At 43.3% G+C, this 57,328-nt stretch carries 55 protein-coding genes (1 of these 55 running past the window's edge); 23 read left to right on the forward strand and 32 right to left on the reverse strand.

The genetic code is table 11. The features are described 5' to 3' along the window. Positions 1-338: 338 nt before the first annotated feature. The 11 genes from G458_RS21765 to sucD form a co-directional block, all read right to left on the reverse strand. On the reverse strand, positions 339-500 hold the full coding sequence (locus G458_RS21765) for a hypothetical protein (RefSeq protein WP_157359709.1): 162 nt from the start codon (positions 498-500) through the stop codon (positions 339-341). Between the two features lie 58 nt (positions 501-558). Next, entirely contained in the window at positions 559-777 is a 219-nt protein-coding gene (locus tag G458_RS0105805) for a type II toxin-antitoxin system HicB family antitoxin (protein WP_026951068.1), read from the reverse strand. After that, the gene (locus tag G458_RS0105810; protein WP_026951069.1) at positions 767-1,030 is read right to left on the reverse strand and encodes a type II toxin-antitoxin system HicA family toxin; all 264 of its coding nucleotides are present in this window, start codon (positions 1,028-1,030) and stop codon (positions 767-769) included. Before G458_RS0105810 ends, G458_RS0105805 begins: the two co-directional genes overlap by 11 nt. Before the next feature lie 143 nt (positions 1,031-1,173). Continuing rightward, a complete protein-coding gene (gene purH, locus G458_RS0105815; protein ID WP_026951070.1) occupies positions 1,174-2,700 on the reverse strand; it encodes a bifunctional phosphoribosylaminoimidazolecarboxamide formyltransferase/IMP cyclohydrolase in 1,527 nt (508 codons plus the stop codon). A 139-nt stretch (positions 2,701-2,839) separates the two neighbouring features. Then, positions 2,840-3,379 carry a dihydrofolate reductase family protein gene (locus G458_RS0105820; RefSeq protein WP_026951071.1) on the reverse strand — a complete coding sequence of 180 codons (540 nt, stop codon included), beginning with the start codon at positions 3,377-3,379 and terminating at the stop codon, positions 2,840-2,842. A 138-nt stretch (positions 3,380-3,517) separates the two neighbouring features. Next, entirely contained in the window at positions 3,518-4,168 is a 651-nt protein-coding gene (locus G458_RS21345; RefSeq protein WP_051287058.1) for a M23 family metallopeptidase, read from the reverse strand. Between the two features lie 57 nt (positions 4,169-4,225). Further along, positions 4,226-4,783 (reverse strand): phosphoribosylglycinamide formyltransferase, encoded by a 558-nt coding sequence (purN, locus tag G458_RS0105830; RefSeq protein ID WP_026951072.1) that lies wholly within the window; start codon positions 4,781-4,783, stop codon positions 4,226-4,228. Between the two features lie 119 nt (positions 4,784-4,902). Then, positions 4,903-5,763, reverse strand: a complete 861-nt coding sequence (locus G458_RS0105835; protein WP_026951073.1) for an ROK family protein — start codon at positions 5,761-5,763, stop codon at positions 4,903-4,905. A gap of 96 nt (positions 5,764-5,859) precedes the next feature. After that, positions 5,860-8,187: a PIG-L family deacetylase gene (locus tag G458_RS0105840; RefSeq protein ID WP_026951074.1), complete on the reverse strand. Its 2,328-nt coding sequence runs from the start codon at positions 8,185-8,187 to the stop codon at positions 5,860-5,862. Between the two features lie 237 nt (positions 8,188-8,424). Next, entirely contained in the window at positions 8,425-9,879 is a 1,455-nt protein-coding gene (locus G458_RS0105845) for a DUF294 nucleotidyltransferase-like domain-containing protein (protein WP_026951075.1), read from the reverse strand. Positions 9,880-9,989: 110 nt separating this feature from the next. Then, complete coding sequence (gene sucD / locus G458_RS0105855; protein WP_026951076.1) at positions 9,990-10,871, reverse strand: succinate--CoA ligase subunit alpha; 882 nt, start codon at positions 10,869-10,871, stop codon at positions 9,990-9,992. A 116-nt stretch (positions 10,872-10,987) separates the two neighbouring features. On the opposite strand from sucD, the gene G458_RS0105865 reads away from it, so the two are divergent. The 5 genes from G458_RS0105865 to G458_RS0105885 are packed head-to-tail and all read left to right on the forward strand — an operon-like array spanning position 10,988 to position 18,084. After that, complete coding sequence (locus G458_RS0105865) at positions 10,988-14,446, forward strand: ATP-binding protein (RefSeq protein ID WP_084438829.1); 3,459 nt, start codon at positions 10,988-10,990, stop codon at positions 14,444-14,446. A 47-nt stretch (positions 14,447-14,493) separates the two neighbouring features. Beyond that, positions 14,494-15,669 carry a hybrid sensor histidine kinase/response regulator gene (locus G458_RS0105870; protein ID WP_026951079.1) on the forward strand — a complete coding sequence of 392 codons (1,176 nt, stop codon included), beginning with the start codon at positions 14,494-14,496 and terminating at the stop codon, positions 15,667-15,669. A gap of 2 nt (positions 15,670-15,671) precedes the next feature. Next, a complete protein-coding gene (locus tag G458_RS0105875) occupies positions 15,672-16,304 on the forward strand; it encodes an ABC transporter ATP-binding protein (RefSeq protein ID WP_026951080.1) in 633 nt (210 codons plus the stop codon). Beyond that, complete coding sequence (locus G458_RS0105880) at positions 16,301-17,620, forward strand: ABC transporter permease (protein ID WP_026951081.1); 1,320 nt, start codon at positions 16,301-16,303, stop codon at positions 17,618-17,620. The genes G458_RS0105875 and G458_RS0105880 overlap by 4 nt, the downstream gene beginning before the upstream one ends. Before the next feature lie 17 nt (positions 17,621-17,637). Next, on the forward strand, positions 17,638-18,084 hold the full coding sequence (locus G458_RS0105885; RefSeq protein ID WP_026951082.1) for a hypothetical protein: 447 nt from the start codon (positions 17,638-17,640) through the stop codon (positions 18,082-18,084). A 43-nt stretch (positions 18,085-18,127) separates the two neighbouring features. Here G458_RS0105885 and G458_RS0105890 read toward each other — a convergent pair whose 3' ends face one another. After that, positions 18,128-18,949, reverse strand: a complete 822-nt coding sequence (locus G458_RS0105890) for an aminotransferase class IV (protein WP_026951083.1) — start codon at positions 18,947-18,949, stop codon at positions 18,128-18,130. Between the two features lie 127 nt (positions 18,950-19,076). On the opposite strand from G458_RS0105890, the gene G458_RS0105895 reads away from it, so the two are divergent. After that, positions 19,077-19,499, forward strand: a complete 423-nt coding sequence (locus G458_RS0105895) for a hypothetical protein (protein WP_051287060.1) — start codon at positions 19,077-19,079, stop codon at positions 19,497-19,499. On the opposite strand, the gene G458_RS0105900 is transcribed toward G458_RS0105895, so the two are convergent. Genes G458_RS0105900 through G458_RS0105910 form a run of 3 tightly spaced genes read right to left on the reverse strand, consistent with a single transcriptional unit; the run spans position 19,500 to position 21,117 of the window. Continuing rightward, positions 19,500-19,949: a c-type cytochrome gene (locus G458_RS0105900; protein ID WP_026951085.1), complete on the reverse strand. Its 450-nt coding sequence runs from the start codon at positions 19,947-19,949 to the stop codon at positions 19,500-19,502. Further along, positions 19,946-20,578, reverse strand: a complete 633-nt coding sequence (locus G458_RS0105905) for an SCO family protein (RefSeq protein WP_026951086.1) — start codon at positions 20,576-20,578, stop codon at positions 19,946-19,948. The genes G458_RS0105900 and G458_RS0105905 overlap by 4 nt, the downstream gene beginning before the upstream one ends. Further along, the gene (locus tag G458_RS0105910; protein WP_026951087.1) at positions 20,575-21,117 is read right to left on the reverse strand and encodes a CopD family protein; all 543 of its coding nucleotides are present in this window, start codon (positions 21,115-21,117) and stop codon (positions 20,575-20,577) included. The genes G458_RS0105905 and G458_RS0105910 overlap by 4 nt, the downstream gene beginning before the upstream one ends. A gap of 54 nt (positions 21,118-21,171) precedes the next feature. On the opposite strand from G458_RS0105910, the gene G458_RS0105915 reads away from it, so the two are divergent. The 3 genes from G458_RS0105915 to G458_RS0105925 are packed head-to-tail and all read left to right on the forward strand — an operon-like array spanning position 21,172 to position 23,320. Beyond that, the gene (locus G458_RS0105915) at positions 21,172-21,579 is read left to right on the forward strand and encodes a hypothetical protein (RefSeq protein ID WP_026951088.1); all 408 of its coding nucleotides are present in this window, start codon (positions 21,172-21,174) and stop codon (positions 21,577-21,579) included. Further along, positions 21,576-22,565 (forward strand): methylmalonyl Co-A mutase-associated GTPase MeaB, encoded by a 990-nt coding sequence (gene meaB, locus G458_RS0105920; protein ID WP_035467823.1) that lies wholly within the window; start codon positions 21,576-21,578, stop codon positions 22,563-22,565. Before G458_RS0105915 ends, meaB begins: the two co-directional genes overlap by 4 nt. Before the next feature lie 2 nt (positions 22,566-22,567). Next, positions 22,568-23,320: a DUF3298 and DUF4163 domain-containing protein gene (locus tag G458_RS0105925; protein ID WP_026951090.1), complete on the forward strand. Its 753-nt coding sequence runs from the start codon at positions 22,568-22,570 to the stop codon at positions 23,318-23,320. Between the two features lie 59 nt (positions 23,321-23,379). Here the strand turns inward: G458_RS0105925 and dnaA are convergent, their stop codons facing one another. Continuing rightward, on the reverse strand, positions 23,380-24,795 hold the full coding sequence (gene dnaA, locus G458_RS0105930; protein ID WP_026951091.1) for a chromosomal replication initiator protein DnaA: 1,416 nt from the start codon (positions 24,793-24,795) through the stop codon (positions 23,380-23,382). 349 nt (positions 24,796-25,144) lie between these two features. Here dnaA and G458_RS0105940 point away from each other — a divergent pair, with 349 nt between their 5' ends. The 3 genes from G458_RS0105940 to G458_RS0105950 are packed head-to-tail and all read left to right on the forward strand — an operon-like array spanning position 25,145 to position 30,584. Further along, on the forward strand, positions 25,145-26,536 hold the full coding sequence (locus G458_RS0105940) for a methylmalonyl-CoA mutase family protein (RefSeq protein ID WP_026951092.1): 1,392 nt from the start codon (positions 25,145-25,147) through the stop codon (positions 26,534-26,536). Then, positions 26,533-28,650, forward strand: coding sequence for a methylmalonyl-CoA mutase (gene scpA / locus G458_RS0105945; RefSeq protein ID WP_026951093.1), 2,118 nt, complete (start codon positions 26,533-26,535; stop codon positions 28,648-28,650). Before G458_RS0105940 ends, scpA begins: the two co-directional genes overlap by 4 nt. Before the next feature lie 26 nt (positions 28,651-28,676). Next, on the forward strand, positions 28,677-30,584 hold the full coding sequence (locus G458_RS0105950) for a TIGR00341 family protein (protein ID WP_026951094.1): 1,908 nt from the start codon (positions 28,677-28,679) through the stop codon (positions 30,582-30,584). Here the strand turns inward: G458_RS0105950 and G458_RS0105955 are convergent. Together G458_RS0105955 and G458_RS0105960 are read right to left on the reverse strand one after the other, a co-directional pair. After that, positions 30,562-32,106: a carboxylesterase/lipase family protein gene (locus tag G458_RS0105955; RefSeq protein ID WP_026951095.1), complete on the reverse strand. Its 1,545-nt coding sequence runs from the start codon at positions 32,104-32,106 to the stop codon at positions 30,562-30,564. The genes G458_RS0105950 and G458_RS0105955 overlap by 23 nt on opposite strands. A 5-nt stretch (positions 32,107-32,111) precedes the next feature. Beyond that, on the reverse strand, positions 32,112-32,813 hold the full coding sequence (locus tag G458_RS0105960; RefSeq protein WP_026951096.1) for an NUDIX hydrolase: 702 nt from the start codon (positions 32,811-32,813) through the stop codon (positions 32,112-32,114). Between the two features lie 95 nt (positions 32,814-32,908). On the opposite strand from G458_RS0105960, the gene G458_RS0105965 reads away from it, so the two are divergent. Next, entirely contained in the window at positions 32,909-34,546 is a 1,638-nt protein-coding gene (locus G458_RS0105965; protein WP_026951097.1) for a carboxylesterase/lipase family protein, read from the forward strand. Positions 34,547-34,601: 55 nt separating this feature from the next. Here G458_RS0105965 and G458_RS20270 read toward each other — a convergent pair whose 3' ends face one another. From G458_RS20270 to G458_RS0106005, 8 genes are all read right to left on the reverse strand, one after another. After that, complete coding sequence (locus tag G458_RS20270; protein WP_051287062.1) at positions 34,602-34,967, reverse strand: hypothetical protein; 366 nt, start codon at positions 34,965-34,967, stop codon at positions 34,602-34,604. Between the two features lie 43 nt (positions 34,968-35,010). Further along, the gene (locus tag G458_RS0105975; RefSeq protein WP_035467824.1) at positions 35,011-36,702 is read right to left on the reverse strand and encodes an amidohydrolase; all 1,692 of its coding nucleotides are present in this window, start codon (positions 36,700-36,702) and stop codon (positions 35,011-35,013) included. Between the two features lie 8 nt (positions 36,703-36,710). Next, positions 36,711-37,151, reverse strand: coding sequence for a nuclear transport factor 2 family protein (locus G458_RS0105980; protein ID WP_035467870.1), 441 nt, complete (start codon positions 37,149-37,151; stop codon positions 36,711-36,713). A gap of 87 nt (positions 37,152-37,238) precedes the next feature. Next, on the reverse strand, positions 37,239-37,532 hold the full coding sequence (locus G458_RS0105985; RefSeq protein ID WP_026951100.1) for a type II toxin-antitoxin system RelE/ParE family toxin: 294 nt from the start codon (positions 37,530-37,532) through the stop codon (positions 37,239-37,241). Continuing rightward, positions 37,520-37,663: a hypothetical protein gene (locus G458_RS0105990; RefSeq protein WP_157359710.1), complete on the reverse strand. Its 144-nt coding sequence runs from the start codon at positions 37,661-37,663 to the stop codon at positions 37,520-37,522. The genes G458_RS0105985 and G458_RS0105990 overlap by 13 nt, the downstream gene beginning before the upstream one ends. 147 nt (positions 37,664-37,810) lie before the next feature. Beyond that, positions 37,811-38,134, reverse strand: coding sequence for a 2Fe-2S iron-sulfur cluster-binding protein (locus G458_RS0105995; protein ID WP_026951102.1), 324 nt, complete (start codon positions 38,132-38,134; stop codon positions 37,811-37,813). Positions 38,135-38,147: 13 nt separating this feature from the next. Continuing rightward, entirely contained in the window at positions 38,148-39,164 is a 1,017-nt protein-coding gene (locus G458_RS0106000; RefSeq protein WP_035467872.1) for an NAD(P)/FAD-dependent oxidoreductase, read from the reverse strand. 55 nt (positions 39,165-39,219) lie between these two features. Beyond that, complete coding sequence (locus tag G458_RS0106005; protein ID WP_026951104.1) at positions 39,220-39,669, reverse strand: MarR family winged helix-turn-helix transcriptional regulator; 450 nt, start codon at positions 39,667-39,669, stop codon at positions 39,220-39,222. Positions 39,670-39,861: 192 nt separating this feature from the next. Here G458_RS0106005 and G458_RS0106010 point away from each other — a divergent pair, with 192 nt between their 5' ends. From G458_RS0106010 to G458_RS0106020, 3 genes are all read left to right on the forward strand, one after another. Continuing rightward, a complete protein-coding gene (locus tag G458_RS0106010; protein ID WP_026951105.1) occupies positions 39,862-40,134 on the forward strand; it encodes a hypothetical protein in 273 nt (90 codons plus the stop codon). Between the two features lie 111 nt (positions 40,135-40,245). After that, entirely contained in the window at positions 40,246-41,352 is a 1,107-nt protein-coding gene (locus G458_RS0106015) for a Gfo/Idh/MocA family protein (RefSeq protein WP_026951106.1), read from the forward strand. 8 nt (positions 41,353-41,360) lie between these two features. After that, positions 41,361-43,097, forward strand: coding sequence for a family 43 glycosylhydrolase (locus G458_RS0106020; protein ID WP_026951107.1), 1,737 nt, complete (start codon positions 41,361-41,363; stop codon positions 43,095-43,097). 83 nt (positions 43,098-43,180) lie between these two features. Here G458_RS0106020 and G458_RS0106025 read toward each other — a convergent pair whose 3' ends face one another. Together G458_RS0106025 and G458_RS0106035 are read right to left on the reverse strand one after the other, a co-directional pair. Then, positions 43,181-44,989 carry a hypothetical protein gene (locus G458_RS0106025; RefSeq protein WP_026951108.1) on the reverse strand — a complete coding sequence of 603 codons (1,809 nt, stop codon included), beginning with the start codon at positions 44,987-44,989 and terminating at the stop codon, positions 43,181-43,183. Positions 44,990-45,169: 180 nt separating this feature from the next. Next, positions 45,170-45,394, reverse strand: coding sequence for a DUF3820 family protein (locus tag G458_RS0106035; RefSeq protein ID WP_026951109.1), 225 nt, complete (start codon positions 45,392-45,394; stop codon positions 45,170-45,172). Positions 45,395-45,537: 143 nt separating this feature from the next. On the opposite strand from G458_RS0106035, the gene G458_RS0106040 reads away from it, so the two are divergent. Both G458_RS0106040 and G458_RS0106045 read left to right on the forward strand, forming a co-directional pair. Further along, positions 45,538-46,686 (forward strand): outer membrane beta-barrel protein, encoded by a 1,149-nt coding sequence (locus G458_RS0106040; RefSeq protein WP_026951110.1) that lies wholly within the window; start codon positions 45,538-45,540, stop codon positions 46,684-46,686. A 5-nt stretch (positions 46,687-46,691) separates the two neighbouring features. Next, positions 46,692-48,491, forward strand: a complete 1,800-nt coding sequence (locus G458_RS0106045; protein ID WP_026951111.1) for a Kelch repeat-containing protein — start codon at positions 46,692-46,694, stop codon at positions 48,489-48,491. 76 nt (positions 48,492-48,567) lie between these two features. Here the strand turns inward: G458_RS0106045 and G458_RS0106050 are convergent, their stop codons facing one another. Both G458_RS0106050 and G458_RS0106055 read right to left on the reverse strand, forming a co-directional pair. Beyond that, positions 48,568-49,440 (reverse strand): SRPBCC family protein, encoded by an 873-nt coding sequence (locus G458_RS0106050; protein ID WP_035467826.1) that lies wholly within the window; start codon positions 49,438-49,440, stop codon positions 48,568-48,570. A 99-nt stretch (positions 49,441-49,539) separates the two neighbouring features. Beyond that, a complete protein-coding gene (locus tag G458_RS0106055; RefSeq protein ID WP_026951113.1) occupies positions 49,540-50,010 on the reverse strand; it encodes a thermonuclease family protein in 471 nt (156 codons plus the stop codon). 283 nt (positions 50,011-50,293) lie between these two features. Here G458_RS0106055 and G458_RS0106060 point away from each other — a divergent pair, with 283 nt between their 5' ends. From G458_RS0106060 to G458_RS0106080, 4 genes are all read left to right on the forward strand, one after another. After that, positions 50,294-51,367: a hypothetical protein gene (locus G458_RS0106060; protein WP_169719255.1), complete on the forward strand. Its 1,074-nt coding sequence runs from the start codon at positions 50,294-50,296 to the stop codon at positions 51,365-51,367. Positions 51,368-51,733: 366 nt separating this feature from the next. Next, positions 51,734-53,671: a hypothetical protein gene (locus tag G458_RS0106070; protein WP_157359711.1), complete on the forward strand. Its 1,938-nt coding sequence runs from the start codon at positions 51,734-51,736 to the stop codon at positions 53,669-53,671. 5 nt (positions 53,672-53,676) lie between these two features. After that, complete coding sequence (locus G458_RS0106075; protein ID WP_026951116.1) at positions 53,677-54,495, forward strand: DUF2490 domain-containing protein; 819 nt, start codon at positions 53,677-53,679, stop codon at positions 54,493-54,495. Positions 54,496-54,504: 9 nt separating this feature from the next. After that, positions 54,505-54,975: a hypothetical protein gene (locus G458_RS0106080; RefSeq protein WP_026951117.1), complete on the forward strand. Its 471-nt coding sequence runs from the start codon at positions 54,505-54,507 to the stop codon at positions 54,973-54,975. 83 nt (positions 54,976-55,058) lie between these two features. On the opposite strand, the gene G458_RS0106085 is transcribed toward G458_RS0106080, so the two are convergent. Next, entirely contained in the window at positions 55,059-55,349 is a 291-nt protein-coding gene (locus tag G458_RS0106085; RefSeq protein ID WP_026951118.1) for an STAS-like domain-containing protein, read from the reverse strand. 19 nt (positions 55,350-55,368) lie between these two features. Further along, positions 55,369-56,232 carry a hypothetical protein gene (locus G458_RS0106090; RefSeq protein WP_026951119.1) on the reverse strand — a complete coding sequence of 288 codons (864 nt, stop codon included), beginning with the start codon at positions 56,230-56,232 and terminating at the stop codon, positions 55,369-55,371. Between the two features lie 230 nt (positions 56,233-56,462). Here G458_RS0106090 and G458_RS0106095 point away from each other — a divergent pair, with 230 nt between their 5' ends. Then, positions 56,463-57,328: the 5' portion of an LLM class flavin-dependent oxidoreductase gene (locus tag G458_RS0106095; protein ID WP_026951120.1), read on the forward strand. 160 nt of this gene lie beyond the right edge of the window; the window shows 866 of its 1,026 coding nt (coding positions 1-866); it begins with the start codon at positions 56,463-56,465; the stop codon falls past the right edge of the window.

Here is a 57,328-nt window from a genome sequence, read left to right on the forward strand (position 1 = left end):
TTTCTTTTGGTAGATTCTCCATTCATTTTTATCAAAAATATGGATCAGGTAAACCTTCTTTTCTTCACCTACAAAAAAGTAAATTGCTCTAGCTCCGGCTGATTTCCCTTTATTTTTACTTGAGATAGAAATTCTGATTTGAAAAGATTGGAACCTAAAGGGGGACCGATTTTATAGTCCTTTTCAAGCTCTAGAATGAGTTCTAGGAGACCATTTTAAGAGAAGGGTATTTTTTAAAAAGCCGTTTGAAAAACTATTTAAAATCTGGTGTAAGAATGACTTCATAATTCATTCAAAAAGTCTTTTCCAAGCTCTTTTTTTTGTTTTCCCTGCTTGATTTATTTTACCTGATCTAGGCTAGATTCCAATTCAGAAATAAAATCCAAAAAATCTGCTTGTTCCACCAATTCAAATTCATTTCCCTCCTTCTTCAAAAAATCAGTGAAAGACTGAATTTGCTTTTTACTTTTTGGGTATGCTTTGATTCTCAGGGTTTCCATTTTCTCAAGGTTTACAGAACAAGAAATCGCTTCAGACTTTGTTTCATAATTGTGCTAGTTACGCAAACATCAATTTACCTTTTGGTTTTGGGATAGTTCTTCCCAATTCTTTAGCCGTTTCGATCCATTCGGAGATGACTGTTTCCGCATTTTTTAGCGCCTCAGCATAGGATTTTCCATCAGCCGCACAACCAGCTAATTCTGGGACCTCAGCAATGAATGCCTGGTCTGCTTCACTCCAATAAATGATGATTTCGAATTTATAGTCAACTGTCATTTTCTTCTAATTTTAATTGATACTTCAATATAAGGTTTCTTACTTGTTTCACCTGATAGGGTTTGGCTTTGGCCTGGTTTTCTTGAATGTTTAGAATTTCCTCCACGTCTTCTTTGGTGAAAATATGATGGCTTCCTTTGATCCTTTCCGAAAAACCAAAAAGGATCAATAATCTCCTGAACTGTTCAAAATCTACATTGGCATCCGAACTTCCGGAAAGAATTTTTATCAAAAGTTTTTGGTACTTCCCCATATTCCTGCTTTGAGTCACTTAAAAAGAACCTGAATTTTTAACTTAATCCGGATTTAATCAACTGGTTTTGAAAAAAAGAAAGACCTCCGATCCCATAGAACCAGAGGTCTTGATACTAAAATCCAGCTACTTGATACTACTAATCAATGCTTGAAATGTCTCACTCCTGTCATGACCATGCTCATACCGTGGGCGTCACAGAAGTCAATGCTGTCCTGATCTTTGATAGATCCTCCGGGCTGAACAACTGCAGTGATTCCAGCTTCGTGCGCGATCTCCACGCAATCCGGGAATGGGAAGAAGGCGTCTGATGCCATTACAGCTCCTTTCAAATCAAAGCCGAATTCCTTGGCTTTGATAATGGCCTGCTTCAGCGCATCTACTCTGGATGTCTGTCCTACTCCGGAAGCAAAAAGCTGATTGTCATTGCTTAATACGATCGTGTTGGATTTGGTATGCTTGCAGACTTTAGCAGCAAACACCAATGCGTCCATTTCTTTTTCGCTAGGAGCCACTTTGGTAGCTACTTTAAAGTCTGATTTGCTCTCTGTAGCCAAATCTTTGTCTTGTTCGATCACTCCGTTCAAAAGAGTTTTGATCATTTTGGTACCCAGTAAAGCCATCTTCTGGCGAAGGAGAATTCTGTTTTTCTTTCCTTTCAATACTTCCAAAGCATCTTCCGTAAATTCTGGTGCAATCAATACCTCGAAGAATAGAGAATTCATTTCCTCAGCGGCAGCTTTGTCCACGGACTGGTTGGTGACCAAGACACCTCCAAAGGCAGAAAGGGTATCCGCCGCGAATGCCTTTTGATAAGCTTCTTTTACTGTACTTGCAGTTGCACAACCGCAAGCATTGGTATGTTTAAGGATGGCAAAGGCAGTTTGGCCTTCGAATTCTGCAATCAGATTGACTGCAGCGTCCACATCTACTAGGTTGTTATAAGAAAGCTCTTTTCCGTTCAGCTGATCAAAAAGATCGTCCAGATTTCCATAGAAATGGGCAGCCTGGTGCGGGTTTTCTCCATAACGAAGTGCTTTGGCTTTGCTTTCGGAGACTTTTAAAGCTGGGATGTTTTCGCTTTGGTTGAAATAATTAAAAATGTGCGTATCGTAGTTGGATGACACCTGGAAAGCCTGAGCGGCAAAGTACCTTCTGTCCTCTAAGGTTGTTCCTCCGCTTTGTGCTTTCAGTTTTTCCTCCAATTCTCCATACTGGTTTTTGGAAGCAATGATGATGACGTCTTTGAAGTTTTTGGCAGCTGCTCGGATCAATGAAATTCCTCCGATGTCGATTTTTTCAATGATGTCTGCTTCGGAGGCCCCAGAAGCGACAGTTTCTTCAAAGGGATACAGGTCTACAATTACCAGATCAATTGCGGGAATGTCATATTCCACTGCCTGAGCCACATCTCCCTCATTTTCTCTTCTGTAAAGAATACCTCCGAACACTTTTGGGTGGAGAGTCTTTACCCTACCTCCAAAAATAGAAGGGTAGGAGGTCAGTTCTTCCACAGGAATCACTTCAGCACCTTGTTCCTCGATAAACTTCTGAGTGCCACCGGTAGAGTAGATTTTCACTCCGTGCTGCTTCAAAAGCGCGATGATTGGTTCTAAGTTGTCCTTATAAAAGACTGAAATAAGAGCTGATTGGATTTTTTTGACGGCCATTTTTTAGATGGATAGGTGAGAAATCAAGAAGGGGCAAAGGTAGGAAAAAAGAGCGGAAGGGGAAGGGGCAAATGATAGAATAGCTGAAGATTGACTAGGTCTATTTGATCTTTTTTTGAAAAAATCAGACCGACCAAACCTATCCTCTCTTCCTGATAAAATGACTTTGTGCAATTCTGTTTACAAAAAGGGTGGTTTTTTTACAATCAAAAACCAGGGGTTTTGATAATGGTCCAAACAGAGGAATTCCGCCTCCCAAAAGGACTGGGATTACAGTAATCACCATTTCGTCAATCAGGTCTTCTTTCAAAAAACTCTGAATGGTTTTTCCTCCGTCAATGTATAATCTGCCGAATCCTTTTTGATGAATTTGAGCCAAAACCTCACTCAAACTTCCACTGACCAATTCTACTTTTCCCTGGAATTTTTCAGGTATTCCTATCAGGCTGTTGCTCAGGACGAAAACGGGCTTTTCATAGGGCCAATCGATGTCAAAGGAACATACTTTTTCGAAAGTACCTCTTCCCATCAGCAAGGCGTCGATTTCGGCCATGAAACTGTAGTAGCCAGTATCCACTTGGTTGATCTCCGGAAATGTTTCCAGCCAATCGATTCCTCCTTTGGAATCAGCGATATATCCATCCAGGCTTGTGGCGATAAATACTTTGTTACTTTTCATGGGGGAAATATACTAAACAAGCTTGTCTCCATTTACCTTGAGAATTGTGCTGGTAGAGAAGTGTTTTTCTCAGGACTTTGATTTTGTTTTTTGTTTCTAAGTCTATTTGAAGTAGGAGTTTTTCCTCAATTTTTGTCTTTAACTCGCTAAGTACACCTCATTTTGAACAAGTCCGCATGGATTAGGTCTAGTGTTTTTGAATTTCACCAATATGGTACTACAACCAGGAAGTACTGGCTCATCGCAGGTGGACAAGTGAAAATGCAAATGGGGGAAATTATTGGTATATCCGGAATTGCCACTTAAGCCAAGAGTGTCTCCTTGGAGAACCAATTGTCCAGGTTTTACAACAATACTATGCTGTTTTAGGTGGGAATATCCCATCGTTGTTCCGTCCTCATGAAGGATTTTTACAAGATTCTCATTTCCAAATGAAAGATTGACACCATCAGGATTGTCATTCCTCACCTCACTTACAATTCCGGATCTGGATGCAATGACGGTTGATCCGATAGGCATATCGAAATCATATCCGTATTGGTAGGCTCCTTGGTGTCCGCCGCAGGTGTTGTTGTTACCCTGATTGACCCGAAAACTTAAGCCTTTTGGATAGGGAAGAATGTAGGCTGACTCAGTCCATTCGTAATCCTCACAAAAGAGATTTTTCCCAGATTCACAAGGGGGATCTAGAGGTTTGCATTGAAATGATAGGGTCGTCATCACGACTAGCCATACCAATCGCCGAAAAGCAAGATTCTGGGTTGTTTTGGACTGACTTCTGGCATTCATAATCTAAAGGCATTTATTGCAAATTCTCCCAAGAGAAAAGCCCAATTCATAAATGGCTTAAAGCAAACTATCGATGACTTCCGGAAAATACCGATGCTCCAGCTCATGGATCTTTCGAGCTATATCCTCCGGAGAATCTTGGGCTTCAAGGGTTGTGGCGGCCTGAAAAATGATTTTGCCCTCGTCATAGTGCTCATTGACCAAGTGGATGGTAATGCCGGTTTCTTTTTCTCCGGCGGCTTTCACGGCCTCATGCACATGCATTCCATACATGCCCTTCCCTCCATATTTGGGTAAAAGCGCCGGATGGATATTCACCATACGATCAGGAAATGCCTGAATCAAGTCCTCAGGGATTTTGAGTAAAAACCCCGCCAATATCACCCAGTCTATTCCTTCTTCTTGGAGTTTTTTCAGGAGATGGCCTGCTTCCATTTCTTTACGGGTAAAAGAAAAAGCAGGCACTCCGAATTTTTTTGCCCGCTCCAAAACATACGCATCAGACTTGTTGGAGGCAATCAATGCTACTTCCCCTTTGGTAGATTTCTGAAAATATTCCATGATTTTTTCGGCGTTGGAGCCTGATCCGGAGGCAAGTATGGCAAGTCGTTTCAAAGTATGGGATGAGTTATTTATTCAAAATTAACCGCTCGATTGGGAATCTTTACAAATCGAACAAAAAATGCGACCCCTGGAGAGCCGCATTTTTTAACTAAAAAAACCAACTTAAAGTCCTAAATGGTCACCATGTCTTCTTCTACATCGACCAGAGCTACGGCACCATGGATGGCTGTTTCGTCCAATTCTGAAATTAAAATTTTCAAATCTTCCAAGACATTGGGATAGGCAAAAGTCTGAAGGGTTTTGTAGAGGGAGTTTTTGAAAAGAGGAAAAGATTTCCGGATTGAGCCTCCCAAGATGATAGCTTCTGGAGCAAGGGAGTAAAGGATCATTTTCAGCAACTCACCTAGGTGATGACCAAATTCCTCAAAAGCCTTTTGGGCTTCTGGATCTCCTGCCATTGCTTTTTTAGCCAAAGCTTTTGGCTTGTTGTTGTAAAAATTCTGGAAAAACTTCCCGCTGCAGTAGTACTCAAAATTATGATCTAAGTAAGGAGCGCTACACCACTCTCCCGCAGCAGAAAATACCCCGGAATACAAGTGTCCATTGATGACAATTCCTCCTCCGGTGCCTGTCCCCAAAGTGATCCCCACCAGGTTTTTGAAGGGTCTGCCTACACCGTATTTATGCACTCCAATGGCAAAGCAATTCGCGTCATTATTGATAAATACCGGCTTTTGAAATATTTCGGTAAGGTATTTTTTCAACTCTACGTGCTGGAAAGAAGGAATATTTGCAAGTCCCAAAACCACCCCTTCCCGCGTGTCAACCAGGCCGGGGATTCCTATCCCTATCCCTACAAAGTCATAGTGCTCGTAAGTCTTGATAAAATCAGATATCGTTTTGAGGATGAATTCCTTGGACTCCTGTGCTGGAGTAGGGATGGACCTTATGTCTTCCAAATGCCCATTGACCAAGACCCCGCCTTTAATTCCGGTGCCTCCAATATCTAATCCTAATATGGCCTTTTGCATAGGCTCGGGTTATCGTTAAATGTTTGAATAGGTTAAATGAAGAAAGCAGCCGGAAAATTCCGACAGCTTTCTTGAGTTCCTTTGTTCGGGTCAAAATTAGAGCATCCCTTCAATAGATTTTTCCAACTCTCTGGCTGTGGCCAAAAATTCATCCACATTCATGTCCCGGAAGAAAATTAATCCGTGGCTGGCTCTCACTTTAGCCCGCTCATGTAAATAGAAATAATTTTTGCCCAATAATAACTGGATGTCATTTAGCTGACCAACCCAAGTTCTCTTGGCTACTGTACTGAATTTTCCATTGTGCGCATAGCTCGGGAAGGAAGCATTCACCTGGCTCAAGTAGCAATTGGAGAAGGAATCTTCCATGACAGACATGTCTCCCAATGAAACAGGGACGATGACATTAGCTTCATGTGGCTCAAATTTAAACCAGACATTTCTGTATCCGATGATGCGAAGCTCACTGGTATCGTGTTCTTCCCCCCATTTTTTCACCGCCTCAGCAGTTGCTTGTAAAACTTTATAGTGGGTGTCTGGTCCGGATCCTTCAGGGTCTAGGGTCAAACTGATTTTTGTAGGTTTGATTTTTCTAAACATTTCCACGATGGGCTCTACATCCCGGGTTTTATCAGGTTGCTCGGTGAAAATATCACCGGTATAGAATCCAAGTCTCAGGTGATGCACATTTTTCACCTGTACACCGAAGTGGGCCCAAACCAACTCTTCCTCAAACTCACGGATCATTCCTTTCAGTTTTTGGATTTTGGAAGGGTTTTTTTCTCCGTCATATGAATTTCTCAGGATACTGATGACATCATTGATGGTTTCACGCAACTGAGTTTTGTTTTTGACTTCATATATGATCACCAAAGCTCTTACCACTCGGTGGGCAAGACCTCTGCGTCGTGCATCGGCATTTTCTGAAGCTACATTGGTCAGGTAGTGGTAGACGTCTTTGTCTGTTTTGAGGCTGTATCCTATCTCAAAAAAGTCATCGTAATTCACCATCTGGATTTTGTTTTCGTCCAACAGCTTTTTGGTGTAAAGCAAGGTGTCGATCACAAAGGTGTTGGTTACTGCTGTAAACCCGGAGGTCAAGACTGAGAAATGAGCTTCATTGCTCGGTTCGTTCAATTGATTGGTGATGTGTGGAAGAATCCCCAGTGAGATATCATCATGATGCGGACCGGTATGAAGCACCACTTGGTTTCTTTCTTGCTCCAGACCGCGCGCAAGCTTGGCTTCGACATTCTTCATGACCTGATTGACAGTGTCTTCGGAAAGGTCCGGAATGAGTTTGGTGTATTTGTCCGCTTTGAGATCGCTTAACTTAAGTCGGTGTCCATATTTGTTGAGCTTTTTGCAAAGCTCAATGACAGCTCTTTCGGTTTTTTCAAAGGTCCATTCGCCTTTTTCATAATAGGCATCCATGGAGTCAGTCAGCTTCACTGCCGCACCTTTGGTAAGGTAGAATCGGCCGTTTTTCAACTTTTGAAGTACAGTGGCAGGATAGACATTATTCATCTCTGTCTCCAAAGAGTCCCGCACAATACCAGCTTTGGCCTCACCGGCTGCGATGATGATTCCTACTGCGTCTTTGTTATATACAATCGTGTCTAAGCCGATGGTGATGACCAATCTATTGGCAGAGACTTCAATTCCGCCCAAATCTCCAGCCGCAACGGCCTGAGTTTCGAAGTTGGTCTCTGTCAATCGGGTAACCGAGTAGAGGTGTGATCCTCTGGTGTTGAAGGCAATATGTCCATCCGGACCGATTCCCCCCAAGAAAAATCCAATTCCGCCTTTGTCCCTGATCTTTTGTTCATACTCTCCACACCATTGGTCGATCATGTAGATCGAAGTTTGCTGAAGCTTTTCCAACTCATTAATGGGATCCCTAAATCTGAGAGATAGATCCACCTTCAGATCCGGAAAAATCTCCTTGAAATGCTTGCCTTCCGCCAATGGAATCTCATCAGAATTGATCAGGATGGCATTTTCTTTAGATAGCCCAAAGCCCTGGATGTAAAACTTGTTTACATAATCGTAAAAGCTATTGTGCTGCTTGGAAGAAATCGGATAGAATTCGTCAATCTGCACAAACGTAAGGTCCTTCAAAACAGGCTTCTTGGTGGATCCAAGGCCATATTTCTCCCGTATTTCTTTACCTTTTTTACTGTCCCAGTTTTCCAGTAGATATTGAGTCCACTTGATGAAAAACTCCGGGGTTTTTCCTGTGGGTAATGAGATTACACCCTGTGGATTGGCAGCTGCCCATTCCAAAAATCTGCAGGCAGTCAGCAAGCCCATCTTTGGAAAATTGTCAACAGTGAGATAAGGGATCAGGGTCGAGATTTTTTCAACTCCAGACTCGGCTAAAAAAGCCTTTTCAACATCGGAGAGAGGATACTTACTGAGCATACTGAATTGGCAGATTAGATTGTGTAAGATTTATTGTTTTATGGGGTTACCAACTTTTTTTCGATATCTATCGAAGGTTGGCGAAAGGAACGTTCGATTATATCTGTTTTTCAGTACTAACTTCTGATTTTAGGTCAGATAATACTAAGTTATTACTTCTAACAAATTTAGAAAACTTTATTTAATAAAAAACAACTTCTTTAAAAAATTTATAAAAGTTAATTCTGAACTCAGAAATTATAGACTTCTGGTAAATGATATCTTGATTCTAGCCTGGAATTCTTCAATAACTTTAAAAATCTCAATCAGGGTAACTTGTTGGACCTTTGTCAGGGAATTAATCAGGAGGAAATTCCTAGGTTTAGTTTGATTGTTCAGAATGGAAATGGCCTGATTTTCCAATCTTAGACTCATCAAATACTCAAAGGCATGAGTTAGTTCCTGCACTTCTTTGGGTGAAAAAATCCCCTTGTTTCCAATGCTTTGTATCCTTTTGATGGTGCCAGTATCAAAAATATGATGCTTTAATGCATAGACTCTGGCTAAATCCACGATAGGCCTCATGGTCTTCTTGAGGTTCAACTGTTTCTCTCCCTCGATTTCCTCTGTTCGGATTCTCTTGAAAAAAGTAAGGGGAGGCTCATATTGAAGGGCATTGTATCCAAGATTTACAAAAAAACGCTCCGAAGCTTTTTCAATTAGACTGCCCATGTGGCGTTGAAGCTCCTCCAGTAGATTGAATTCCCCGAAGATTGCCCGACAGTCAAAAAAAGTAGAATAATTCATGGCGGTTTCCTGTGAAGCATCCGAGACCCAAGAGTCGTAGTTCCGCTTCCAATGGGAGAGCGAATGCGTCCATTTCGGGTTCATGGCCATCAGCTCTCCCTCGCAAAATAGTATCCCGATCTGGTCTAACATGGTGGATACTTTGGTCGCAAAATCCAAAAAATAAGCCCTGACTTCCTCCCTGTGCTCATTGGCTTTGTCTTCATAAATGATGGCGTTGTCCTGATCGGTTTTGAGCGTTAGCTCTCCTCTTCCTTCGCTGCCAAATACGATAAAGACAAACTTTGCTGGCGGTGTGCCCAATTCTTTGATTACCCGTTCAATCACACGCTGGGTAATGGTATCGGCGACCGTGGTAATGATTTGATTTACAAATGAGGCTTTCATTCCTCTGCTGATCAGCAGGTGGATTAGGTTTGGCATGTATTCCCATTTCTCTTTGAGCTCAGAAAAATGCCGGGCTTCTTTCACAGATTGAATAAACATGAAAGGGCCTTGGCTTTGTTCGGTGAGGATTTTAGTTCTGCTGATCCAGCCCAGATATTTTCCATCTTCTTTCACCAAGACATAGCGGGCTTTGGTTTGAAACATCAGAATGAGGGCTTCCACCAGACTTGATTCTGGGGAAATCACCACGAGGTCTTTCTCCAAGATCTCTGACACGACTGTATTCGGGCTGAGACCTGTTGCCAGAACTTTATCCCTCAAGGTTAGGTCGGTGATAAATCCTTCGATTTGAGAAATGTTCCTTCCGATAAACAGACAGCTCACTTGTTCCCGGGCCATTTGTGCTGCACAAGTTTGGATGGGGGTTTCTGGATCGGTCAGTCGTATAGTTCGGACAGTAAGGTCTTTGATTCTTTTGGAATAAAACTGATCCGAGATAAAAGTTTGAGCCTGCTGCATGATAGGAAGTTACAAAACCCATTTGGTTAATCCTGTAAAAAACAAAACCGCCTCAAATGATAAATTTGAGGCGGTTGGCTATGAATTAGAGAATAGACCCCATTCAGTTCTTAAGCATTAATGCCAAGAGCTTGAGCCATAGTAGCTCCGATTTCAGCAGGAGATTCTACGACATGGATTCCGTTTTCTTTCATGATTCTCATTTTGGCTGCAGCAGTATCATCTGCTCCTCCGATGATTGCACCGGCATGTCCCATTCTACGGCCTGGAGGTGCTGTCTGTCCAGCGATAAATCCAACTACTGGCTTTTTGTTGCCGTTATCACGGATCCATTTTGCTGCTTCTGCTTCGTAGTTGCCGCCGATTTCACCGATCATCACGATGGCGTCAGTTTCCGGATCATTCATCAGCATTTCTACAGCCTGTTTGGTGGAAGTTCCGATGATAGGATCACCACCGATACCGATTGCTGTGGATACACCCAAACCAGCTTTTGCTACCTGGTCAGCAGCTTCGTAGGTCAAAGTACCTGACTTGGAGACGATACCGATTCTACCTGATTTGAAGACAAAACCTGGCATAATTCCAACTTTTGCTTCACCTGGAGTGATGACACCTGGGCAGTTTGGTCCGATCAAAACACAACCTCTTTCCTTAATGTAAGGCTTGGCTTTCATCATATCAGCCACTGGAATACCTTCCGTGATGGCAATGATCACTTTGATTCCGGCATCTGCAGCTTCCATGATTGCATCCGCAGCGAAAGCTGGCGGTACGAAAATAATGGAAGTGTCGGCACCAGTCTTCTGAACGGCCTCCTCTACAGAATTAAACACCGGTCTCTCCAAATGAGTAGAGCCACCTTTGCCTGGAGTCACGCCTCCCACGACATTAGTGCCATATTCGATCATTTGCTGTGCGTGAAACGAACCTTCCGATCCGGTAAATCCCTGGACGATTACCTTAGAATTCTTATTGACTAGTACACTCATTAGATACGCTTGTTAAAGTTTGGCACAAAAATAAAAGAAACCACCCGCTGACAAAAGAAAAGACCAACATTCTCAAAGGAATTTGGGTTGCAGAATCTTTTTCTAATTTTAACCTCATGATCAGGAGAATATCCTTGTTTTTGCTTTTGTCATTTTGCTTTTTCTTCAAAAGCAATAGCACCTTTTCCCAATCCTTCAAATTCAACACCTCCCCAAAAGGCGTCAGGCTTCCAGTACAGAATGTTTTGGAAATCGAACAGGACACCTTGGGGCAAATGTGGTTTTCCACTTCTAGAGGAGTAGTTTACTCTGATGGGATCCAAACTTACTCTCTTCCTGATAGTATCGTGAGAAAATTTATTTACAGGATTTCCCTTCACAAAGATGAGGATGGGGTGATTTGGCTTTTTAATGCCAATGGAATTCCTGTTTTGTACCATGGAGGAGCCGGTAACTGGAAGGAAGTTCCAATTCCAAATGGCTTTAAGGAAAAGTTTGCGCCGGGGATTCGGTTTTTGTCCGTGGGGAAATCCCAGGATAAGGTTTTTTTCATGGACACTGAGAATCACCTTTTGTCCTGGAGAAATGGCGAAAAGGAGATTCGCGAAATCAAAAGAGATCCTGAGCTGACCGGATTCTTGCAAGCAGTCATCAATTTAAATGGGAAACTCCTGCTCATTTTTCAAAAAGGCGCTTTCCTATTTGATAATAGTTTTTTGAAAAATTTTGAGTTCAATGGGATTCCGCTTCCTTCCCCGCCAGTCTTGGTAAAAAAGTCTCCGGGTGGGACCTATTATTTTTTGGGAAAAAATTACCTGGCAAAAGGGCCTAATCTTGAAACTCCCGAGGTCATGATCGACGAAGGGTTTTCTAATTTGGATGCTTCATTATCCCATCATTATTCGATGGATTTCGCTGGAGAAAATGTCTTTTATCATTTCAATTCCCAATTGAAAAAGTATCATCCAGCCAATGCAAGGTCAGAGCTTTTGAATTTGGAGAACCTCTTTAAATCAAATACGCTACAGACTCTCTTCGTGGATCGGGAGGGGATCCTTTGGGTTGGGGCAAGTCGGGGCCTAGCCAATAACAACAGTCAGATATTTCAGAATTATGGAATAGAATCCTCCCGATTCCTGGGAGAAGAAATCTCAGCTATTGCAGATTTAGGAAATGAAAATTACCTGTTAGGGTTCAACAACGGCCTTCAGCTATTTTCCAAAAATGAGCTGAGGACTATTCTGAAAGATGAAAATCCTGTAGGAAACCCCAATCAGAGGATTATTAATTTTTCAAAAACCGGAAAAGGGGAAATTCTTTTTTCTTCCAACTGGGGAGGCGTGGGAGTTTTTGATTTAAAAACTCAGAAGGCGAGATTGTTGAGCCCAAAGCCTGATTTCAACGTCTCTTCGGTTCAGGTCGATGATGACAGCGTTTTCATAACCACGCCAGAACTAGTTTTTCATACCTCGATTTCCTCATTGAAACGAGGAAACTATGGGGAAAATCTGACTCCCGAAATCAATGAGAGCCTTGGCCCGGTCAAAAGTTTTTTCCGCAAAGCGGGAAGACTGAAGAATGGGAAGATTATGGTGATGCGGGCAAGCCGGCTGGAAAACCAATATCCTATCGTAGAGACTTCAAAATATATCCTGGGTGAGGGCTATGATTATCTGGAATTGCCGGACGGAAGTATTCTTTTGGGTACTGAATATGGATTGAAGATTTTTCGGGAAGGGTATGTTGGTCATTACCTCTACCTGCAAAAAACCATCACCAATCCTGTGTATACGTTGTTTTATGAAGACGCAACTGGGTGTGTTTGGGTAGGAACGGATAATGGGATTTATGTTTTGGGGAAAGGGAAATTTCACCATTTCAATGAATCCAATGGCCTAGTGGGAGATGAAGTCAACCGTGGGGCGATGATTCAGGCGGCTTCCGGCAAAATTCTGATCGGAACCCAAAAAGGTTTGTCGATATATTCAAATCAATCCAGTTTTTATGCCAAGGGGAAGCCTCAGATTTTCATCAAAAAAATGGAAGTAGGATTGGAGGAGATTGCCGGTAAGGAAGACCAGACTTTCCCCTATTCCAAAAACTCGGTACGAGTGGAATTTTCAGCCCCTGCCTTTGATGGCTCTAAGGAGCTTTGGATTCATTACCGCCTTTCACAATCAGATTCCACGGAATGGCAGGTGATCAAGCAGCCCCGGACTAATGAATTGTTTTTTCCCAATCTGGAGGCAGGGGAATATACCTTTGAAATCAAAGCATCTTATGATGGGGAGACGTTCTCGGATACTTTGCAGTCGCCCAGCTTCGAAATCCTTCGCCCCTTCTATTTGAGACCTTATTTTTTGATTTTGGCGGTTCTTTTCCTAGTAGGAATAGGGGTATTGATCAACATCGTGTATCGGCAAGTGAAAAACGTGGGTCTTTTGCGAAGTGAGGTAGATCGGAAAAGCAAGGATAAAATTCTGGCTGAGCAGCAGTTTAAAAATGTTTGGATAGGCACCCAAGATGGCATGATGCTTCTAGTCGATCGGCAGTTAATCCTGACCGTAAACCCTGCTTTTGCTCACTTGATGGGGAAGGAAGTGGCTACTTTAGAAAACCGGGCAATTTGGGATCTCTTCCAGTCGGGATTTTCTGAGGAGAAGTTTTTGAAGCTTTTGCCCTCCCCAGAAGAAGATGAACTCGGAAAAAGCCATTCCACTGAAATTCAGATTCCATGGAAATCCGGGACTTTGGAGATGGAGGTCTATTCCGTTCTTTTGGAAAAAGACTTTGCCGGGAAAGAACTGGTTCTTTGCGTTTTCAAGGATATTACTTTTCAGAAATTGGCAGAAAAAAACCTGAAAGAAGCCAAAAACAAGGCAGAAGAGGCCAATAGGTTCAAAACTAGCCTGCTCTCCAATATCAGTCATGAAATTCGCACTCCTCTCAATGGCATTATTGGAGGGGCAGAGCATATTATGATGGTGAGACAGAATGACAAGGAGCTACAATCCTTGATGGATATTATCCTTCAAAGCGGGGAAAGGTTGCTTACCACGATCAACTCTTTGTTGGATTTGGCAAAAATCGAGGCCAATAAAATGCCAGTAATCCCGATTTCCACCAAGGTCAACAACTTCATCCGGGAGGTGACTCTTGCCCATCTCAAAATGGCAGAACGAAAGGGACTCAGCATGGAAGTTCAGTTCCTAAGTCCTGAATTTGAAGCTAGAATCGACCGGAGATTCTTGGAAATTATCCTGAATAATATTCTCGGCAATTCCATAAAATACACTGACTCTGGGAGAATTGGGCTTAAAGTTGAAAAGGCTGGGGAATCCCTGATTTTAAAATTTGAGGACACCGGAATAGGTATGTCTCATGAGTTTCAGCGCAAGATGTTTGATGCTTTCGAACAGGAAAGCACGGGCAATGATAGGCTCTACGACGGCTCAGGACTAGGGTTGAATATTACTAAAAACCTGGTAAATCTATTGGGAGGAACAATCCGGATTTGGAGTGATAAAAATTCGGGCACCCGCGTATGGGTGGAAATTCCATTGTCAAAGACTTAATTTTCGTATTTTAACTCCCAATTGTCGACCACCACTTCTTTTAATTCATGTTTACACTCAAAATCCTCATTGTTGAGGACGACTCAGTCTCCGCACTTTTGCTTCAGCGAGCACTGGAGAAAAATGCCCATCAGATCATTGGAATAGCCGATTCAGGAGAAAAAGCCCTGGAAATTCTCGATGAAAACCGCGCTGACATCGTGATGATGGATATCAATCTAGCCGGCGAACTCGACGGGATAAAGACCACCGAAATCATCAATGAAAAATTCGATATTCCGGTAGTGTACCTCAGTGCCAGCTCCGATGCTGAAACACTGAATAAGGTGGTTGGTACTAATCCAAGCGCTTATGTCATCAAGCCGTTCAATATCCGTGAACTCAACATGGTGATCGAGTTGGCGATTTTTAAAGACAGAAAGGAAAAAGAACTCCAAAAACTCAACAACGAACTCGAGGAAAAAGTCAAGCAGAGAACGGCGGAACTTTACGAAGCCAATAAGGAACTTACCAAAGCCTTGGAAAAGGAAAGAGAGATCAACGAACTCAAATCACGAATTGTCCTCAATGTCTCCCATGGATTCAAAACTCCCCTGACTTCCATCCTGAGCTCTGCGCAGCTATTGCAGATTTATGCCGAAAAGGACCATCCTTTTAAAACCAAGATCACTAAGCACGCCTTTAAAATCGAAAATTCGGTCCGTGCCCTGAACAACCTTCTGACCAGCGTACTCTTCTTCGGTAAGGCTGATGAGAATAAGTTGGAATTCAAACCCAAAAAGATTTTTACCGGGGCATTTGTCAAGGACGTCATCGATACTGTCAATGCTGGAATTGATAATGAAGTCACCATCAGGACTGAAATTGGCGATATGCCTAAGACCATTACCTCAGATCCGGAACTGGTTTATCAGGTTTTGGAAAACCTGCTTTCCAATGCCGTAAAGTATTCCAAAGAAGGAAAGCATGTGGACTTCCACATGAAAATAGAAAATGGTCAGCTGGAAGCCATCGTCAAAGACAAAGGGATAGGAATACCGAAATCCGAACAAGGACAGCTTTTCGATCGTTTCTTCAGGGCAAAAAATGTCGGAATTGTAGAAGGATCCGGGCTTGGACTTTCGATCGTCAAAAAATGCCTTGAAGTCTTAAAGGGTAGCATTGAATTTGAAAGTGAACAAGACAAAGGGACTACTTTCCGAGTGACAATCCCTGTAAAATAACCATGCTATTACTATCCAAGGACCTGAAGTTTGCTCATCCGGGTCAAAAGATTTTGCAATTCCCCAATATCCAACTTAATGCCAATGATTCCTTATTGGTTTTGGGTAAGTCCGGAAGCGGAAAATCCACCCTTCTAAATCTGATTGCCGGGTTGCTATCTCCTCTTTCAGGCGATATTCAAATCGACGGTGTATCAATTTCCAAGCTTTCCGGCCACGCTTTGGATCTCTTTAGGGGGAAAAATATTGGCATTGTCTTCCAAAAGCCGCATTTGATCTCTGCCCTGAATGTTCGCCAAAATCTGGAATTGGCCCATTTCTTTTCCAAGGAAAAAGGACAGGACCTCGACGGTCTCCTTGAAGAACTCGGGATAAAGCAAAAGGCAAAAGCCTCGGTGCTCACTCTGAGTGAAGGTGAAGCCCAGCGGGTTTCTATTGCCAGGGCTTTGGCAAATTCTCCCAAGCTTATCCTGGCCGATGAGCCTACCTCTAGCTTGGATGATGCCCATGCAGAAAAGGTGATTCAACTCCTGCAAGCACAAGCACGAAAAATAGGAGCAGCCTTGATCATTGTCACTCATGACCAAAGGGTGAAAAATCAAATTTCCAATTTCATCGAAGTTGCATCCTCATGAATCTGTTTAAAATAAGTTGGAAATATTTAACCTTTCAGCCTTTATCTACAGGCTTGAATGTGTTTTTGCTAGCTCTGGGCTTAGCCATCATTACCGTCTTGCTATTGGTTCAGGATCAGTTTGAGAAAAAGATGAGTCAGGACGCGGCAGGAGTGGACTTGGTCGTCGGGGCCAAAGGCAGTCCTTTGCAGTTAATTCTTTCTTCAGTTTACCATATTGATTTTCCAACCGGAAATATCAAAATGGATGAAGCTCAGCGGCTTTCCAGAAATCGTCTGGTCAAAAATGTGGTTCCACTTGCCATGGGAGATAATTTTCAGGGGTATAGGATCCTTGGCACCAATCACGATTACTTAGAGCTCTATCAGGCAGAATTTACTGAGGGCAAGGCTTGGGAGTTTCCTTTTGAGGTAGTCCTTGGATCGGAAGTGGCTCGAGCTATGGGACTCAAAATAGGCGATGAGTTTGCTGGAAGTCATGGAATCAGCCAAGGAAGCCATGATCATGATGCCCATAATTTTGTTGTTAGTGGCATCCTGAAACCCAAAGGGAATGTCTTGGATCGTCTGGTATTGACCAGCATAGAATCTGTCTGGTATACTCATGACGAGGAAAGTGCTGACTCAAATGATCCAGAAGAAGCTGAGGAAAGGTCTGAGGAAGAGGGGAGTGCCAATTTGGATGAACCATCCCCAGTATTGGCAGAGTCGGATTCCCATGAGCGTTTTCATCATTCAGTCGCAAAAAAAGGCTTTCCGGTATCAGACCAAGCCCGGGAAGTGACGGCTTTGCTTGTCCAGTTTAGAAACCCCATGGCAGCCATTCAGCTTCCGAGAATGATCAATTCAGGCACCAATATGCAGGCAGCATCTCCGTCTTTTGAGATTTCCCGCCTCTTCGAGATGTTGGGAGTTGGGATCAGTCTGCTTCAGGGGATTGCGGTAATTTTGATCATTGTGGCCGGCTTAGGAATCTTCATTGCCCTGTATAATTCCTTGAAAGAAAGAAAATACGACCTGGCGATCCTTCGAACCTTAGGGGCTTCCAGATTTCAACTGGTTATGTTGGTGTTTTTGGAAGGGATTTTATTGACCTCTCTAGGGGCAGTTTTGGGAATTCTGTTGGGCCATAGCTTTTTGGCTTTGTTGGTGAGTCAGGGGGATCAGATGATAGTGGCCTCGATTCAGCCTTGGATTTTTCTCCAACAAGAACTCTGGATCCTCGTTTACGCTTTGGTAGTAGGAGTTTTTGCCTCTCTTATCCCCGCTTGGTCCGCTTACCAGACCAGTATTGCAAAGCAGTTGACAAAAGCTTAAATCGCAGTCTAATTAGAATGAAAATGAAAAAAGTTGCCGTATTCGGAAGTTTGTTTTTGATAGCCATGATGAGTTTTGGGTCCTTCCAAGCTCAGGCTCAAGGGGTTTGGAAGAGTCTTTCCGAAGTGACTTATAAAATTGGAGAAGATCAGTTTGGAGAGCTATATGTTCCGGTTTTCTCAGACAATATCAAAAAGTTGGAAGGGAAAGTTGTGGAAGCGGATGGATATATCATTCCATTTGAAGGTATGTTTAAGCCTAATCACATCATTCTTTCCAGTCTTCCCTTGGCGGAATGCTTCTTTTGTGGTTCGGGTGGCCCTGAAACGGTTATGGAAGTAATGCTTGCCAAGCCGATCCAATACACATCCAAGCGGGTAAAAGTACGAGGTAAGCTTACCCTGAATGCCAAAGACCCGGAGAAACTGATGTATATTCTTAAAGATGCGGAATTGATCATGTAATAAAAAAGCTTCCTTCGGGAAGCTTTTTTTGCTTTTCGGATCCTTATCCGATCAATTCTCTTTCATAGTTCCGGAACTTTTCCAGAATTCCCTGGGTCACCGGACCAACTTTTCCGTCTCCGATTTTTCTGTCATCAATTTGGGTGACAGGCAGAAGCACTTTGGTGGTGCTGCTGATAAAAGCTTCATCGGCTTCCCAAACATCCTCTAAAGAAACCGGTCTGATGATGACCTCTCCTGCGATTTTTAAAATGTTCTTTCGGGTGATTCCCATTAAAATATGCTGATCAGGCGTATGGATCACGCCTTTTTTGACAATGAAAAAATTACTTCTGGAACTTTCACTGACCAAGCCGTCCCAGTGATAGAGAACATCCTCCGCTCCCAGTCTTTTCCAGTGATAGCTGTGCCAGACCGGTAAAGCATAATTGGTGGTTTTGATTTCCGCAATCGGCCTGACGTATTCTAATGTCAAAAGCTTAATGCCAAGCTTGTATTTTTCTTCAGCAGGAAAATCAAGATTTTCGCAGAAGATAAACAGTTTTCCATCTGCTGGGGAGAAGTGATTTTCAGAAAGCCCTCCGCTGAGAACCATTCGGACTCCGCCTTGCTTGAGGTCATTTTTCTCAATAAGCTCTGCGATTATTTTTCTCAAATCCTCTCTGCTGTAGTTGAAAGGAATATGGGTTTTCTCTGCCGAAGCCATAAACCGATCTAGATAGTCTTCCAAAAAAATAGGCTTGTAATTGTTGGTTCTGAAAAAGTCGAAAATTCCATATCCACGGATCAATCCGAGATCCATCGGGTGAATGGTGGCTTTTTCAGAAGGGATGATACTACCGTCGGCAAAGCAAAATGGTTTCATAAACAGGCTTGTTTTCCAAATGCTAAATTAGCCAATGAAAAGAGAAAACACAGGAAGACTTTTTGGATATTTAGTGTAATTTAAATAAGATTAAATTGTAACTTTGACGTATGTAAACTCAGCTTTTATGAAAAACTTCCTGATTTGTATTGCTTTAGGATTTTCTCTTATTTTTCAATCCTGTGGAAATAGTCAAATAGACGCCAATAAAAAACTCCGAGAAGAGGTTATTGCCGTTCATGATGAAGTGATGCCAAAGATGGGGCAGCTCAAGTCTCTTGAGAAATCCTCTCTTCAAATGGCGGAGGATTTGGCCAATTCTTCAGAACCAGATTCTGCCAGAATAGTAGCCCTAAAAGAGCTTGCAACTCAGCTGGATCAGGCATACGAAAGCATGTTTGTTTGGATGAGGCAGTATGATGTAGAAGATGGGGAAAAAACCCCTGAAGAGGTGAAGGCTTACCTAGAAGAGCAGATGAAAAAAGTAAGCTTGGTGAATCAAGACATCAAATCTGCCTTGGAAAAAGCAGATTCCTTGTTGAAAAAATAATTAAAGATTATCCGGCGGGGTTTTGAGGAATTTTTCAACCTCCGGAGCTGAAATTACTCCTTCTTCCATTTCCCAGATATTGTACAGATAGGTCACTATTTGGGCAATATCCAATGGTTTCAGACTGGGATTCCCGGGCATTTTTTGATTGTAAATAGTGCCGTTGACCTTGATCGGCCCTTCTTGCCCATTTCGGATGATCCATGCTGTTCGGTGGATACTTTCCTTGAAATAATCCGCGTTTTTCAGCGGAGGAATCAATTGTCCTAGCCCGGAACCGTCACTTTGATGACAGTTGGCGCAGTAATTTTCATACAGCCTTTTCCCATTGACGGCATACTTCATGACCTCCGGGTCTGAAATTTGGGCCAGCGTATTTTCCTCGCTGCTGGGTTTTGGACTGCAGGAAGAAATACCGATTAGGAAAATTAAGCAGAAAAAGAGTCTCATTTTGTCAACAACTTAGGGATATCATTGAGTAGTCGGTCCACCTGATCTGATTTGGTGCCATCATAGACTCCCCGGATATGACCTTTCTGATCTACCAATAAAAAAGCTCCACTGTGCAAAAATCCTCCCGGCTCAGCCTGATCCGCCATGGCTGTGGTTAAATAGCTCGTTTGACCGATCTCAAAGATTTTCTCCTGATCACCTGTCAGGAAATTCCAGGTTTTCGCATCCTCAATTCCCAATTTTTCAGCGTAATCTTTCAAGACTTCCTGGGTATCATGAGTAGGATCAATGCTATGGCTGAGAATCATAAACTCTGGGTTGCCCTGGAATTTTTCATAAACTCTGAGCATTTCCTTTTTCATAATAGGACAGATAGTCGGGCAGGTGGTGAAAAAGAAATCAGCGACATATACTTTTCCGGCAAGGTCCTCATTACTGATGGTGTCCCCCAGCTGATTGATAAAGGCAAAATCAGCAATTTTGTGATATACCGTGTCTTGGTTATCATCCACATATCGCTCTCCCAGGATAGGAAGTTCAAGCGGACTTGCGCCATTTTCAGTTTTGGAATTGCAGGCAAAAGTCAATGCAATTCCGGATATCAGAAGAAATTGAGAGATTTTCATTGTCCCTTTTTGGTTCTATAATTTTTGTAAACTTTAATCCCAAGCATCAGAAGAATTCCGAGTCCCAAAAGGCCGGCAATGCCCCAAACCATGCTTAGGGTATTCTTCAAAACGATCAGAAACACTATAGCAAAAAGTAATATTGTGCTCACTTCGTTCCATATCCGAAGTTTGGTGGAGTTCCATCGGGCTTTTCCGGCCTGTAATTCTTTGAAAATAACATGAGAGAATCCATGGTAAACATAGAGCAGCAAAACAAAACCAAGCTTGGCCTGCATAAATCCCTGCTCCATAAATCCCCATCGGTAGCTAATGACCCAGGCTCCAAAGATTAGCGTCAAAACCGCCGAGGGCCAGGTGATGATATACCAAAGACGTGATGCCATCAAGTCCAGCTGAGGTTTGAGGATTTTTCGTTCGGATTCGGGTTTTTCAAGGGCCTCGGTCTGATAAATAAACAGACGCACGATATAGAAAAGCCCTGCAAACCAGGTCACCACAAAAATGATATGAAGTGCTTTGACGTACTCGAAACCCATTGTCAGAATTTTGGGCTAAATTAAGGCCTAAACCCCGTAAACCCTTAAAAGTTTTTGAAAAGGAATAAAGTCATTTTCTATCTGCTCGGAGTAGTAGTACTGTTTCTGTTGATCCAAATCATCCGGTCCAGCTTTTCAAACCCCGGCTTAGAGCGGTTTGCAAATGATTTTGAGGAGATTGGATTTTACCGAAATGAAAATAATACCGGGCCTGTCCTAAGAATATATGCCATTAGATCTCTGAAAGACAATACTCCGGAGTACATGCGTGAGTATGCTGATATGCAGCCTCATACCAAATACGGGAGAACTTTGGTCTTTTTCTTTGGGCAAGAAGTCTCAGAAAAAGTTCTGCTTAATCCCAAGGAACCCTATTTTTCGGAGGAACTAGCCCCCTTTCTTCTGGGGAAATTTGAAAAAACTCCTATGGGGGAAGGCAGGTTTGAATTAGTACAGCAATGAGAAAAAGGCATTCCCCAGAAACCTACCAAAAAGGGATCTTATCAGGAGATCGGGTCCTGCTAAGCCAGGCAATCACTTTGGTGGAAAGTTCTCTTGAATCGGATCAAGGCCTTGCTTCAGAATTAGTCCAATCCATCTTGCCTCATTCCGGAAATTCTATCCGAATTGGAATAACAGGAGTGCCTGGGGTAGGGAAAAGTACGTTTATCGAAGCCTTTGGCAAAATGCTTTTGGATCAAGGAAAAAAAGTCGCCGTTCTGGCTGTTGACCCGAGTAGTCAACTGACCCGAGGCAGTATTTTAGGAGATAAGACCCGAATGGAGGGGCTTTCCACAGACAAAAGAGCTTTTGTGAGACCCAGTCCGTCAGGAAAAACTTTAGGTGGCGTCAGTGGCGCTACCCGTGAGTCCATGCTTTTATGCGAGGCGGCCGGTTTTGATGTGATATTGGTCGAAACGGTGGGCGTGGGGCAAAGCGAAACTGCTGTGAAAAACATGGTTGATTTTTTCCTTTTACTGATGCTCTCTGGAGCTGGAGACGAGCTTCAGGGAATAAAAAAAGGAATTATGGAAATGGCTGATGCGCTTGTAATCCACAAAGCAGATGGAGATAATTTTGAGCAAAGCCGGAAGGCAAAAGCTAATTACCAAAATGCCCTGCATTTATTCGCAGAATCTGGGAAAAGCTGGCAAACTCAAGTTCTGCTGGCCTCTTCAATAAGCGGTTTTGGCTTGGAAAAAGTTTGGGATTTGATTTTGGAATACGAGGCTAAAATGAAATCCAATGGGTTTTGGATGTCCAATAGATCTGTTCAGCGTTTGAATTGGCTGGAAGACCAAATCCAGTTTTTGTTGGGCCAGACTTTTCAGAAAAATCCAAAAGTCAAGAAAATGTTGGAGCTCGAACGCCCGAGAGTACAGTCTGGAGAATTGAATCCGGGGACTTTGGCCAAAAAATTGATTCACTTGATGTTCTCAAATTCCTGAAGATGAAATACTTGATTTTACCCTTAATGATTTGGATGATTTCCTGCTCTCCCAAAAAAACAGCCAATACGGATGAAGTGGAAACTTTGACTTTTTCTCTCGATTCCTTGGTTCAGGAGAAATGTTCAGGTGAGGAGTGCGCAAAAATGAGATTGGTTTGGCCGATTGCATCCGGTCCGGAGCTCTCCAATCAAATCAATGAAATCATAGGGAAAGAGGTTACCAACATGCTGATGTTTGGAGAATCTTCCTCTTCAAACCGGGATACCCTGATTGCTCAGTATTTTCAATCCTATTTGGAATTCAAAAGTGAGTTTCCAGAGGCTTATGGAGCATGGGAGGTCAATATTGAAGCTGATGTGTCGTATCAATCTGACAGTACGCTTAGTGTTTCCTTGGACTGGATGCAGTATATGGGTGGAGCTCATCCAGGTTATGGGCAGAACTTTTTGAACCTAGATGTGATCACAGGGAAGCGTCTCTCCCGGGATCAAATAGTGAGGGATCAAGCGAAATTATTAGCTTTTGCGGAGAAGAAATTCCGGGAATTTCACGAAGTGGAAACTGGAGTTACTTTGGAGGAAGATGGAAGATTTTTTCTTCCAGATACCGGGTTTTTTCTGGCCAATTCCATGGGATTTGAAAAAGGTAAATTCAAGATTATTTACGTCCCTTATGAAATTGGGCCCTTTGTGATGGGCTTTACCGAATTGGAGTTTACCCGGGAAGAATTGGGTGAGCTGGTTCGCTGGTAAGAGGGAGTGAAAAATTTGAAATTTGAATCAATCTCAAATTTCAAATCTTCAATCTCAAATCAATAAGATCTGATCTTGAATTTCTTTTTAAGCTCATTCACGGAATTCCGGAAGCTGGTGTCCGTTTCCATCATATCATTGACGGTTTGTACCGCATGAATGACAGTACTGTGATCCCGCCCCCCGAAATGATAACCTATTGACTTGAGGGAGTGGTTGGTGAATTCCTTAGAAAAATACATGGCAACCTGACGGGCAATCACGATTTCTTTCTTTCTGGTTTTTGCCTTCAAATCATCCACATGGATACTGAAGTATTCAGAAACGGACTTTTGAATAAAGTCAATGCCGACCTCAGTTTCGATGTCTTTGATGAAGTTTTTGATCACCGTTTTGGAGAGCTCAAGACTGATCTCGACTCTGTTGAGGGAAGCATGTGCAATAAGAGAAATCAGAATTCCTTCCAGTTCCCTGACATTGGTATCTACAGTATAAGCCAAATACTCAACCACATCATCAGGAATATAAATCCCCTCGGATTGCATTTTCCTTCGGATGATTGCAACTCTGGTTTCGAAATCAGGCATTTGCAAGTCTGCCGTCAAACCCCACTTAAATCGGGAAAGTAGTCGCTCCTCCAAGCCTTTCAGATCCCTGGGAGGGCAATCTGAAGTCATGATGATTTGCTTCTTATTCTGATGAAGGTGGTTGAAGATGTGGAAAAACATCTCCTGAGTCCGGTCTTTTCCTGCAAGGAACTGAATATCATCAATGATCAGCACATCCACCTGCATGTAGAAATTGGTGAAGCTCTTCACGTTTCCATCTTTAATGGAATCCATGAATTGGTTCACGAATTTTTCAGATGATACATAAAGGACAAACTTCTCTTCGGGACTGTTTTTGATTTCATTCCCAATGGCCTGAACGAGGTGGGTTTTTCCCAAACCAACACCGCCATAGACCATGAGAGGGTTGAAGGAAGTAATCCCGGGCTTGGTGGCGACCGCAAAACCTGCAGATCTAGCCAACCTGTTACAATCTCCTTCTATGTAGGTGCTAAATGTGTAATTGGGATTCAGATTGCTTTGCGTCAGCATATCTGCATTCAGGGATTGCATTTCAAAGGGAGTCTTTACCTCCTGAGAAGGCGCAGGCTTTTTGTTGGCATTATTCCCCTGTGGATAGGATACCGCAATTGGCTGATTGGATGAATTTCCCTTGTCTACAACGACAGCGTATTCCAATCGTCCGCTTTGTCCCAAAGTGCTTTTAATAGCCAGTTTTAGGACTTGGACGTAGTTGTCCTCAAGCCACTCATAGAAGAATTGACTGGGAACTTGAATGGTAAGGCTGGAGCCTTCAAGTTTGACAGGCTGAATAGGCCTAAACCAAGTAGAAAAGCTCTGCTCGTTCACGTGTTGTTCGATCACACGTAAACATTCATTCCATACCGCATTAGCTTCTGAACTCATCTACTGGTTTGCTTCAAAAAAGGTTGATCCGTTTATAGGGAAGGGGGTCAAATTTGTGGAAAATTAACTTAAATAAAAAATCTAAAATCCCTTGAAAAATTCAAAATTCCGTGAATCAAAATCTTTTCCCAAAGAATATTCTGTCACCAATTTCATGCTAGGAAGATTCGAATGGATGAAATAAATCTCTTTTTTTTCGTAATAAGCTGATCAATTAGTTATTAGGGCGCTTTTTACAGGTGGTCCTACAGGAGTAGAAAATTCGGATGGAATTCCAGAGCGCTTATTATTCTTGAAAATAGGTATAATTCAGGGATTGGTTATTTTTGAATCAAGCAAAAACCCAAATATGATACATTCACTTTTTTCTGAGTTTGTTCCAGTTTCCAAAGAAGAGTGGATCAAGCAGGCTACCAAGGACTTAAAAGGAAAAGACTTTGGTCTCGCGCTGAAATCCAAACTTTGGGAGAAGATAGACTTAGATCCATTTTATACCCTGGAAGATTTAAAGGAAAGTATTTCTTCCCAAGTACGATTCCATTCTCCTCTCGAAATTCCCGGAATGCCACCAAGAAATTGGAGCAACGTCGTGAGTGTCCTGGCGGGGGATTCCAATAAGGATATTCTCCATTCACTGGAAAACGGAGCAGAAGGGCTGGTTTTACACCTCAATGGATATGAGGATCTTGAGGAATTGCTCAAGGCAGTTCAGCCGGAATATATAAGCATGCATATCAAGCCGGTAGGTAATCCCCTTCAGATCTTAGGGCAATTTTTAACCTGGGTAGAAAAGTCGGGAATCCAGCCGGAGCAATTAAAAGGCGGGTTTCTTTGGAGCCCTTCGGATATGGTTTTTGAACAAAACGAAAAGTACTCTCTCGCTTTGGAGGTATTCTCTGAAGTGATGGAGCTCACAGAGACCTATTCTAATTTCAAAAGTTTCTCGATCCAGTCTTCCAGATATTCTGAATCTGGCTCCAATCCTCTGGATGCCTTGGTGTTTTCTTATGGAGAGCTGATGGAATTGATTGATAAATCCGGGAGTGATACTGAAGCTATTTTTAAGAAAATGCTCCTGGAGGTTTCTGTGGGAGATTCCCACTTCGGTGAAATTGCCCGATTGAAAGCATTCAGACTAGCGGCGGTTCAACTGGCAGCTGGGTATGGATTGAATTTAAAGCCGGAAAATATTGAGCTTCTATGCCAGACCTCCCATTGGTCCAAGTCAATTCTTGACGTGAATACCAATTTGATCCGTCAAACTTACGAAGCCATGGCAGGAGTACTTGGAGGGGCTAATTTCCTATGGATAAAACCCTTTCAGGAAGAAAGCGCCGGCGAATTGGATAGGAGGATTGCCCGGAATGTTTCTACCATTTTGCGGGAAGAAGCAAACTTGGATAAAGTAATGGATCCTGCAGCAGGTTCCTATTTTATGGAGAATCTGACGCCGACGATTCTGGAATATCTGAAGGAGAATTTGCAAAACCTGGAGAAGAAAGGGGGATGGCTTGAGGCATTGGAAACAGGCAAAATCCATCAGGCTGTTCGTGCCCACCGACAAAAAATCCAATCCGAACTCTTGGACCAGAAAAGAATCAAAGTGGGAGCAAACAAATATCCTGCTTCCGACAAGCTCAAAAATGAGTATGATTTTGAGGTTTTTGAGGAGAAATCTTTTGAAATGAAGCCAACGAGAGCCACTTATTTATTTGAACTTCAAAATCAACCTTCCCTATGAGACCTGACTTCAGCAAATGGAATTCCTTGGGAACTGATTTTCCTAAAGCAGAACATTCCTGGGAATCCCCAGAAAAAATAAGCGTTCCGGAGTTTTTCCAAGCGAAACAACTTCTGGAATTACCGCAGTTACATTTTGGAGCCGGAGTTCCTCCGTTTCTGAGAGGACCCTACAGCACCATGTATGTGCAAAGACCTTGGACCATTCGCCAATATGCAGGGTTTTCCACCGCCGAAGAGTCCAATGCCTTTTACCGAAGAAATTTGGCGGCGGGCCAAAAAGGGCTTTCAGTAGCTTTTGATCTTGCTACCCACAGAGGTTATGATTCTGATCACCCCCGGGTACAGGGAGATGTCGGAAAGGCAGGGGTGGCCATTGATTCGGTGGAGGATATGAAAATCCTCTTCGATCAGATTCCATTGGATGAAATGTCTGTTTCCATGACCATGAATGGGGCCGTGATTCCGATACTGGCATTTTATATCGTAGCAGCTGAGGAGCAGGGAGTCGTTCCTGAAAAACTTTCCGGTACAATCCAGAATGATATTTTGAAAGAGTTTATGGTGAGGAATACTTACATCTATCCTCCCCAACCGAGCATGCGGATCATCGGAGATATCTTCGAATTTACCTCGAAGTATATGCCTAAATTCAATTCTATTTCCATTTCTGGTTATCATATGCAGGAGGCAGGAGCCACTGCGGATTTGGAGTTGGCCTACACTTTGGCGGATGGTTTGGAATACCTCAGAACTGGGATCAAGGCAGGATTGGACATTGATGATTTTGCTCCTCGGCTATCTTTCTTCTGGGCTATAGGCATGAACTATTTCATGGAAATAGCCAAAATGAGAGCAGGAAGACTGCTTTGGGCTAAAATTGTCAATCAATTCAATCCCAAGGATCCTAAATCCCTAGCTCTCCGAACGCACTGCCAGACTTCAGGCTGGTCACTGACTGAGCAAGATCCCTACAATAATGTGACTCGTACAGCCGTGGAAGCCCTCGGAGCAGCGATGGGCCATACGCAGTCCCTGCACACCAATTCTCTGGATGAGGCCATCGCTTTACCGACAGATTTTTCTGCCCGGATTGCCAGAAATACCCAGTTGGTTTTGCAGGAAGAAACCGGAATTACCAAGGTCGTAGATCCCTGGGGAGGTTCCTACTATGTGGAATACCTTACCGATCAGTTGGTGCAAAGAGCTTGGTCCTTGATTGAGGAAGTTGAAGAAATGGGAGGAATGGCGAAGGCGATTGAAGCTGGTTTGCCGAAGCTGAGGATCGAAGAAGCAGCTGCCCGAAAGCAAGCCAGAATTGATAGTGGCAGAGATATAATAGTGGGAGTAAACCGGTACCAGATCAATGAGGCAACTCAGATCGAATTGCTGGAAGTGGATAATCAATCCGTCCGAGAATCCCAAATCAAGCGCATCCAATCCGTAAAAGCATCCCGCAAGCAGGATCAAGTGGATTTGGCATTGCAAAAAATCACAGAAGCAGCGAAATCCGGAGTGGGGAATTTACTGGAGCTGGCGGTGGATGCTGCACGAAAAAGAGCTACTTTAGGTGAAATCTCCCTGGCAATGGAAGAAGCATTTGGACGACATAAAGCCCAGACTCAGGCCATTTCAGGAGTATATGCTTCAGAAGTGAAAAATCAGGAATCTTTCAAAAAAGCGCAGGAATTATCTGACCGTTTTGCAGAAGCGGAGGGGAGAAGACCAAGGATTTTGGTAGCTAAAATGGGACAGGATGGGCATGATCGCGGTGCAAAAGTCATTGCCACCGGTTTCGCGGATTTGGGCTTCGATGTGGATATCGGACCTCTCTTCCAAACCCCAGAGGAAGTGGCCCAGCAGGCCGTTGAAAATGATGTTCATTTGGTGGGAGCTTCTTCTTTGGCTGCAGGGCATAAAACTTTGATTCCGCAGTTGATCCAGGAATTAAAAAATCTGGGACGTCCGGATATCCTCGTCGTGGCTGGGGGAGTAATTCCTACCAAAGACTATGAATTCCTGTTTGAATCCGGAGTAGCCGCCGTTTTTGGCCCTGGTACTGTGCTATCTGAGGCGGCCATAGAGATTTTGGAAAAATTAATGGAAACGAGTTGAGCTAGTTCCTCTTACACACTTTGGGCATGGATGCATTCTATTTGATTTACGATCAGGATCTGGAAAAAGAAGAGCTTGATTCATTCTTTGAAAAGCTAGATCCTGCGCCCAAAGAAAAAGTACGAATTGTTGATTTCTCTTGGGACAAGTATTCCGAGAGGGATCTTTTGCTTTTTTGGGTCTCCGATAAGCAAGGAAGGGAGTTGCTGATACAAGCTCCGGAAAAATCGGCTAAAATCGTATTCCTCCCTCATCCAGAATTAAAAAGCCTTGCCAAATCCTTTGGGGTAAAGGGCTCCAAAAAGGAGGTATTTGAGCAACTCGAAGAAAACGAAAGAATACAACCCTTGGACCTGTTGATGGTCAATGAAGTGCCATGCTTCAACTCCCTCGTCATCGGAGACAGATTGGGGATCCTATACGACCGGGTGGAGGAGGGATTTTTCAAAACCTTCAAAACGAGGTTTTTCAGATTTCTGGAACTATTCAGGAAGGTCAAACTTCAATCCTATACCGTAAAATATAAAGTCGGAGAGGAAGAAAAATCTCTGGAGATTGCCGCAATGGGATTATTGGCGGTTGCCCACAATGAAAGCAACATCGTTTTTAAAAGACTGATCCAAAATTCCGGTTTGAATGATGGACTGATCCACTTGATCATTTTTGCTCCCAAAAGTCTTTTTTCCTTGATCAGCTTTGGGCTTCAAAATCTGTTTTTCCCGGTAAAGGGTGGCAGAATCCCTGATTTTGTTGCTTATCTCTCTACCTCTGAGGTGGAGATTATAGGTGAAGAGGAGATGCAATTGGGATTGGATGGACAAGAGTCCAAGGAGAAATCTGTAAGCCTGAGCCTCTCCGAAAAAAAGCTTCCTGTATTTACCGGGTTTGAGGATACCAAAGAATCTGAAAAGCAGCAGAAGGAAGTAAATCTTGGAAGACTGCCTACCGGAAGGCTTAAGGAGGAATTGACCAAAAGGTACCTTCCATGGGCTAGGCATGCAACCACTGAGGAATTCAAAGAGCTGTTTTCGATGATTCGGGAAAATTCCCAAACGACCACGAATTACATGGTTTTGATGGCTTTGTCCACCTTGATCGCCACGTTTGGGTTGTTCGGGGATTCTGGACCCGTGGTGATTGGGGCAATGATTTTGGCACCTTTGATGGGTCCGATCATTTCCTTAGCCATGGGTGCGCTCCGGCAAGATGAGGTTTTGATCAAAGGAAGCTTGATTACCATATTCTGGGGAGTTTGTCTGGGTTTGTTTTTTGCTGTATTAATTACTTGGATCACTCCATTGAAGACTCCAACAAGTGAGATTTTGGCCAGAATACGGCCAAATTTACTGGATTTGGGAATTGCGGTGGCCTCTGGAATTGCAGGAGCATTTGCTTATTCCCGGGAGGAAATCGCCAAAACTCTGGCTGGGGTAGCGATTTCCGTAGCTTTGGTACCCCCGCTGGCCGTGACGGGGATTGGCTTAGGCTGGGGAGACTGGAATATTTTCTGGGGAGCGGCATTGCTTTTGGGCACCAACTTGGCAGGGATAGTGATGGCTGCGGCCATGACCTTTTTGGTGCTGGGTTTCAGTCCCTTCCAAATTGCCAAAAAAGGACTATTGATTTCACTGGCGATCTTTCTTCTGGTTGCAGCTCCTTTGATCTGGAGTTTTTCTAAGATGGTCCAGGAGAATAAAATTATCCAAAGTCTAAGTGGAAAAGATATTCCGCATGGGCTTTTGAGGGACGTTCGGGTTTTGAATCTCAGCCCATTACGGCTTTCCCTCACGATTCTTTCTGACCGCGAACTTCATGAGCAGGATTTTTTACAGATTCAAAAAGAGATTCAGGAGAAGCTAAATGAACCTGTACAGTTGGAGTTGAGGCTGGGAGTAGAGGTGGTAACTCTTACTAACGATTCAGACTCTCCATAAACTTCATTTGTGCCCAAAAGGGCAAGGCTCTTGTCCTGACTTCAAGGCCAAAATCCATGACCAAGGGATCTTCTGGTGCAAAAACAGGCCAAACTGGAAGGCCTTCCCTATTAGGGTTTCCGGTTTTTACAAAGTTGACCCAATAAGAGGACATGAGTTTTTCCAGTTCATAATCCTCCGGTTCAAAAGGTCGATTCCAGTTTCTCAGGGTATGCAAAGCATAGCTGAATTCTGCTGAATGAAAAGCTCCATAGTTGGGTTCTCCGGGAGGGATTCTGGAGAAAAAGTACATGTAAGCGTCCTTTTGGCCTTTTTCACTTTGCATTTTTGCCCAAGTATAGTTTTGGAGACCAAAAAACAAAGTGCTGATCATGGCTTGAGTCTCTGCCAATTGTTCCGGACTTTCGGCCGGGAAAAGTTCCAGGTATTCTCCAGCCCTGCCACCAAATTGTTTTTTCGCGTTTGCCTTAAACTCCGCCATAGACATTTGACTTGGATTAGCAACCCGGTCGTCGGCATTCCATCCTGTCAATAAAGGGACATCCGAAAAAGTGCCTTTTTCAAAACTTTCCCTCGCATTCTGTATCACTTTTCCATCCACGACCAAGCTATATCTTCCCGGGAACTTGAGCAGGCTGTCTGCTGGGATTTTCCGCAAGGCTTCTAAGGACGGAATTCCCAAGGTGTCTAGCAGCAATTTGCCCCGCTCCTCTGCCCCGGCTAAGCCCGATGCCAATCCAAAACCTCGATTGAACATACCCCCGCTTTGAGCGATGGCTTTGTGAAATAATCCTTTGGCTTTTGGGGAGACGACCAAGGCATTCACACTGAAAGCCCCGGCTGACTGGCCTGCTATGGTGACATTGTCCGGGTCTCCACCGAATTGACTGATGTTTTTCTTGACCCATTCCAAGGCTGCGATTTGGTCCAGAATACCGTAGTTTCCAGAAGTTTGTTCTGGGTTCTCTGCACTAAGCTCTGGGTGGGCAAAAAAGCCAAGCATACCCACACGGTAATTCAAGTTTACCACAACTATTCCTTCCCTTGCCAGATCGGTTCCGTCATAAAGCGGTACTGTATTTCCACCCGAGCTAAATCCTCCTCCATAGATCCAGACCATTACCGGACGCTTTTCATCTGACTTTTCTGCTGCTGTCCAAATGTTCAGGTAGAGGCAATCCTCTGAAATGGGTTCTTTTGGGATCAAAAATTCCTCTGACCAAGCAAAAAACGGAACAGGTGGATTTTGCATGGGTGCGGGAGGATTGTCAACACAAGTCTTAATTCCTTTCCAATGAAGAACTGGTTGAGGAGCTTTCCATCTTAAGTCGCCCAAAGGTGGTGCTGCAAAGGGTACCCCTTTAAAGATTTTAACCTGCCCGGATGAATCGGTCGTTCCGGATATCAATCCTCCTTCCACCTTTACTTGGTTTATGGATATCTGAGTATTTTCTACTTTGGATTGACAGGAGAAAATTAAAAGTCCAGAAAGGGCAAGGCAAAGGAAGAAAGGTTTATCCATGGGTTTTAGGATTTGAAGCTGTACAGGTAAGGGGCTTTATGACTTTTACCGGTGAAAAGTTTTTCGTGTCTTTCCAGAATATCCAAACTGAGCATTTTTCGCTGGAAACTTGTCCGGCGTAATTTTTCGCCCAAAATGGCTTCATACACCGATTGAAGTTCATTCATGGTGAATTTTTCAGGCAGAAGATTACCACCGATTAGTTTTCGATCTAGGTTTTCACGAAGGGTTTGAAGTGCTTTTTGGACAATTTTTGCATGGTCAAAGATGAGTGCAGGCAGCTTTTCTACCTCATACCATGAAATGGAATCAGATAGAGCATCAGGTGTCAAAGTGACTTTTTCGTGGTCTATCAAAGCATAATAGGCTACTGAAAAAAAACGATCCAGCATCCAATAATTTCGGGGAACTTCATGACCATTGGCCTTTAGGATAGCTTCCATGATCTCCGGATTGTGTCTTTCTCTGGTTCCAAAGGTTTGGAACTGCTCCAGATAAATATCTTTTAGGCCCGTTCTCTCATAAAGCCCTCTCTTGACAGCATCTTCCAAATCCTCGTTTTTTCTGACAAATCCGCCAGGCAGAGCAAACCAACCCGTGGCATGATATTCCATCAAGAGGATTTTCAATTTTCCTTTCGAAAAACCAAAAACTACAGAATCATAGGCTATGTGGGGAATGAATTGGGAAACGTCAGGTAATGGCATATTCAGGTTAATTCGTATCTAAGTAAATAGGATTTTTCGGGAGAAGCAATTAATATTGTCTCAATTCGTAACAATAGAACTCAAATCCCTCCTCTATGGAAAAATTATTGAAAGTCGTAATCCTGTTTTTCTTTGGGACTACACTGGCATTTTCCCAATCAGACAATTCCATGCCTGTTCAAACGAAAATAAAAAACGGTGTAATTGAAGGAAATTACAACGTTACCAATGGAATTTCTACCTACTTCGGGATTCCTTTTGCCAAACCTCCGGTTGGGGAACTTAGATGGAAGGCCCCTGTTGCGGCAGATTCCTGGACGGGAGTGAAAGAAACCAAGAAGTTTGGTCCGAGGCCTGTTCAGGGACTCGTGTTTGGAGATATGAATTCCTGGTCAGATGGGGTTTCGGAAGATTGCCTTACTTTAAATGTATGGTCTCCAGCCAAAAGAAATCAGAAAGACCTTACTGTATTGGTGTATTTCTACGGAGGAGGATTTGTGGCAGGAGATGCTTCCGAGCCTCGGTACAATGGAGAATCCATGGCCAAAAAAGGCGTCGTGGTGGTAACTGTAAATTACCGATTGGGCATATTCGGATTTCTGGCTCATCCGGAACTAAGTGCCGAGTCTTCCTATAAAGCCTCTGGAAATTACGGGCTTTTGGATCAAGCTTTGGCTCTGAAGTGGGTGAAGGATAATATTGCTTCTTTCGGAGGGAATCCCAATCAAGTGACTATTGCCGGGGAGTCTGCAGGCTCTATCTCCGTTTCTTACCAAATGGCCTCTCCGCTTTCCAGAAATCTTATCCATGGAGCGATTGGGGAAAGTGGAGCTGGGATCAACCCGACCTTGGCGCCGACATCTTTACTCGAAGCGGAAAAAGTAGGTCAGGAGTTTTTGGCAAAAGCAGGGGTAAGCTCCATCGCGGAAGCCAGAAAAATGTCTTCTAAGGATATTTTTGAAATCTATCAGGAGTCGGGTCGCTTTGGTTTCCCTGTGGTGATTGACAATTATTTCCTACCGAAAACGCTTCCGGAAATATTCGAAGCAGGAGAGCAAGCTCAAGTTCCTTTGTTGGTAGGCTGGAATTCCGCGGAAATTCCCGGAATGGCATTTATGCAGGGCCAGCCTTATACCAAGGAGGCATTTATTGCCAAAGTAAAGCAGGTTTATCCAGAGCAATGGGAGGAAGTGCTGTCCTTGCATCCTCATGACACTCCCGAGCAGGTAGAGTGGGCAGCTACCAATCTGGCGGCTGACAGGTTTATTTCCTATTCCACCTGGAAGTGGTTTGATCTGCATAGAAATCATAGTCAACAGCCAGTTTACCGATATCTGTATTCCAAAATCCGACCTGATTTAGTTGATAAAAGCAGGGTTTCCGGCTTAGCTGGAGGAACTCAAGATGCGGAAACTGCACCACCAGCACCCAAACCTATCGGAGCTCCTCACGCTGCAGAGATCGAGTATGCTATGGGAAATCTCCACTTGGTCAAAGATTATGCTTGGACCAAGGATGATTTCAAAACTTCTGAAACCATGCTGAACTTCTTTACCAACTTTGTGAAAACAGGAAATCCCAACGGTGAAAATGTGCCTTCTTGGTCAGCGCCGAGGCCAGGAGATGCCACGCCACCGGTAATGGTCATCAATACCGAATCCAAAGAAATGAAAGTCATGGATGATGCCAGATACTTATTTCACGACAGGTATTATGGAAATATCAAAAAATGAGAATGCTGGATTTTAACTTAAAACACGAAAAAGGCCGGGGAACCGGCCTTTTTACTTAAAAAAGCAAAAATGCTTTTCCACCTTCACACATCACTGAGCGGGGAGGACTGACGATCGCACAGTCTGAAATGGCGCCGGTTTTTTGGTTATAGGCCTTTTGTTGCTCAGTATATTGATTGACCAATTCCAAAAAATCTTTTTCTACCGATTGGTGGTAGGCGATATACCGGGCAGGGCCACCACAGGGCTTGGAACCCATGGCGGTAAACTTCCATTCAGAGGAATTGGTGCAGGACACTGACTCCGAGAGGCGATTTATCTGATCCTCTAGAGACATTAAATCTGTCGCGAGTTCATTTTCCACATCACAACTGAAGCTGAGCAAGAAAAAAGCGATTCCGATCCACAAGATGTTTTTCATAAGCTCTTATTTTTCTTTAAGAACGTGCAAGCTTAAAAATCTGCTACTTTTTTTCAAAAATAATCTTTCCATCAACCATGGTTAGGAGGGCTTCTGTCTCTTGAATTTTCATAGGATCTATGGTAAATAGGTCTTCTGAATAGACCACCAGATCTGCGAGCTGACCTGGGATTAGCTTGCCTTTTAGATTTTCTTCAAAAGAAGAAAAAGCTCCCATGGAGGTATATGCCTTCAAAGCCTGGGCAAGAGTGATTTTTTCCTGTGGAATCCAACCACCTTCCGGATACCCTTTGGGATTCCTTCGGTTGACAGCGATGTGAAGCCCTCGAATTGGATTCAGGCTGATGCATGCCGGCCAATCACTGCTAAAAACCAAGTCAGCCTTTTGGTCCAATAGGGATTTCCAAGCAAAAGAGTAGGGGAGACGATCAATTCCCACTGCATTGGACCAAACTGTCGTGGTCCCAGGTTCGGCATGGATAGGCTCCATGCTGGGCAGCACTCCCAACTGGGAAAATCTAGGAATATCGTCTGGATGAATGGTTTCAATATGCTCAATCCGATGTCTTTTTCCAGTAGTTTGATTGGCCTTTTGCGCAAGTTCATAGGCATTCAAGGCCTCTCGAACTCCCCGGTCTCCGATGGCATGGGTGTAGAGTCGGAATCCCTTTTGATCCAGATTTTTCACCAAATTCTGATATCGCTCCAGAGCAAAATTCAGTTGCCCCAAGGCCAATGGATCAGATTCTGGTAGATCAGAATAGGGTTCCAGCATGGCTCCTGTATGACCTTCAATAACCCCGTCAATCATAAATTTGATTGCGTCCGCACGAATCCAGGGATTGGAAGTGCCGACACTGTCCTTTAGAAAAGCAAATCTTTCCAGTTGGGCATCTGAGGTAGATTCGCTGACCGAAAAAGCAGCGGCGTACCGAAGCGTAAGTTCTCCCCTGTCAAGCAAGGTCTGAAAAAGGCGGAGGTCTTCTTCCGTTCCGCTCGCATTTTGGATGCTGGTGATTCCAAGAGACGCAGCATAGTCCAAACCCTTTTTCAAGGCCTCCAACTTATCTTCAAAAGTGGGGTCAGGGACAATTTTTCCGATCAAGTCCATAGCCCGTTCCTTCAGGGCGCCGGTGGGATTACCGTTTTTGTCTTTGACTAATTCCCCAAAACCAGAAAATTGAGTCTGGGAATTGACACCTGCAAGTTCAAGTGCCTTCGGATTGGCGTAGGCAGTGTGTCCGTCGTAGGCACGGATGAAAACCGGCTTATCGATATCCAGTACTTTCATAGACTCATGATCCGGAAGGCTAGATTCGAAAAAGGTATATTGCCAGCCTCTCCCGGTAATCCATTCCTTGTCTGGATTGCTTTGGATATAGGCTTGGGTCTTCTGGAGCATTTCTTCCAGACTTTCCGTTGAGGCTAGCTCAACTAAGCTAAGGCCCATAGACCCGCTCAAAAAATGGATATGGGCATCGTTAAATCCGGCGGTCACGAGTTTCCCATCCAATTCGATCACTTGGGTTTCTGGGCCCAGAAACTCCAAGATTTCCTCATTGGTCCCAATGGCCATGATTTTAGATTCTTTCAAGGCAATAGCTTCCACAAATCTGGAATCGGATTCTCCGGTCCAAATTTTTCCATTGATCAAAATGAGTGTGGCTGGATCCTTAGGGCTAGAGCAGGCAAATGAAATTGCAAGGACCAATAAAAGGAAAAAGGTTTTTTTCATGGCGAGGTTCAATTGGTAGGGCTCATGTTTCTGATAGCTGAGATTTTCCAGTCCCGCTTATGAAATACGACCAGAAAACTACTCCAAAGATTTCTGCTCACACCTTCCGGATTGGTAATGACATACCTGCAATCCACGAGTACAATTTCATCACTTAGAAATCTCATTTTGTCGATCTTAAGGGTCCTAGTTCCGGGGTTGGTTTGGGAACTGGCCTGCATGCCAGCAATAGCTTCCTGGATGCCGTTTCTCCATTGTCCGGAAGAAACCAGCTGATCTACATCTTCCATCAATAGCTTTTTGAGTGAGGCCGTGTCTTGGGCTTCTCTCGCTTTGGAGTAGTCGTTGATCAGCTTGTGAATTCTTACCGCCTGCTCTTTTTGGTCGGGATTGATTTGGGAAAAGCTTAGACTGGGTATAATCAAGAGGATCCAGAGGAGTTTTTTCATCGGAGAGATGGTTTGATATATTCTGAAATTAAGGATAAAAAAGAAAACCACCTGATTTTGGTGGTTGGATTACTCGGTTTTGATGTTTCAGAATTTTCTGGGAAACTTTCTTGAGGTATGGTGAATAAATAAAATATGAATCAATTCCGCATTCAAGATTCTATAGATGATCCGGTAATTTCTAACTATTATTTCTCTGACTTTGTAGTCATTGAGTTCTGGCACTATTCTGCCAATTTCTACATCCAACTTTAATAACTCGGTTGCGGATTGGATTTTATTTACTTGCAATTTTGCATATCGTTTGGAGTCTTTGGCGATGAATTCAAAAATTTCCAAAAGGTCATTTCTCGCCGATTTCAACCAAACTACTTGGACCATTCTTCAATTTCTCTTTTTAAGTCCTCTTCAGTGATGGTTTGATCCTGATTGGATTCTTCAATTCTCTTTTCAAGTTTTTCAACAAAAATTAATTGTTCAATCAAATCTTCCATAGAAAATTGATCAGGCATTTTTTTGATTTGTTCCAGAAGTTTGGTCTTAGAAATCATCTCTTTGGCTTTACTCTAAAGTTAGTCCTAATTCATAAAAAAACCACCCGTTTCCGGATGGTTCCTTTTCAAATTTCAAATCTCAAATTTCAAATCTCAAATTTCCAATCAAACCACATCTTCTCCCCGAAGTCTGACCACTGCTCCTTCGAGGATATCTCCAATTCGGATTTGACAGGCAAGTCGGGAAGTCGGGAAGTATTCCGGAAGATTCTCTAGCTGATCAAGTTCCACGTCGGTAGCCTCTCCCAAACCGTCTTTTCCTTCCACAATCTCCACGTGACAGGTGGCACAAAGCGCCATTCCTCCGCAGGTTGCCAGGACTGGGTATTCAGAAGCTTTTAAAATTTCCATCAGGCTGAAGCCCATATCGTCGGGAGCTTCTATTTCTTGGCGATTGCCGTCTTGATCCTCTACGGTGAATTTGATCATGGTAATTGAATGATTAGAATGAGTTGACTCCGTTTACGGTAGTGTATTTAAAGCTGAGTTTTTGGTCAGGGTAAACGTATTTGAATGCCGAATGCATCATGATGGCTGCTTCATGGAATCCACAAAGGATCAGTTTTAATTTACCCGGATAGGTATTGATGTCACCGATTGCATAGATTCTCTCTACTCCTGTGGAGTAGTCGCGGGTATCTACTTCGATGGCATTTTTGTCAATAGTCAATCCCCAGTCCGCGATTGGTCCCAATTTAGGGCTAAGTCCAAACAAAGGAATCAGGTAGTCTGCATCGATGGAAAAATCTTGCTTGTGCTTGTCTTCCAAGACCACTTTTTCCAGTTTTCCATTTCCATTAACCTGCTTAAGGTTGGCGGAAAGGATCAAGTCAATTTTTCCAACATTAGCCAAATCGAACACTTTGGAAGCAGAATCAGGAGCGCCTCGGAAAGTTTCATTTCTGTGTACCAAGGTCACTTTTTTAGCGACTTTGGAAAGGAATATAGTCCAGTCCAAAGCAGAGTCTCCACCGCCGGCGATGACCACATTCTTGTCCCGGAAAGTTTCCGGGTTTTTCACCATGTAATGAATTCCTTTGCCTTCGTAAGTCTCTAAATTTTCCAAAACAGGTTTTCTAGGCTCAAAACAACCCAAACCTCCGGCTATCACGATGACTTTAGCATGCACATGGGTTTTGTCGCTAGTGGTCACCACATAGCTTCCATCAGCCTGCTTATCCAGATGATCCACTCGCTCACCCAAGGTAAAGGTGGGTTGAAAAGGCTTGATCTGTTCCATCAGATTGTCCACCAATTCCTGAGCTTTGACCTCCGGATAACCAGGGATGTCATAAATCGGCTTTTGAGGGTAGATTTCAGACAGCTGACCTCCCACCTGAGGCAAAGCATCAATCAAATGGCATCGCATTTTCAAAAGCCCTGCTTCAAAAACGGCAAAAAGGCCCACTGGACCGGCTCCGATGATGCAAAGGTCAGTATGGATCGTGTTGGTATTCATTGCTTTTTTTGGGGTTACCCGTATAGGTTTGAACTTTATTTCATTTGTTTGTCGATCAGTCATCGATGGTTTGACCATCTAAATTTTGATAGATCGTATTTAAAATCCGCTTAAATTCTTCGAAATCGGTTTCGTTTAGATTCTCCCAAGCCTTTTCCCGGATCTCCAAAACCTTTGGCTTTAACTCTGCCACTTTGGCCAATCCTGACTGGGTAAGATGAACCTGAAAACTCCGCCTGTCTTGGGGATGAGGAATCCGCTCCACATACCCTTTTTTGCAAAGCAAATCAATGATTCGGGTCAGGGTAGGATGGTCTTTGAAGACCAGATTGGCAAGTTCCGTCTGGCTCATCAATCCATTTTCCGAGAGGTTTTTCAAGACCAACCATTGGTCCACCGTCACCTCAAACTCCCCTTGCTTGAATTGCTGCTGGGCATACTGCTTCACTTTTCTCGCTGTGCGATCCAAGAGAAAGGAATACCGGGCAAAGAGTTCTTGTGTCATACCAATTGTTAGTATGACAAATATATGAAGAAAATGTTTAGCTCAAATAAAAACCTATTCAATCTATAGGGATTGTTTATTTTTGAGTTTCTGTGAACTTTATGAAATTCTGTCCCCATAAATTTCCGTAAGGGCTTTATTCTTTATTTTTAGAGGCTTAATGATTTTTTTAAAACTTAACACCCCCAAAAAATGAATTGGAATACCGTGATCGATAAGGCCCTGGAGGTCTTACGAAACTCTGACCGTGGCTATGTGCTCATGGATATGTACAACAATATCCTGACTCCAGAGGAAGCTGCTTTTCGAAAAATCAGCGTGACACCCTACAATGCTTTATCCTTCATTCAAACTCAATTTTCTGCCATGGGCTTGGATATTTCAGATAAGAATGTTCGAATCAAACTCATCGCTTTGCTGGAAGAGTTTGATAGACTTCAGAGAGAAAATAGAGGTAAAGTTTAAAGTGAGGAGTTTAAAGTTTAAAGTGAGAAGTTTAAAATTGGGAAGTGAGGGTTTGAGACAGGAAATTGAGATCCGGCATCGGATTCCGGTCTGCATCGGTTAAATTTCAAAATGAAAAATTTAACCTTCCTCTTCGCACTTTTCTTCGGCCTCACTCACTTTGGCTTTGCTCAGGATACCTCTCCCCTGAAAATCGGGGTGGCCGGATTGGATCATGGACATGTGGGATGGGTTTTGGAGGCAAACAAGCGGACAGATTTGGAGATTGTCGGAATTGCGGAGCCGAACCGGGAGCTTGCAGAGCGGTATGCCAAGCAGCATGGGATTCCCATGGATTTGGTCTTCGATTCCATTGAAGAAATGGTAGAAAAAACCAAGCCTGAAGCCGTAACTGGATTTGGAAATACTTTTCAGCATTTGGAAATAGTGGAGGTTTGTGCTCCGCGAGGAATTCATGTCATGGTGGAAAAGCCCTTGGCAGTAAGTCTGGAGCATGCTAAGAAAATGACTGAATTGGCCCAAAAGTATCAGATTCATCTCTTGACCAATTACGAAACTTCCTGGTACGCCAGTAATGAAAAAGCCAATGAGCTGGTGGAGGCTGGAAAAATCGGGGAAGTACGAAAGATTGTCGTAAGAGACGGACATCGAGGTCCGAAGAAAATCGGTGTGGGGCCGGAGTTTTTGGACTGGCTGACCGATCCGGAACTCAATGGAGCGGGAGCTTTGATGGACTTTGGATGCTATGGAGCCAATTTGAGTACCTGGCTTTTGGATGGACAAAAGCCCAAATCTGTCACAGCCATTACCCAGCAGCTAAATCCAGCTGACAATCCGAAAGTCGAAGATGAAGCTACCATTATTTTGACTTATCCTACCTCCCAGACGATCATTGAAGCCTCTTGGAACTGGCCGATTGGGATCAAGGATATGGCTGTTTATGGGCTTACAGGAGCCATATTTGCTGACGACGGAAATAATATCCGGGTGAGAATGGCAGAGGGATATAGTGGGTTTCAGGAAGAAAAAATCAACCTATCTCCACGCGCCAAGCCATTTGATGATCCCTTTTCAGTTTTGATTGCCGTGGTTCGGGGAAATTTGAGTTTATCTCCTTTTGATCCCTATTCCTTGGAAAATAATCTGATCGTGATGGAAATTCTTCAGGCTGCCAAAGAAAGCGCCGCCCGGGGAGAAACTATTTATCTCAACAAATAAGTAAGCCCATGAAACCCAAGAACCTATTCTTTTTCCTGTTTTGTTTGCTAAGTTTCCCTGCAATATCCCAACAGCAAACCTACTGTAACCCGATCAACTTGGATTATGGCTATACTCCGATCCCGAATTTCTCAGAATGGGGAAGGCATCGAGCCACAGCAGACCCCGTGATTGTGAATTTCAAGGGTGATTTTATCCTTTTTTCAACTAACCAATGGGGCTATTGGACTAGTCCAGACCTTTCCAACTGGACCTTCCATTCCCGACTTTTTCTACAGCCTTGGAACAAAGTTTACGACGAACTCTGCGCTCCTGCGGTAGGGGTTTTGGGAGACACGGTAATTGTAATGGGCTCTACGTATGAGAAGGACTTTACGGTCTGGATGAGCACGGATCCTAAAGCTAATGAATGGAAACCTATGGTGGAGAAATTTGAGATTGGAGGATGGGATCCGGACTTCTTTACCGATGATGACGGAAGATTGTATATGTATAATGGGAGTTCAAACCGATACCCACTCTATGGAATCGAATTGGATCGAAAAACCTTAAATCCCATTGGCACCAGGAAAGAAATGTATCTGCTTGAACCGGATAAGTATGGTTGGCAGCGGTTTGGGGAACATATGGACAATACTTTTCTGGATCCCTTTATGGAAGGAGCTCACATGACCAAACACAATGGAAAGTATTACCTACAATACGGAGCTCCGGGAACAGAATTCAGCGGATACTCGGATGGAGTGGTGGTCGGCTCAGGACCTTTAGGCCCTTTCACTCCGCAGTCAGATCCTTTGAGCATGAAGCTAGGGGGCTTTGCCAGAGGGGCAGGTCATGGGGCTACCTTTCAGGACAATCAAGGGAAATACTGGCATGTCAGTACGATCATGGTCTCGGTGAAAAACAATTTCGAGCGAAGACTGGGGATTTGGCCGGCAGGCTTTGATCAGGACGATGTGATGTGGAGTTCCACTGCATTTGGAGATTACCCACACTATCTTCCCGATTCCCCAAAAGCCGGGGAATTTACGGGTTGGATGCTGTTGAATTACAACAAGCCCATTGCCGTATCTTCTACTTTGGGAGGGTATTCCGCAAATTATGCCAATGATGAGGATATCAAAACCTATTGGAGTGCATCCTCCGGCAATAAGGGGGAATGGATACAGACCGACCTTGGGCGACTCAGCACTGTTCATGCCGTTCAGATCAATTATGCAGATCAGGATGTGGATCAGGACCGCTTGGGAAAAAGGACTGACCAATTTCACCAGTATAAACTCTACCATTCATTGGATGGAAAGAAGTGGGAGATTTTGGTGGATAAAAGCCAAAACAAAACCGACATCCCCCATGAGTATGTGGAGCTTACCAAACCTGTCCAAACCAGATACCTGAAACTGGAAAATATTCATATGCCTACAGGAAAATTTGCGATCAGCGGATTCCGCGTATTTGGCAAAGGAGGAGGAGAAAAGCCGGAGGCGGTGAAGCAGTTTATGGTTTTCCGAACTGAAAAAGACAAGCGAAGTGCTTACCTAAAGTGGTCGCCCATGGATGATGCTTATGCCTACCACATTTACTATGGCACCGCTCCCGATAAGCTTTATACTTCCATCATGGTAATGGGAAATAATGAATATTGGCTCAAGACTTTAGACCGTACCAAAACATACTATTTCAGCATCGAAGCGATCAATGAGAACGGGGTAAGTGAGCGATATGAAGTTTTGAAAGTGGATTAAGCTGAAAATCAGTGTTTGTGGCAAAAAGTAAAATCCCAAGAAGTCAAATTGACCTTTTCTTCTTGGGATTTTTTTAAAGGCAATTAGGAAGAGGTTTCGAGCTTGGAATTAGTAGAAAGACCCTCCAATTCTTCCCAAACCTGATTGAGCTGGGATTTCATTTTTTCCATGATATCTGCTGTATCGGGAGTATATTCCTGAATCAGGTTTTTATAATAGTGGATTCCGGATTGGAGATTGCCTTTGAATTTTTCCAGATAGCTGTTTTGCTTGGAGCTGATCTCCGGTCCCCATTTTTCCATCTCAGATTTTAAATGGGAGAGATAGAGCTGCAATTCCTTGACAAACACATGAGGCCTCTCAGGATCCAGATTGATTTTAATTCGGCCATAGATATGATCTACCATTTCCTTGAGACTGAATGTCCCTTTGAAATAAGCCAGATTAGGACCCGGGCAAATAGTCACCGCATTGAGATTCCGCTTGGGAGCATGCCCACTTGCCAAAATCGCAGGTGCGCTTAGGCCTTCGCATAGGCAGTCCTTTTCCAAAATCTGGTCAAGTTCCGCCTGTGTGATACCCCCTGCCTCTTTTTGCCTGACTTTGAGGTTTTGGTATTGCCTTGATGCGGTGCAAATGGGCTTTTCTGAAAACTCCGTACTGAAGGACAAAAACTTCTTGTAGCAAGGGCTTCCTGGACGGTTTTTTTCGATTCTTGCCTTTCGTTGATCCTCACCGCTGGAGGTTCTTAAGTTGTTAAAAGGTACTCCCAAAGGGGAAGCATGGCTTAGGAAGAAATCGGATTTTTTGGCTTGAATCAAGCGCTGTAAGGTGTCTTCATCGACTGAAGTCGCCTCCGGAACAAGAAGAAAAGGACTTCCCCAACCCGTTCCGTCAAGTTCATAATAAGTTCTTAAAAAGCTGTCTTCGGCTGCCGTGCCGATTCCACCTTGGTAGGTGATTTTTAGCTTGGGAGTTTGCAAAAACTGCGGGAGATTTTTTTCGAAAAGAGCCTGATTGCAAGCCTGCATTAAGGTTTCAGTCAACTCGGATTTTTTGGATTTGAACTCGTCCAAAATTGGGCCGATCAGAAAGCCTTCGGTGGCAAAGGCATGACCTCCGCAGTTAAGTCCGGATTCGATTCTGAATTCCGAGACCCACAATCCCTTTTTCGCCAAAAACCTCCCCTGAATCATTGCCGAACGATAATCGCTGACTTTCAGGATAATTTTCTTTTTCAGCTTTCCGCTTTCGTCCGGAAAAAAATCGGGAAACTGCTCAGCGTAGGAGTATAATGCAGGGTTCATGCCTGCAGAAAATACCACTGAACTCTCCAGGTTACTCAAGGCAAAGCCCCGCAAAGCAGAAAGAGCGTCGGAGTCGGTTCTTGGGAGTTCGTTCCCCTCCGCATCATAATTCAACTTATCCACCTTGGTCATGATATTGACGTCGATATTTCCTGGGACTAATTGAGCCAGGATTTTTTCAAGAATCTGGGATTTGTTCTCTACCTCTGATTTTTTCCATTCCAGAACTAAGGCCTGCAAGGGATGCTGCTCAGGAAGAAGCTGAAGGTAGCTTTGAAAGCTTGGGTCATCCAGGGAAGCAAATGATCTGATTTTTTCCAGTTGCTCCTCGACAAGTTGTTTGGATAGATTGAGGTATGCGGTAATTCTTTTCGCCCGGGAGTCGGGCTCCTTTTCAGAAATGGGAAGGAATTCCTTGCCGGATTTCTGGGAATAGATTCTCCTCATTTCCTCCAAAAGGTGGTCATCCATGATGGAAATCACGCTGGATATGCCTAAGTGGGCGGTTTTGATCGGAGTATCCACAGTGTAGCCTAAGCCCATCACCGGAATGTGAAATGAATGGGGAGAAGTGTAATCAGACATGAAAAGAGGATTTTACTTTTTGGGATGGAATAGAAAATTGTGCTTGACCCAAGGCCATGGCAAAAAGACAACCTATCCACTCCAAAAAGAATGACATTAATCAGGCGCTGATCTGATTTCTGATTGGATTTTCTGAATTGAAGTATAATCGGACTTCTACTGTGAAAAAATAGCCGGGATTTAAGGTTTTGAATAGGACCTTTTTAACTCGGTGAGTATTCCCTCCAATCCATTCAGTCTGATTTCATAGACGGTATGCAGCCACATACCCAGCTTTCCCTCCGGGAATCCTTTTCCATGCAGCCAAACCAGATAATGCTCTGGAATATCTGCAATCAGCCAACCCTTGTATTTTCCAAAAGGCATTCTTTTGGTCACCAGATCAATGAGGATCTCTTGATTCATGGAATAAATCTAGGCGATTTCTCAATGAAGGGAAGCCATTCTGAAAGAAATCCGAAATATTTTTGGATTCAAATGATGAAATAGTTTGGTATTTACGTTTTTAGGATTTTATTTGAATTATAGACTTAATTCAAAGTAATTCCTTGAAAACAGACTTTAGTGTTTCCTTCAATTTCAGGAAACTAATACCCCTGCAGCTCATTTTTCTGGGCCTTATTTCCTTTTCATCTTTTGCCCAAAGACCTGAAAAAAAAGATTATATCGTCATTCAGGACTCAGTTTTGACTCAGGGGAAAGTGTTTGGAATTCCCAGTGAAAACAACACCTTGATCTTTTTTGCGCAATCCAAAAAAGAGGACCCTCAACCTTACCGAGTGAATGAAATCACAGAATTCCGGGTTTCGGAAAGGATGTTTTTCAAAAAGGAAATCTCTTTGCCGGGAATGCCGGCGGTGGTTTTTTTGGAAAAACTCCCGCATAGCAATGAAAAGGCAGTGTTTTGGAAATGGAATGGACGCCCAAATATCTTTTTTCTGGAATCATCCGGAAAGATGCAGCGCTTGGGAGATGACTATGCTCAGGTGATCAAAGAAGGGTTTTCCAATCCCTTGTTGGACCCCCTATTAGATCTGACCTCCTTATCGGAGATTTCCCTGGTCTATTTTTCAAGGACTTCCAATACAATCCAGAAACCGAGGACTTTTTCCAAGTTGGTAGGGATCACTCCCTATTTGGGATATAGTCAGCAGACAGTAGAGTTTGAAATTCTTGATACCAATTTGATGGGGCAGGTTTCAGGATCTTCTCCGGCAGTAGGATTGAACTTTGAGGTTTTTCCGACTTTCCAAAGGAATTTGTCCTTGAATCTTGGAGGCTTTTGGTCTCAGTTTGATTCCCAGTCTTTCTTTAACTATCAATCCGGTGGAAACCCAGTGGAATCCGATATCTTTTTGGATTTCCAAACCATTCAATTCCCCTTGACAGGGAGGTATTATTTCGATTTGAAGCCCAATAAGCTCAGACTTTATGGGGAGTTGGGATTTTCTTTTGCACTGATGAACTACGAGAAGCTGGGAGTCTATCAAGCTCAAAGGTCTGGACAAAACTGGGTGACCGCAGTCAAGAGTTTTGAAATGGAGCAGAATTTTACCGGCTCTACTTGGGGCTTGGGTGCAGAAAAAAACCTTACCAAAGGGCGGGCAATTGTATTTGGATTGAGAGGATTCAAGGTCTCTGGTAAGAGAGGAGAGGGATTACAGGGATTGACTTTTTCTACTGGGTTTAAATTTTAAAAAGAATGAGAACGTTTAGTGCTTTGATTTTCTTGAGCATAGCGATGCTTTTTTCCTGTGAGCAAGAGGAATTTATTACGCAAAGGGAATATCCATTTGTCAATAGCATCGGTGTGAGTGATGTGGATCCTTCAGGAGCAACTATCAATTTTGAAATCCTAAAAAATGGCGCCTCTTCTGTTGAGGAGTATGGGGTAGAATTCATTGAGGCTGACTTTTTGAAATCCTATACGCAAAAGGCAAACTTTCAGACCATCTCTCAATCGGGCCAACCTCAGGAAGGGACCATTTCGCTAAGAATTTCCAGAGACCTCATTATTCCATCCAGTTATTTAGCCAAGCCTTTTGTCAGGGTGGGAAATACAAAGATCTATGGAGAAGGTTTGGTGTTTGACAGCCAAGGAGTCAATCCTCCTTTGATCAAGGAAGTTTTTCCGAAAGAAATTTACCTTTTTGATCGGATTACAGTCCTTGGAGATTTTTTCAATTCCAGAAAGGAGTTTAACCAAGTGGAAATCGTGGGGCTGGAAAATGACTACAGGATAACCATTGACAGTGTTAGCAACCAAAAAATCCAGTTTTCGGTGGAGTTGAGAAACAATGATTTTGGCTATAGAGATCAAAAATACGACCTCAAAATCACCAGTGGAGGAAAGTCCACTGTTGTGCCTCAGGTATTCTCGCTTACCATTCCTAAGATCACCCAAGTAAATCCTTTGAGACTTTATGTGGGAGATGCAATTCAGGTTCAATTAAGTCGTAGCATTAACTTGGCTGAGCACAGCTTCAATTTGAATTACGGGCAGAATAATTTCACCCCCTTGTTTCCGGTTCAGGAATTAAGCCCCGGCACTTATCAAGGAATTCTAAATTCAAGTTTACCTAGCGGGCTTTACCCGCTTTCTTTGAACAGTACCCGTTATTCGGATAGGTTTCCGGAAATGGTGGAAGTTTTACCTACCTGGCAATTATTTCAGCAGGGAATTCAGTTCCCTGATTTGAATGAAAAGAGGGTACTTGCCAATGGGGATCAATTGCTGATTTTTGATGGATTTTCAGGAGCCTCAGGAACTTTCTCTTCCTTTGATTTAGGAACAAATTCTCCAAGGCCACTGGCTCCAAAACCCGGAGGTACAATTATTAGATCTGGATCTTTGGGAGTGGTAGCGGAGGGTCGATATTTTTACTTTGGCCTAGGTTCCCAATTTGAGGCAGGTGTTTCCACGTATTGGAAAGACTTTTATCGATATGATCTTACTCTTGGGGAGTGGGAAAGATTGGCAGACTTTCCCTTTGAGTTTACTGGAGTGGTGAAGTCTTTTTCCTATCAGGGAAAGATCTATGCAATCATGGGAAGTTACCTGAATTTTAGGGTATATGATCCTCAAACAAATGAATGGTCCTTGTCGCCGATTCCAGTTCCGTCCCAATTAAGAAATGCATATGCTCAGGTTCTGGTTGGGGATTATTGGTATTATATTTCTTCCAATACTCCAGTCACAGTGAGTAGATACAAATTGGGAGGTGTGGAGGAAGTCTATTCAGTGATTGGAGGTCAGTTTTCCTTTGGGCAATCAGACATCGCTTACTGGGATGGAAATTTAATTTTATTCAATAATGGGACTCCAACCCTCAGAATGGAGGTTTCCAGTAAAAAAACTTCAGTGCTTCAGTGGAATTATGAGAGTCTGTTTTCAAGCTTTTTCCCATGGCCTACCTCTCAAGGTCTTTTAATGGCCTTTCCAAAGAACAAAAATACCTACGTCCAGGAGGGGAAAATTTACAAGTTGATTCAGGATTTTTAAATCTAGAGTAATTTCAAGGACAAGCTTGTCTTCCATAATCAATCAGGAAATTTCTCTCGAGGTGTTTAGCCCGAAATTAGTTGGGCTTTCCCTCGCAGAGATCTTTCAGGATTTTCAGGGCTTTGGGCCAGGAGACCTCAAAAGAGTCTCTGTAGGCTTCTGATCCTTCCATGTCGATTTTTAGAAGGGTTTTTCCACCCAAATCATAAAAAGAGTAGTTTTCCGTCCATCCAGCAAAAGCTTCCACTTCTGGGCCTGTAGTCACTTCCTCCCCCTTGGACACCATGCCTAAATGCTCAATGGAGATGTATTGATTCGGAATGTTTTCGGCAATTCTGCTGACCATTCCTCCGTCATTTCCTTCTTCGTCCGGACCTAGAAATAGGATTTTGGAATCCTTTTCCCACGTACCCTTGAAATAAGATCCCGGGTGAAATACCGAAGTCCATTTTCGATAGGTTTTGTCAGAAATCATAGTTTGGAAGACTTTACTAACAGGAGCATCGATGACGATCTCAAAGTGAAAAAAATCTTTTTGAAAGGACTCCACGTGCTTTTTGAAATTGTCCAGAATGGATTGCCAACCGCCTTTCTGCAAGTCTTCCGAGTTGATCTTTTCCGGGTCAAAATTGACGGTGATTCCCGTTTTACCATCCATCTCCTCCAGAGTCACATCCACTTGACGTCCGTCCTCCATCACATAGGAAAGCCCTTCATTGGGCTTGATTTTCTGGAAAATACCCTCAAAATCGAAACCCATAGAACCATCCTTTGCTTCCATCCGGTAGGTAAACTTCCCGCCGGGTTTCAATTCGTTTTTTGCTTTTGGGCAGTGCCATTCCGGGGAAGCAAAGTTCCATTGGATGACGTGTCTGGGGCTGGTATAAGCTGTCCAAACTTGGTTGATGGGAGCAGCGATTTCGGCGTAAGTGGTGATTTTGGAGCTCATAGGACTGGGATTTGAGAAAAGGAAATTTACCGAAAAATTCAAGATCAGACTTGAAAATTCCCAGTTTATCCAAAAATGAAGAAGCCAGCTGATGTTCTGCTATTTTGCCCAAAGGCCCTTTTTAAGCTTTTGGGCATGCTGCTGTTCTTTGAGAAATAGCGCTTCATATTTGACATTGGGAGGGAAAGTAGCCACCAACGCAAATCCCTCTCTGACCAAAAGGGCATTGAAAAAAGTCCCGTCCTCCAAATAGACATAGGCTAAGGTTCTTCTGTACCGGTCATAGCGCTGGACATCATACTCTAGGCGCACTTTTTTGCCACTCAGAATCCTCTTGGCAAAGTCCGAACTTTCCTTTCCAAAATATTCGACATCCGTCCTACCTGTGCGCCTTGCTTCAGGAGAGTCCACCCCAATCAGTCGGATTTTTTCTTCGGTTCCATTGGGATGTTTTACCCAAAAGGTGTCACCATCTACCACTTTAGAAACCGGGACGAATCTAGAGTCCTGCGCAGTGGAAATGGCAACTGCAAATAGAAAGAGGAAGAAAAAGCTGAGTATTGATTTCATCGATGATAATCTAATTGAGCTGGAAGACGGAAGCTGGCTGATTCTGAACATCAAGCGGGATTTTATTCACTGAGTATGGCCTAATGGAAGGAACGCGGATATTCAAACTAACTAAAACTTGATGATGCCAAAATAATCTGAATCAGAATAGGATGAATTTTAATTTTCCAATTCCCTTTAAACTGACAGAAAATGTCTGGAAAAGGAAATCTTTTTAATCCGACTCAAATAGAAATTCAAGATCTTAACGGAAGCTTTTTCGGAATTATTAGAGGATATGTCCATGGATCACTATTTCAATCAGGTGTTAGATGCTTTTTCCAAGATGGATAGGGATAAACTTGAGGAGCTTTTGGAGCCAAGTCTAAGCTATCAGGACGTGTCTTTTCCGGCTTTTTTGGATGGGTTAGAAAGGATTTTTTCCAAGTTTAGACAAGCAGGAGATGATTTTTTGGAGGTTCAATCCGGACATTGCTGTTCCTTGGGGTGTAATCCGGATAAGATCCGAACCGCCTATCGATTTGTAGGAAATACTACCCGAGACTATCTCGATCTCCGGTTTATTCTGGAGTTGACCGAGGACCTGAAAGATCATCGGGTTTTGGATATTTTTCAATGCCATGAATTAAAATGCCAGGAGCCATCCGACTGGTATGGAAGGCAGAGACTGCTCAGATTTTATTTCGATGAAGAGTCTCCAGAAAAGGTCGGTGTGGAGGAAAAGCTCCAAACCCAAATCGCCTTGGAGGCGATGAAAACCTTGGAAGAGCTTCCTTTTTTTGAATTGGATGATGCCAAAGCTTGGATTATGACTTATGCGGGGACCTATAATACCTTGCAAAAAGCTGCCCATGATCGAGGGCATTTGTTTACGGAGTATCGCTGGCAAAGCTTCAAAGACTACTACCAATACTTAAGGGTCTATTTAGAGGTGTATGGGGTTTTGAAAAGCTCGGGAGATTTGCAGGAGGTGTTTTTTTGGGAGCTTTTGCCGGATTCTCAACTCTTTCAAAAGATTCGGAAGGTGGAGAGATTGCTGGTGGATCATTATGGATATTTTATTCTGAGAGATGAAGTGGAGGAGAAAGTCCAGATTCCCGGAGGAGAGAAGATCAATTTGGGAGGTGCAAAGTTTGATCAATTGGAGGCATTTTGGAGGAAGTTTTTTGAGATCCAGAAACCGCTCTTGGATCGGTTTTTTGTCTTTACCGAAAGAGAGGAAGAGACGTATTTGATGGAAACCTTTGATTTAATAGATAATTATAGTCTGAGTTTGCTGAGCTTTCATCTGGACTATCGGGAGAGATTCCGTCAAGAGGGTAAGGGCATTCCGGAATGGAGGAGAAAGACGGAATAGCTTGGTGTGAATCCCGGAAAGAATTAGGCTTCATTTTGGGAAAATGCTTCTACATATCCGGGAAATGATTGGTCTTCGGGGACAAAATCCAGACTCGGGCGAAATAATTTTATGGCCTCACAATTGGTTAAAATTAGGAAAATATTTCGCTAATGAATTAGGTGTAAATTTTCTAAAATCCAATGATTATTCTTTCCTCTCACTGATTTCCGATCAATTTTTTCTCTTTCAGTAAAAAAAATCGATAAAAATCGCACTATCTGTAATTTGTGATTTACTGCAACAATGTCACAAAATCCGCTTTAGCCCGTATGTAAAATTTATGTTTCGGGATCTTTTTGGCAAAAAAATTGATTTTTGATGATTATGAAGAGTTTAGGGGTAGTACTGATGCTGCAATTTTGCAGTCTGTGGACTTTCGCTCAGCAGAAAGAAAAGTATCAGGGAAATTATCGATGGAATCAGTTTCAGGGGATAGCAGAGTTTGGGTATATTCCAGTGGGATCCGACTCCATGGTGCTGGATGGGGATTTTGAATTTTTGTCCCAAAGTGAGCCAGATTCCAGAATTTTTGAAAAAAACAGGGTAAAAGGCACTTATTCCAAAAACATCAAGACAGGCCGCTGGTCCTATCGCCATGAAAATTACCAGGTATTGGTGGAAGATGTGCTGGATTTCAAACTGGACGCCAAGCTGAAAGGCACTCAAATCAACCTAGAAGCAGGCTACAAAAACGGGGTTCCGGACGGGAAATGGATGTTTGAGGAGATTTTTTTCAATGGACAAAGTAAGGAAACCCGAACCTATACCGATGAATTGCTATTCAAAGAAGGAGTGCTTTCCGAGAAGCTTGAAATCCGGTTTAGAGACCAAGAAAGGTCCCAATTCATTCGTGGTAAATTTCTGCCCGGAGGGGTTATGGACGGGGAATGGGTGCTGGTTTATGCCCAGGATGAGCGATTGATCAGTGAAGTCAGGAATTACAAAAACGGCTTTCTTTTAGGGCTTGTCAAAAGAGACTTGATCTCTGACCGTGTATTGGAAGAAGTGATTTTCTTTGAGACACTCGAAAAGCTTAAGCAGATTGAATCAGGGAGCAATTCCGGATTTCGCGTGGCTGATCAAGTTTTTGGTCTGGAGTATTCCGATGGATTTTTGGGCAATTCCTCCAAAGCCAAAGCCCAAGAAGCAGCCAATGCCTTCATGAGCCAGTTTATACAAAATCTTCTTCGGTACGAAAATGCTTACCTGACGGAAAAAGGGCAGTTGGTTCGAGTTCCGATCCACACCCGAAGAATGGTGTATGAGTTTACCCGACCTCAGCAGCGTTTGATAGAGATTCTGCCTAATTTCTATCAAGAACTGAAAAGCAATGCCGGAAAGTACCTCAGAGATGAGTCCTTTGAGCTCAATCAAAACTCCTCGGCTGCCATGGCCCGAGCTTTTGCGGTTTACCGAACGCTCTACCAAAAACTGGAAAGTCTGGAGGAACTTATTCAGCTGCTGAGAACAAAGAATATTCAGTTTCACGACATCTCCCAGATTCTCCCAAATCATCCCGAGCTATTCCAGTCTGAGGTTCCATTCACGTTTTCTTTTGCCCAGACTGCGCAGCAGGATCGCTTGGAATTTCAACTGAAGGATTTTGAAACTGGCTTTTTCGTAGGCTTGGAAAGCTATCTCCGGCAGATCGGTCAGGCCCTTCAAAAGGAGCAGAAAATTGTGGATGAATCTCTATTTGTGATTCGTCAGGATTTCGAGCTTCAGGATATCGAAAAGCAGATTGCCCAAAGAACGGCATCTGTTGAAGCCCTTTATCTGGAGAATTCGGAGAATGAATACCTGCTAGCCGTCAGAAAGCAGGTGTTGGAAGGATTTGTGGGACAGTTGAAAAGTAAGTTTTCTGGAGAAAATCGCTTCGAGGTAAAAAAAGACATCGGACAGCGAATCCTTAGTCAATACACTGAGCTGGAGTCTGCTTTCACGGAGCTTTTGGAGATGGATACCTATCCCAAGCAAGTAGATGAGGCATACATGGAAGAGGTATTTAATCCTTTTACCTACAGCAGATATGATCAGCGGATCAAACCCAAGCTTTACGATAGCTATGAAGAACTTGTAGCCTATTACAAATCCCAATTGAAGGCTGCTGAGACCGGAAATGAGGTAAGACGATGGATTCGGAAAATTCGGGTGGCCTCCCTCAGGCTCCTGGAACTCAAGGATCAAGACACCAAAAAACTGGAGAGAAGTCTCAACAAGCGAAATCAGATCAGCAAAATCGAATCACTTCTAGGGCTATGAATCTCATGAAACAGCAAATTTCACGGGCATTCCTACTCGGATGGATGCTGATCGGTATTTCTTCCACGATTAGCTTGGCTCAGGAGCCTGCCGTGACCCAAGCCACGGGACTTCCGGCTACCACTGAAGTGTGGAACGGACTTTATCTCAAACTCCGACTTTCGGATAAATGGTGGTGGTATCAGGAAAACCATTATCGGCGAAGAAGCAGTCTGGACAACCGGAAGGATTTTGTGGGCAGAATGGGGCAGGTTTACAATAGATTCGGGATGACTTACCTTTTTACCGATAATTTTGAGGTGACTTTTGGCCCAACTTTGGTCTATAATTATACTCCCGAACCGGGAAATCCAGACTATGAAAAAGTGGTGCTGGAGTCCAGGCTTTGGCACCAATGGCTTTTTACCCAAGGGGTGGGCAGGGTAAAGGTCTTGCATCAATTCCGCTTCGAACACCGGTTTAAGCGAACCAATGACATCGGCGCGGACTACCAGTACACTGACCGATTTCGGTATAAGTTTACGGCTTATGTCCCGCTCAATACCCCTAAAATGCAGAACAAGACCTTGTTTATAGCTCCCTCCAATGAGATCTTCATGGAGACGGGAAAAAGCAAGCTGAACATCTTCGAAGAAAACCGCCTTTATACCGCGATAGGATATACTTACAACAACTTCATGTTTTTCGGGGGGCATATGTGGACCTATGGTCCTACCAGCACCTTGGGAGTTTACCGCAACCGGCATATTCTCAGGTTCAATGTGATGTACACCGTGGATTTTCGGGGAAAGCGTAAACCCTTGACCCGTGATTTTCAATTTTGATACCTAGTAATGAAAAGATTTCTATGGTTGGGGATAGTCTTTACCCTCAATATTTCGCTTGCAAAAGCTCAATACAAGAATCAGTGGACGATTTCACAGGGATATGAGATCCGGACGAATCCTTCCTTTTTTGGGATGAATGTGGGGGCAGAATATTTCCCAGCCCATTATTTTTCCATTCGGCCGAGCTATGTGGTTTACCTTCCTTCCTTGGGGAAAGCCTCCGGTGCAAACCTGGACTTTCGATATTTTCTGACTGAAAAAAAGACCCAATGGTATGCCACAGCCGGGTATGGATATTACCAGAGAAAATTCGAAGGCAATACTCAGCCTATACTCCGGCAAAGCTATTTCCACCTCGGAACAGGGCTAAATCTTAAGCTGATGGACCAGATCGGCCTCAACCCCGAAATCCAATCCCAGCTAGGCTCGAATACCTCCTGGGTCTTTAAAGTGGGCTTGGTGTATTTTGTGAATTAAGCAGTTTGGGGGTAGTTGTTTGCCTTGATCTATCCGATTAAAAGGGTACAAGGGAGGCTTAGGCGATGTATAATAAGTTTTTTCTATGCTGTAGTTCCTGACCTGAACCCTTGAATATAGTGTTTTAGCATGCTAGCCTGTGTAGGAGTGACATCTGCTGGTTTTACAGACTTCAAGAATTTCTCTAATCCAATTTCCTCAATCAATGCTCCAAAGGAGGAGTTAAGAAATGAGGAGGAGGGTGCTGGTACTCCTAAAAATGAAACTTGGACTTGTTCGCCTTTAGACAATTGCCTTTTCAACTCTGAATAAAAGGTATATCCAGAGGAGTTGGTGTAAGTGTCTGAAACTATGTCTATTAATCGGATTAACATAATGTTGCAAATTTAAGGGCTAATTCTCCCAATCCAAAAAATCTTGACTTTCAAGACGTTCTAAATTATTGATATCAATGGAAATTTCAATAACCGTTCCAATAAAATCTTCTATCGGATTTTGAATGAAATGAGTTTCACCAGCCCGCGAGATCATTTTAATTTGATCCGAATATAGTCGCCATTCTCCTCTATTTGCCTCCATAAAAGAATTAATAGTATCCAATCCCCTCCCCGCGTTGTAAGGCATGGATTTGGTGGTGCTATTTAACCTTAAAGCCCATTTTACAGCTTCTACTTGATCCAATGATTTATGGCCTTTTTCATTAAGAAATTTATTTACAGTCCTTGGTATCCCATTTCCCAAGTCAGATACTGCAAATTTGATTTTATTCAAGTTGGGGTAAAATTGGCTAAAGACATATGAGTCTATAGGAGATTTAGAATGATCATACACGTTATTTACCAATTCTGATATTGTAATGTTGAGCATCCCTAAATCTTTTCCTGGACATAAGACTTGAAAATAATCCTGAGTTCTTTGAATGTAATACACCATGGTTTCGCGATTCACTCTTCTTAGAGGCATTGCCGTAAAACTTGGTATTTCAATAATTTCTCTCGGCTCCTGGTAATTTTTGGAACAAAATTCAAAGAGCCCGACTGCTTCCAAATAATCCTTGACAGCCGAATTATTTACTGTGAGTGTTACGGTTGTTCCATGATTTAAACTGTAAATAATATACTCTGCCAAGACCACCACATCCAAAGGGTAAAGAAAAGTCAGATACAAATATATGTTTGCATAATCATCCTTTTTCCCATGCAAAATATAATAGAAAAGTTTTGCGTAGTCTTCCTGATCTTTGATTAGGATATCCATAAAAAAGCAACTTTACCTGAATGAAAAACTAAATTTAAGCTAAAGCTACTTTAGAATAAAACCAGAAAAAACATCAATTCTCTTCCAAATCCCGAAAGAAAAATTTGGAGCCACTCAGGTCAATGATTATCTCCGCCTTCCTGAGTGTCCTCACTCACGAAAGGGATCTTCCGCCGATTTGAATTTTTTGAATCAGAAATAAGTTTTGAGATTCAAAAGAAAGGGAAAGTATGGAAATCGGAATAGATAGTTTTGCAGCATTTGTAACCGACGAAGAGGGAAATCCGGTCGGTACAGCTGGACAGGCAATGGAAGAATTGCTCCAGCGGATCAAATTGGCAGATGAAAAGGGATTGGACATTTTTTCCATCGGCGAACACCATCGGAAGGAATTTTTGGATTCCGCGAATACGGTGATTTTGGCAGCGGCAGCAGGAATGACGCAACGAATTAAGCTGAGTAGTGCAGTTACCGTGCTGAGTGCAGCAGATCCAGTTAGGATTTTCCAACAATTTGCAACCTTGGATTTGGTATCCGGAGGAAGGGCAGAAATGGTGGTAGGTAGGGGTTCATTTACCGAAGCCTTTCCGCTTTTCGGTTTAAACCTACAGGATTACGATAAACTCTTTGCGGAAAAGCTTGGCTTACTCCTACAGATTCGGGAACAGGAAGAGGTGACTTGGTCCGGGAAGTTTAGACCTGCGCTGGTTAATCAGGCCATTTATCCAAGACCTATTCAGGAGAAGCTTCCCATTTGGTTGGGAGTAGGAGGTACTCCAGGGTCTTTTGCCAGAGCTGGAGCTTTAGGGCTTCCTTTGATGGTTGCCGTAATTGGTGGAGAGACGCATCGATTTCGACCTTTGGTGGACCTCTATCGGGAATCAGGGGACAAAGCTGGTTTTCCTCAGAATCAATTAAAAGTAGGGCTTCATTCTCTGGGTTATGTGGGAGATTCCCATCACAAAGCGGTGGAAGAGTATTACCCCGGATATGCCCAAACTTTCACCCGAATAGGAAGAGAGCGGGGATGGCCACCGGTAACCAAACAGCATTTTGATGCCCAAAATTCCAATTGGGGAGCCTATCTAGTCGGGGA

The organism is Algoriphagus mannitolivorans DSM 15301 (assembly GCF_000429425.1).
In the GTDB taxonomy this organism is placed as follows: Bacteria; Bacteroidota; Bacteroidia; order Cytophagales; family Cyclobacteriaceae; genus Algoriphagus; species Algoriphagus mannitolivorans.

What these genes read in the sequence shown, in the direction of transcription:
- G458_RS21765 (WP_157359709.1), bottom strand. Translation starts at nt 500, where the DNA reads ATGGAAACCCTGAGAATCAAAGCATACCCAAAAAGTAAAAAGCAAATT.
- G458_RS0105805 (WP_026951068.1), bottom strand. Translation starts at nt 777, where the DNA reads ATGACAGTTGACTATAAATTCGAAATCATCATTTATTGGAGTGAAGCA.
- G458_RS0105810 (WP_026951069.1), bottom strand. Translation starts at nt 1,030, where the DNA reads ATGGGGAAGTACCAAAAACTTTTGATAAAAATTCTTTCCGGAAGTTCG.
- purH (WP_026951070.1), bottom strand. Translation starts at nt 2,700, where the DNA reads ATGGCCGTCAAAAAAATCCAATCAGCTCTTATTTCAGTCTTTTATAAG.
- G458_RS0105820 (WP_026951071.1), bottom strand. Translation starts at nt 3,379, where the DNA reads ATGAAAAGTAACAAAGTATTTATCGCCACAAGCCTGGATGGATATATC.
- G458_RS21345 (WP_051287058.1), bottom strand. Translation starts at nt 4,168, where the DNA reads ATGAATGCCAGAAGTCAGTCCAAAACAACCCAGAATCTTGCTTTTCGG.
- G458_RS0105835 (WP_026951073.1), bottom strand. Translation starts at nt 5,763, where the DNA reads ATGCAAAAGGCCATATTAGGATTAGATATTGGAGGCACCGGAATTAAA.
- G458_RS0105840 (WP_026951074.1), bottom strand. Translation starts at nt 8,187, where the DNA reads ATGCTCAGTAAGTATCCTCTCTCCGATGTTGAAAAGGCTTTTTTAGCC.
- G458_RS0105845 (WP_026951075.1), bottom strand. Translation starts at nt 9,879, where the DNA reads ATGCAGCAGGCTCAAACTTTTATCTCGGATCAGTTTTATTCCAAAAGA.
- sucD (WP_026951076.1), bottom strand. Translation starts at nt 10,871, where the DNA reads ATGAGTGTACTAGTCAATAAGAATTCTAAGGTAATCGTCCAGGGATTT.
- G458_RS0105865 (WP_084438829.1), top strand. Translation starts at nt 10,988, where the DNA reads ATGATCAGGAGAATATCCTTGTTTTTGCTTTTGTCATTTTGCTTTTTC.
- G458_RS0105870 (WP_026951079.1), top strand. Translation starts at nt 14,494, where the DNA reads ATGTTTACACTCAAAATCCTCATTGTTGAGGACGACTCAGTCTCCGCA.
- G458_RS0105875 (WP_026951080.1), top strand. Translation starts at nt 15,672, where the DNA reads ATGCTATTACTATCCAAGGACCTGAAGTTTGCTCATCCGGGTCAAAAG.
- G458_RS0105880 (WP_026951081.1), top strand. Translation starts at nt 16,301, where the DNA reads ATGAATCTGTTTAAAATAAGTTGGAAATATTTAACCTTTCAGCCTTTA.
- G458_RS0105885 (WP_026951082.1), top strand. Translation starts at nt 17,638, where the DNA reads ATGAAAATGAAAAAAGTTGCCGTATTCGGAAGTTTGTTTTTGATAGCC.
- G458_RS0105890 (WP_026951083.1), bottom strand. Translation starts at nt 18,949, where the DNA reads ATGAAACCATTTTGCTTTGCCGACGGTAGTATCATCCCTTCTGAAAAA.
- G458_RS0105895 (WP_051287060.1), top strand. Translation starts at nt 19,077, where the DNA reads ATGAAAAACTTCCTGATTTGTATTGCTTTAGGATTTTCTCTTATTTTT.
- G458_RS0105900 (WP_026951085.1), bottom strand. Translation starts at nt 19,949, where the DNA reads ATGAGACTCTTTTTCTGCTTAATTTTCCTAATCGGTATTTCTTCCTGC.
- G458_RS0105905 (WP_026951086.1), bottom strand. Translation starts at nt 20,578, where the DNA reads ATGAAAATCTCTCAATTTCTTCTGATATCCGGAATTGCATTGACTTTT.
- G458_RS0105910 (WP_026951087.1), bottom strand. Translation starts at nt 21,117, where the DNA reads ATGGGTTTCGAGTACGTCAAAGCACTTCATATCATTTTTGTGGTGACC.
- meaB (WP_035467823.1), top strand. Translation starts at nt 21,576, where the DNA reads ATGAGAAAAAGGCATTCCCCAGAAACCTACCAAAAAGGGATCTTATCA.
- G458_RS0105925 (WP_026951090.1), top strand. Translation starts at nt 22,568, where the DNA reads ATGAAATACTTGATTTTACCCTTAATGATTTGGATGATTTCCTGCTCT.
- dnaA (WP_026951091.1), bottom strand. Translation starts at nt 24,795, where the DNA reads ATGAGTTCAGAAGCTAATGCGGTATGGAATGAATGTTTACGTGTGATC.
- G458_RS0105940 (WP_026951092.1), top strand. Translation starts at nt 25,145, where the DNA reads ATGATACATTCACTTTTTTCTGAGTTTGTTCCAGTTTCCAAAGAAGAG.
- scpA (WP_026951093.1), top strand. Translation starts at nt 26,533, where the DNA reads ATGAGACCTGACTTCAGCAAATGGAATTCCTTGGGAACTGATTTTCCT.
- G458_RS0105950 (WP_026951094.1), top strand. Translation starts at nt 28,677, where the DNA reads ATGGATGCATTCTATTTGATTTACGATCAGGATCTGGAAAAAGAAGAG.
- G458_RS0105955 (WP_026951095.1), bottom strand. Translation starts at nt 32,106, where the DNA reads ATGGATAAACCTTTCTTCCTTTGCCTTGCCCTTTCTGGACTTTTAATT.
- G458_RS0105960 (WP_026951096.1), bottom strand. Translation starts at nt 32,813, where the DNA reads ATGCCATTACCTGACGTTTCCCAATTCATTCCCCACATAGCCTATGAT.
- G458_RS0105965 (WP_026951097.1), top strand. Translation starts at nt 32,909, where the DNA reads ATGGAAAAATTATTGAAAGTCGTAATCCTGTTTTTCTTTGGGACTACA.
- G458_RS20270 (WP_051287062.1), bottom strand. Translation starts at nt 34,967, where the DNA reads ATGAAAAACATCTTGTGGATCGGAATCGCTTTTTTCTTGCTCAGCTTC.
- G458_RS0105975 (WP_035467824.1), bottom strand. Translation starts at nt 36,702, where the DNA reads ATGAAAAAAACCTTTTTCCTTTTATTGGTCCTTGCAATTTCATTTGCC.
- G458_RS0105980 (WP_035467870.1), bottom strand. Translation starts at nt 37,151, where the DNA reads ATGAAAAAACTCCTCTGGATCCTCTTGATTATACCCAGTCTAAGCTTT.
- G458_RS0105985 (WP_026951100.1), bottom strand. Translation starts at nt 37,532, where the DNA reads ATGGTCCAAGTAGTTTGGTTGAAATCGGCGAGAAATGACCTTTTGGAA.
- G458_RS0105990 (WP_157359710.1), bottom strand. Translation starts at nt 37,663, where the DNA reads ATGCCTGATCAATTTTCTATGGAAGATTTGATTGAACAATTAATTTTT.
- G458_RS0105995 (WP_026951102.1), bottom strand. Translation starts at nt 38,134, where the DNA reads ATGATCAAATTCACCGTAGAGGATCAAGACGGCAATCGCCAAGAAATA.
- G458_RS0106000 (WP_035467872.1), bottom strand. Translation starts at nt 39,164, where the DNA reads ATGAATACCAACACGATCCATACTGACCTTTGCATCATCGGAGCCGGT.
- G458_RS0106005 (WP_026951104.1), bottom strand. Translation starts at nt 39,669, where the DNA reads ATGACACAAGAACTCTTTGCCCGGTATTCCTTTCTCTTGGATCGCACA.
- G458_RS0106010 (WP_026951105.1), top strand. Translation starts at nt 39,862, where the DNA reads ATGAATTGGAATACCGTGATCGATAAGGCCCTGGAGGTCTTACGAAAC.
- G458_RS0106015 (WP_026951106.1), top strand. Translation starts at nt 40,246, where the DNA reads ATGAAAAATTTAACCTTCCTCTTCGCACTTTTCTTCGGCCTCACTCAC.
- G458_RS0106020 (WP_026951107.1), top strand. Translation starts at nt 41,361, where the DNA reads ATGAAACCCAAGAACCTATTCTTTTTCCTGTTTTGTTTGCTAAGTTTC.
- G458_RS0106025 (WP_026951108.1), bottom strand. Translation starts at nt 44,989, where the DNA reads ATGTCTGATTACACTTCTCCCCATTCATTTCACATTCCGGTGATGGGC.
- G458_RS0106035 (WP_026951109.1), bottom strand. Translation starts at nt 45,394, where the DNA reads ATGAATCAAGAGATCCTCATTGATCTGGTGACCAAAAGAATGCCTTTT.
- G458_RS0106045 (WP_026951111.1), top strand. Translation starts at nt 46,692, where the DNA reads ATGAGAACGTTTAGTGCTTTGATTTTCTTGAGCATAGCGATGCTTTTT.
- G458_RS0106050 (WP_035467826.1), bottom strand. Translation starts at nt 49,440, where the DNA reads ATGAGCTCCAAAATCACCACTTACGCCGAAATCGCTGCTCCCATCAAC.
- G458_RS0106055 (WP_026951113.1), bottom strand. Translation starts at nt 50,010, where the DNA reads ATGAAATCAATACTCAGCTTTTTCTTCCTCTTTCTATTTGCAGTTGCC.
- G458_RS0106060 (WP_169719255.1), top strand. Translation starts at nt 50,294, where the DNA reads ATGGATCACTATTTCAATCAGGTGTTAGATGCTTTTTCCAAGATGGAT.
- G458_RS0106070 (WP_157359711.1), top strand. Translation starts at nt 51,734, where the DNA reads ATGAAGAGTTTAGGGGTAGTACTGATGCTGCAATTTTGCAGTCTGTGG.
- G458_RS0106075 (WP_026951116.1), top strand. Translation starts at nt 53,677, where the DNA reads ATGAAACAGCAAATTTCACGGGCATTCCTACTCGGATGGATGCTGATC.
- G458_RS0106080 (WP_026951117.1), top strand. Translation starts at nt 54,505, where the DNA reads ATGAAAAGATTTCTATGGTTGGGGATAGTCTTTACCCTCAATATTTCG.
- G458_RS0106085 (WP_026951118.1), bottom strand. Translation starts at nt 55,349, where the DNA reads ATGTTAATCCGATTAATAGACATAGTTTCAGACACTTACACCAACTCC.
- G458_RS0106090 (WP_026951119.1), bottom strand. Translation starts at nt 56,232, where the DNA reads ATGGATATCCTAATCAAAGATCAGGAAGACTACGCAAAACTTTTCTAT.